Source organism: Corallococcus sp. AB011P (assembly GCF_003611605.1).
GTDB classification, from domain to species: Bacteria; Myxococcota; Myxococcia; order Myxococcales; family Myxococcaceae; genus Corallococcus; species Corallococcus coralloides.
The window spans coordinates 521,715-578,693 of record NZ_RAVX01000001.1 but is presented as its reverse complement, the minus strand read 5'-3'; the positions used below and the strand labels follow the sequence as shown (position 1 = coordinate 578,693).

Genomic DNA, 56,979 nt, shown 5'->3' with positions numbered 1-56,979 from the left:
CCGCGAAGAGCGAATACGTGGGGCCCGGCGTGGACACCACCGCGACCACTTCCGGAGACAGGTCCGCGGACTCCGCGACGCTGAAGCCCGTCTGGAGCTGGAGCGTGCCCAGCACCTGCTCGCGAGGCAGCGGGGCACAAGCGACCGTGCCGCCATCCGTGCCCGCGTCCGTGCCGGTGCCACCGTCGGTCTCCGTGCCCGCGTCCGTCTCCGTGCCCGCGTCCGTGCCGGTGCCCGCGTCCGTGCCCGCGTCGTCCTCTTCGATGTCGACGACGACCTGGGTGCACAGCTCCTCGACGCAGGCCCAGGCCTGGCCCGCCGGGACCGCGCCCTTGTCGCGGCAGTCGATGGAGTCCACGCACTCATCGCCGCAGCCCGTGCCGCCCAGCACCACCGCCAGCAGGGCGCCCATCAGCGCCGCGCGCTGGCCCTTCGTGCCCATCCGCATCATGTCGGTCCGCATCGCGTCCTCGCTCCTGGCCTTCCCGCCCAGAGGCGGAAGGCATTTCCCTGGCGGGAGGCTGCGCGGACGGAAGGCATCCGACCGCCAGGCGCGCGTCGCCCCCTGGTGGTCTGCCTTCGCCGTCAGCTCCCCGCGGAGGTTCCGGTCTGTCGCCGGGCCCTCCGTGAAGAGGACGCCGGGTCGTCGCCAGGTCTTCGGACTCGCGGGAACGGCGTTCGTGTGAACACTGTTTCTGCTTACCGCTGCGGGGCAGTCCCGGACTCACACCGGGTTCCCTGAAAGCCCTCACGCCCCATGGCGGGAAGGCATCGATGACGGGGCCGGACTATGGCGACCCCGGGGCAAAGTCAATGCGGCGCGGGTTCGGCGCGTCGCTCGCGCATCAGCACGTAGCGCCGCGTGCTGCCGTCCACGACGACGGTGGACACCACGCGCCAGCCCTCGCCGCCCAGCCGCTGGAGCTCCACGAGGTCCTCATCCGGGCTCTCGCGCTTGACGAAGGTGTACTCGTACGCCGGTGCCGGCGGAGGCGCGGGCGGCGGAGGCACTTCCTTCCGTGGCGCGGTGCGGGACGTCTGCGCCCAGACCACCGAGGGAAGAAGGAACGGAGCGGCCACGCCGAGCAGGACGCCCAGCAGCACGAGGAGTGAGGCGGAACGACTGTTCATGGAAGCGCACCCGGGGGAGGGACAGCGGGCATGTAATGCCGCCACTCCCACCCCGGAAGCCTCCCCCGGCCCGGACGCACCGGATGCGAGCGCGAGTCCGCCGGGACCGTCCGCTGGAGAACGGCCCCGGCGCTCGTGCGCGACTACGGCAGCTGCACGCCGTTCACCACGGCGACGGCATCCAGGTCGAAGCCGCCGCTGGTGCCCGCGTAGCCGTTGGCGCCCGAATCGCGGATGCGCACGAAGCGGGCACGGGTGAGCCCCACGTCCGCCAGGTCGAAGCCGTCCCCGCCCGCCACGGCCGGGTCGGTGGCCGGGATGCCGTTGGCGGGGTGCGAGTACACGGGCGTGACGCCCGCGCAGCCCGGGTAGTTGTTCGCCACGTCGGAGGACGCGCACGGGAACTCGTGCCAGGTGACGCCGTCGTCGCTGACGGCCACCACGCCCGTCTCCGCGAACGGCTTGCCGCTGGGCTTGAGGAACGCGTTCTCGAAGACGAGCAGGTCCACGCCCGGCCCGTCCGTCACGGCGATGTCCGTGAACTCCAGGACGATGACGCCATTGCGCCCGAGCGACAGCACGTCCAGCGAGCCCGACGACGCGCCATCCCCCTGCGGAGCGCCCAGCACGATGCCCGGCAACTGGCTCTGACCGAACCCGGCGCCCGTTCCCGGAGCGAAGGACACGATGCGGTCCGCGAACGGGTCCCCCACCAGCGGCTGGCCCTGGAGGGAGTCCTGCCAGTCCTCGCCACCGCACGCCACGGCGAGGAGCGCGGTGAAGCCCAGCGCGAACGACTTTGGAAGAAGGGTCTTCTTCATGGGCGTGCTCACCGGAGCTGAGGGGCCTGCTGGATGCGGACCAGGCGCCCGCCGTTCTTGTCATCGACGCCGACGAGAAGATCCGAACCGATGGCGGTCATCCCGGTCACGCGCGTGCATTGGTCCGCGTAGACGAGGACCGGCTGACGGGCACCGACGGTCACGGTCGCGCCGGCCTCCGTCACGGTGAAGGCGAAGCGCGAGACGTCCGTGCCGGCGAAGTTGTAGTCGGGCGGGACGTAGTCGCCGCGGAGCACGGACACGCCCTCGCCGTGGCCCGAAGCGGCGATGAAGTTGGAGCCCACGTCGAGCGCGGGCGCATCCGCCACGTTGAAGGGCGTGCCGGACCTGAGCGCCTCGGTGATGGCCGCCGGGCCTACCGCGCGGCCCTCGTTGAGGTAGGTGTCGTCGGAGAAGTAGCCGAGCATCGCGACGCCGTTGGTTGCCACGGCGGTGAAGCCGCTGCCGCCCGTCTCCGGGGGAAGCGTGCCCACCTTCAGCGCGGTGAACGGCGAGCTGTCCGTCTTCAGCGCGTAGACGGCCAGACCGGCCGACACCGTGTCGAGCCCGCCGCCGTTGATGAGGAACGCGCCCGGCACGACGCCCGCGGAGAAGTTGCTCGGCGCGGAGACGTAGGTGGAGCTGGCGGGCACGGCGATGTCGTACACACCCACGGTGCCCGGGAAGCCCGCGCCGGACTTCGTGTAGCCGGTGAGGACGCGCTGGCCATCCGTCTCCACGAAGGAACTGAGGAAAAGTGAGGCGGAGGGCCCGCGATCCGCGGGAGCGGCCACGTCGAACAGCGGCGCCGCGCCCAGTGACACCTGCGGCCACGTGCCCAGCGAGTACAGCGCATGCGGACCGGAGTAGCCGTCCGACACGACCGTGTAGAGCGAGTACGTGGGACCGGGCGTCACGCCCACCGGGCCCGCGGCCGCGGGAAGCGACGCGGCCTCACCGGCCACGAAGCCCGCCTGGAGCTGGAGCGTGCCCAGCTTCGGGTCGTAGGTCGCGACCTCGCACGGATCCGAGCCCGCATCGGTGTCCGTTCCTGCATCCGTCTCCGTGCCGGCGTCCGTCTCCGTGCCCGCGTCAGTGGTCGTACCGGCGTCGGTCTCCGTGCCCGCGTCCGTCTCCGTGCCCGCGTCCGTCTCCGTGCCCGCGTCGGTGGTCGTACCGGCATCGCTGCCCGTACCCGCATCCGTGCTCGTACCGGCGTCCGTGCTCGTGCCGGCATCGGTCTCCGTGTCGGCATCCGGCGTGGAGATGGACCTCAGCTCACAACGCTTCTCGGCGCAGGTGTAGCGCTGTCCCGCGGGAGCAGTTCCCTGTTCGCGGCAGTCGAAATCATCGACGCACTCATCGCCGCAGCCCGTACTGGTCAGCGCCATCGCGAGGGTCGTCAGCACCCACGCGAAGCCCTGGAGTCCCCGTCCCGTCATCATCCGCTCTGTCTTCATCCGCGACTGCTCCCTTGCATCGCCCCCACGGGCGAGGTGAATCCAAGGGGCATGGACGGAGAGCGGACCGCGAACGAGGGACACGTCAGGACACGACACGCCGCGCGAGCGGAAGACCTCCGTCACCTCCCCTCGGAGGCTCCGGTCTGGCCATGCCCGGAGGCATGGGTCGTGGCAGGTCTTCGGACTCACAGGCGCGGGTGGCCCTCATCGGGTCACCCACCTACTGGCCGTCGCTTCCCAGCCCACTGAAGGGCCAGTGCTTGCGAGGACGGCGTTCGTTCCTGCTCACCGCTGCGGGGCAGTCCCGGACTCACACCGGGTTCCCTTTAAACGCCACACCGTGCGGATGCGGCGTACCAACGACAGGCGCTGGAGTATGGCGGACGGCAGGGCTTGTCAATACAAGCAGGCCAAAGCCTCACGGCACCGCGACGATGTCGATGGCATTGGAGATGCCGCGCCGAGGATCCACCGGACACGCATCCAGCGCCGGCCCCGTCGCTTGCGGCGTGGAGTTGCCGCGCCGCTCGACGAACTGGCCGTCGCGCACCTCCACCACGAACACGCGGCCCGCGTTCACGTCCGTGACGTAAACGGCATTGCCCACCACCGCGAGCCGTCCTCCCACCGCGAGGTCGCAGCCATTCTCAAGCCCCCCGGTGCAGCCCGGCGACAGCGCATACGACGCCACGGGCTTGTCATCCTTCACCAGCACCAGCCCCGTGGCCCGCACCGCCTTGGCCTGGTAGCCGCCCGCGGTGTCGAACACCGCCTCGCCCAGGCAGCTCACCACCAACTGGTCACCCACGGCCCGCACGTCACCCGCGTTGAGGCAGTCCTTCGCGCCCAGGTCGATGGCATGCACCCCACCATCCGCCGGGTCGATGCGCGCGAGCATCCCGGGCCCGTTGGGCAGATAGTCATTCGCGGGGTTCAGGTTGGTGAGCGCGACGTACACGCCCGCGTCCACGGACACCGCCGCGTAGGGAAGCGCCATCGTCGTCCCGCCGTCGAAGGACTTCAGGTCCAGGCCGGTGAGCGGAACGGTGTCCACGAGCCGGGGCTTCTCCGGGTCGCTCACGTTGACGCGAGCCACGGCGTTGCCCTGCTTGAAGTCGGAGCCGGCCGTGCCGAACAGCGGGATGTAGAACGTGTCGCCGCGCTTCGTGATGACCTGCGGGCTGGTGTTCGCGCCCAGGTTCACCTGCCCCACCGTGCGCAATCCCAGCCCCCCGCCCTGCGCCGCCCCTTCCCGCTTGAGCACCTGGAGCGTGTTGTTCACCGAGTCGAGGACATACACATACGGAGGGTCCACGAAGATGTCATTGGGCGAAGCCGCCACCGCGCCCAGCGAGTCCTCCTCCGCCACCGTCCCCAGTGCCCCCGCGGGAGCCTGCGACAGCACCGAGCGCGCCGCGTCCGCCGCCAGCACCACGCCATCCCAGGCCGCCAGCACCTGCACCCCCGAGCCGAACTGCCGCCGGGGCCCCATCCGGTCCGTCCCCGCCTGGATGCCCACGAGCTGCCCGTTGGTGTAGCAGGCCGTCACCACGTCATACATGCACCGGCCCGAGTGGCAGGACTGCACATCCGGACACACCGCGCCGCAAGCGCCACAGTTGAGCGGATCATTCGCGAGCACGACGCAGCTGTCCCCGCACCGATCCGCGCCGGCGGAGCATCCCTCGCGGCAGGTGCCGGATTCGCAGACCTGGCCGGACGGACACGCGGCGCCGCAAGCACCACAGTTCAGCGGGTCGCTCGCGAGCGCGACGCACGCGTCACCACACGTCTCCGTGCCCGGCTGGCATCCGCATACGCCCGCCTGACACGTCTCCCCTGCCCCGCATGAGGCACCACACGCGCCGCAGTTCGACGGGTCGCCCTGGAGGTCCACGCATTCGGTGCCACAGACACTGAGGCCGGACGTGCACAGGACCTTCTCCTCCGGGCAGCCGGTGAGGAGCGCCGCCGCCAGGGCCGACAGCAGCAGCGCGAGCCGAGCATCAGGGAGGGGACGCGACATGGGAGTCCTCGGAGGGGGAAGGGTCGAGCGCCACGGAGAGCGTCACGTAGGCGGCGCGGCCGGGCAGCGGCATGCCGGTGTAGTCGGCGGTCCGCGCATCGAGCAGGTTCTTCACGTCGAACGACACGGTGAGGTCCGGCCGGTGCAGGAAGGTGCTGGAGGCCCCCACGCTCACCCAGGTGCGCGAAGGCAGCGACAGCCGTGCCTCGCCCACGCGGTTGATCAACTGAGCGGACTGGACGAGGACTTCCGTGCGGCCATTGAGCCAATCCGGTCCCACGCGCAGCCGGCCCACCCACTTGTGGCGAGGGCGATACGGCAACTCCTTGCCGAAATAGCGAGGGTCGCCGTAACGGTTCTGCGTGCGGGTCCACGCATAGCTGCTGGTGGCGGTGAGCCACGCACGAGGCCGGGCCTCCAGTTCCACCTCCGCGCCCCACACACGAGCGGCGGCGAAGTTGTAGGGCCTGGCTAGATTCGGCGGGTACAGCTCGTAGGCGATGAGGTTCTCGTACACCGCCGCGAAGCCGCCCACGGTGACGCTCCAGATGTCGTCGCTCCACAGGGCCGCGGCGTCCACGGAGAGGGCGCGCTCGGGCTTGAGCTCCGGGTTGGGCAGCAGCAGGCCCTGACGGATGTAGAGCTCCAGGAACGACGGCGCGCGGTGGGACTGGCCCGCGTTGGCGCGCACGCCGAAGCCGTGGCCCAGAACCACGCTCGCGCCCAGCTTGGGCGACAGGAGCGAGTAGTGCCCCACGCGCTCCACGCGCACAGAAGGCACCAGCTTCAAGCGCTCGGAGAACAGGGACAGTTCGTCCATGGCCATGACGCTCGCGCGCCACCACGACGCGGCCTGCGCGCCCACCGCCTGCGTGACGGACTCCGATGTTCCAGCGAGCGTGACAGCGAGCGCGTTGCGTCCCAGCACCGCGCGCCCCTCCACCTCCACGCCGCCCACGGTGTAGCGCTGCGCACCAGCGTCCACGCCGGTGGTGCCACCGGTGACGTCCAGCCAGTCGCGACGGAAGAAGCCGCGAGCACTGCCCTCGCCCGTGTCACCGAAGGGCCGTGCCCAGCGAGCGCCCAGCGACAGGCGCGTCTGGTCCTGGCGACGGGACACGGTCGGGTTCTGCACGGTGCCCGCGAGCGCACGGTCCTCCAGCGACAACTCCGCGAGCACGTCCACGCGTCCGCCACCGTCCAGACCACGCCGGTACTTCAGGAGCGCGCCGCCACCGCGAGCGTCATTGCGAGTGCGCACCTCCTGCGTGAGCGGGTTGTCGTCCAGCGCGGGCAGCTCGTCGACGCGGTAGCTGAAGTCGCCCTGGGAACGGCCGCCATGCAGCAGCACCAGCGCCTGGCCCTCGAGCAGCGCGCCCGACGCGGCGACATGGGCCATCACGGTATCGAAGCTGCCGTAGGTGACCTCTCCGCTGGAGAGCAGCCGCGACGAAGGCGCGCGGGTGACGAGGTTGACCGCGCCGCCCAGTCCGCCCGCGCCGTAGCGGGCACCGGCCGCGCCGCGAAGGATCTCCATGCGCTCCAGCAGCGCGACGGGGATGAGCGACAGGTCCGCGACGCCGCCCGCGCCGTTGAGCGGGATGCCGTCCAGGAACACGAGCACGCCATTGGACGACGCGCCGCGAACCACCAGGCTCTTGCTCTGCCCGTATCCACCGGAGTCCTGCACGACGAGGCTCGCGGAGCCGCCGAGCAACTCCGCGGTGTCGCGCGCTTCGCCCGCGCGCTCGCGAGCATCGATGACGGTGATGGCGCCCGTGGGGTCGCGGCGTCGAGCGGAGTCGACGGGTGCTTCGGGGACTTCCTTGCCGATGACCTCCACGGTGGGGAGGATGAACTCAGGAAGGGGCGCCTCGCTGGCCTCGGGCGCAGGCGTTTCCTGCCCGGCCTGGGCCAGTCCCTGGAAGCTGAGCACCAGACCGACGACGGCCCGGGCGAGAAGCGAGCGCAACATGCTCCGCCTTCCGCTCCCTCCGTCGAAGAGAGAAGGCCTCACGGCAGCACCGCTGCCGCACCCCTGGGCAGGTCTCCTGGCTGACAGGCTCCAGACGTGGGCGCACGCTGCGCCCTTCTGGAAGGAACCCTCCACCTTCCCTTCGCATCCGCTGACGCGAAAGTGGTGACAGCCGAGGCTTCCAGCCCTGGACCTCAGGGCAACCCGTTCACAGTGGCGGGACCGCGCCGGACTCGCACCGGCTTCCCTCTTGAAGGCCCGGCATGGGCACCCAAGGGCCCGGCCCTTCTAGGAGGTCACTCCCAGCCCGTCAAGGCACGGGCGCCGACGCGCCGTGGCGCAGCCCGTCGATGAGCAGGTCGACCATCCTGCGAGTGAAGCCGGGGCCGACCTCCGCGACGGGAACGCAGAGATTCGCCACGCCTCGCAGGAGCTCGTACGCGTCAACGTCCTTGCGCACCTGCCCTGCCGCCGCGGCAGCAGCGAGCAGAGACTGGAGCGCCGGTTCGAGGTGCTCCCGAAAATACGCGGGCAGCGCCTGATACGCCGGATCCTGGGCATTGAGCGACGCGGCAAGGCCTCGCTTGGTGGCAATCAAACTCGTGAACCGGTGAAGCCACCGCGTCAGCGCTTCGAACGCCGCATGCTCGCGCGCCAGCGCCGGGGCTTCGGCCGCGCATGCGTCGATTTCGCGCCGGTACACGGCGGCGATCAGATCGGCCCGCTGTGGAAAGTGTCGATACACCGTCGCGATGCCGACACCCGCACGGCTCGCGATCTCGCGGACGGGCGCGTCGACCCCGGACTCGGCGAACACGGCCTTCGCCGCTTCGAGAAGGGAGTCGAGGTTTCGCTGCGCATCCGCTCTGGGGGTCTTCTTCATCGCCTTGACAAACGGAACAACGTTCCGCATATGAGGGTTCGTACCGGAACAGCGTTCCGTATAGCTCAACCGCAGGAGGAGAGGAAGCCATGCCCCCGACCCACCGCACGACGCAACTCGGCAGGACAGGCCCGCGGGTGTTTCCCATCGCGCTCGGCTGCATGGGCATGTCCGGAGCATACGGGCCGTCCGACGAGAGCGAGAGCATCGCGACGATCCGCGAGGCGATCGACCGTGGGGTGACGCTGCTGGACACGGCCGACTTCTACGCCAGCGGGCACAACGAGCTGCTCATCCGCCGCGCCATCGAGGGCCAGCGCGACAAGGTGCGGCTCTCGGTGAAGTTCGGAGCCATGCGTGGGCCGGACGGGGCGCCCGTGGGCTTCGATGGCCGCCCCGCGGCGGTGAAGAACTTCGTCACGTACAGCTTGCAGCGGCTCGGCGTCGATCACATCGACGTCTATCGCCCCGCCCGGCTGGACCCGAATGTGCCGATTGAGGACACGGTGGGCGCGATCGCCGACCTGGTGAAGGGCGGCTACGTGCGAAGCATCGGGCTCTCCGAGGTGGGCGCCGAGACCCTTCGCCGCGCGGCGAAGGTGCACCCCTTGAGCGACCTGCAGATCGAGTACTCGCTCATCACGCGCGAGCCGGAGAAGACCCTCTTCCCCACACTCACCGAGCTGGGCATGAGCGCGACGCTGTACGGCGTGCTCTCCCGTGGACTGTTGACGGGCGCGAAGGTGGAGGGCGCTCGCATGCACTACCCGCGCTTTGCTGGCGAGGCAGGCCAACGCAACGCAGCGACCGTCGCGCGCTTCCACGCGTACGCCGCGGAGCGCGGGATGACACCGGCCCAGCTCTCCGTGGCGTGGGTGCTGGCGAAGCAACCGGCATTCGTGCCCGTGGTCGGCGCACGCACGCGCAAGCAACTGCTCGACGTGCTCGGCGCGCTGGAGAAGCCCCTGTCGTCCGACGACGTGGCCGCCGTCGAGGCGATCCTCCCGAAGGAAGCTATCGCCGGCACGCGCTACCCCGAGCAGCAGATGAAGATGCTCGACAGCGAGCGCTGAGACGCTTTCCATTTCCTCGCCCCAATTGTCGCAGCAGTGCTGCGACAATCTTCGCGTCGGGAAGTCGGTGGCGAGTTGGAGCGACCGGCGCAGGTTCTTCTCGCCGAAGCCGCGGCAGGAGCGTGCCCCCAATTGTCTCCGCACTGCGGAGACAATTCGGCCGCCATCCCTGCCCCCCGGTGACCGAGGTGCGGACGCAATGCCCCGGCTCTCACCGCGCAAAGCCCCCCACTGGAGCATCCGCGCCCCTCCCCGCGCGCACCGCCGCACGGTGCGCTGACTCAACCTCAGAGGAGCACGCCGCTGACACGTGGGCTGCTCAAGCCCGGACGCGACCTCAGGCGGTCGAGCCAGCGAGGTGCCCGGGCCGCCGCATCGTGCTGGTGCTCGACAACGGCGGCTGCTTCACCACTCTGTCCCCGAAGAGGGCGTCCGGCAGTCGGCGCGGCGCTCCTGGCGTATGCGCACGCGGGACGCCTCCCCCCCTTTTGCCGGCGTCCCCCGGGCGCCTGCCGCGTGCTGGTGGGCTCACTCCACGCTGGCGTCGACAACTGGGTGGACGGGCTGGCGCTGGACACCTGGGCCGAGACACTCCACCCGTCCTTACTCGTTCTGTCGGAGAAGGCCGGGAAGGTGGCCTTGGCCCCGGGGTCCTGCACGAGAGGGGCGTGCTGCACCGCCACCTCAAGCCCGAGGAGGCGGGCCTCCTCGAGTGGGAGGAGGTGCCCCCGGCCGAAGGGCAAGGAGTAGCGCAGCGGCGCATCCGCCGGCCCGAGTGGCCCGCCGAGTCCAGTACGCCGCCACCGCGCAAGCCGGTGCTGGAGCGCTTCCTGCACATACCCATGGCTCGCGAGAGGCGCCCCGAGGTCGTACCGGACAAGTCGCAGTCCGCTGGAGCGCGAGGGCCGCGCACGCGCGGATGGCCGTACTTCGTCCTCGTGTCCGCGCTGGCGGTCGGCATCTTCGGGGCAAAGGTGCTCGGTTGGTGACCTCCCGCTCGGGCGTTACGTGCCGCTCACCTTGTCACGGCCCCGCAAGTGCCCAGGGTTCCAAAGGGAGGGCGAGACATGTTCAAGCACGTGCTGTCCACGAAGGACCCTGCAGCAGCCATGCAGGAATGGGAGAGCCTCGGGGGGCGGGAACTCCACCGCTTCTCCGAGTCGGTGTTCGTCGCCGAGCTACCCGAGGGGGTGGAGGTGGCGGCGCTGAAGTATTCACAGCCGCTCCAGCCGGAGGCGCTCGACGGCGCCTCGAGCCTGGCGGTGGATGCATGGCGGGCGATGGAGGACAAAGCCAGACGGAAGGAAATGGGTCCGGCCGAAGGCCTGCCCTGGGATGCTCCGGGCTACCAGCCCCCGAGGAAGAAGGACGCGGAGAAGGAAAAGGCCCTGAAGGTCATCCCGCGCAGGGCCCTGACAGGCCCCGTGGGCATCGGGCTTGTCATCGTTTCGGGCCCCGGCGAGGGACTGGACTTCTCCTCGGAGCAACGGAGCAAGGTCGTCCAGGAGGCGCTGGAGGGGCTGAACTTCCTGGTCGGCGCGGAGCCCCGGGCGCGCGTGTCCTTCTCCTATGACATCCGCCCCGTGAGCGTCTCCGCGCCTCCAGGTAGCGTGATGCGCATCACCGACGGTTGGAATGGCCTGCCTGCGGATTTCACTGGCGGCTTCAACGCGGCGGTGTGCGGGCGCGGCCCCTTCGCCGGCAAGGGCTACTTCTTCAAGGGCGACTCCTACATCCGCTACGACTGGCAGAGCGACCGCGTGGACTCCGGGCCCCGCCTCATCGCCGACTGCTGGCATGGCCTGCCCGAGGGCTTCACCAGCGACTTCGACGCTGTCATCAATGGCGACGGTCCCTTCGCGGGCAAGTGCTACTTCTTCAAGGGCGACTCCTACGTCCGTTACGACTGGCAGAGCGACCGCGTGGACTCCGGGCCGCGGCGCATCACCGATGGCTGGTACGGCCTGCCCGAGGGCTTCACCAGCGACTTCGACGCCGCCGTGTGCGGTCAGGGGCCCTTCGCCGGCAAGGGCTACTTCTTCAAGGGCGACTCCTACATCCGCTACGACTGGCAGAGCGACCGCGTGGACTCCGGGCCCCGCCTCATCACCGACGGCTGGTACGACCTGCCCCCGGGCTGCACCGCGAGCCTGGAAGCGGTCCTCGAAGGTGACGGGCCGTTCGCCGGCAAGTGCTACTTCTTCAAAGGTAGCGCCTACGCCCGCTACGACTGGGCCCGGGACAGGGCCGACCCGTATTGCTCCGACAGGGACTACGAGCCCTGCGAGGCGACCTGGCGGGACGCCGCACTCCAGCAGATGGGGTTCGACCCTGGCACGACCGGGGTGGAGCAGTACGTCCGGCAGCTCACGAGCCGCATGAATGTCCCCCAGGCGCTCGTGGTGTTCTTCACCCGCTACCCGCTGACCCACTTCGGCTACGCCCTGCGCGGCGGCCCTTCCATCGTCCTCCACTACGACAACGATGGCTGGGGACCGGACAACATCAACCGCACGCTCGCCCACGAGGCCTGTCACATCTTCTGGGCCTTGGACGAATACGCGTCGAGCGGATGCACGTGTGACGGCACCCCGTACAGCGCCTTCAAGGTTCCGAATCGCAACTGCGAGAACTGTCCCGACGAGCACGTCGACTGCATCATGAATAAGAACACGCTGGCCCTGTGCGCGTTCACTCGCGGGCAGCTCGGCTGGAACTACGGGCTGGACAGGGTGGGCACCGCCGTCTGCGGTGAGGGTCCCTTCAACGGCAAGGCGTACTTCTTCGAGGGCAGTTCCTACGTCCGCTACGACTGGGCGAGCGACCAGGCCGATCCGGGCCAGCCCCGTCCCATCACCGACGGCTGGCATGGCTTGCCCGAGAGCTTCACCGGGGACTTCGACGCCATCCTCACCGGCGGCGGCCCCTTCGCAGGCAAGTGCTACTTCTTCAAGGGCGACGCCTACGTCCGCTACGACTGGGCGAGCGACAGGGTGGACTCCGGTCCGCGGCGCATCACCGATGGCTGGCACGGCCTGCCCGAGGGCTTCACCGAGGGCCTCGACGCGGCCGTGTGCGGTCAGGGCCCCTTCGCCGGCAAGGGGTACTTCTTCAAGGGCGACGCCTACGTGCGCTACGACTGGCGGAGCGACCGGGTGGACTCCGGGCCCCGCATCATCACCGACGGCTGGCATGGCCTGCCCCCGGGCTTCACCGAGGGCTTCGACGCCATCCTCAACGGAGGCGGGCAGTTCGCCGGCAAGTGCTACTTCTTCAAGGGAGACTCCTACGTCCGCTACGACTGGCAGAGCGACCGGGTGGACCCGGGCTACCCCCGGAAGATTTGCGACGAATGGCCCGGGGTCCTCATGTGGCCGGCCAACTCCTGACGCCGTGACGCAGCTGGAGCGCGTCCGCAAGGCGTCTGGACTGGACGCGGCACTGTCGACGCCAGCGTGGTGTGAGCCCACCCGCGTGGCGACGCGCTACGAGAAACGCGCCGCCAACTGCCTGGTGATGGTCCTCATCGCGCCTCCATCCGTCTCTGGCTCTGGGTTGCGGACACGCCCTGCCCGTCAAGGTGCGCTCTGTACCCGCGCGCCCGTCACTTCCGCCCCTTGGGCCTCCGCTTCGAGCCACGAATCGCGGCGGCGTGCGTGCTCGACGCTACGTCCACGTCGCCCCCCGCACTGATTTCGAGCCTCGCACGCGCGGACTCGATCGCGCGGTGGAGACGCGCCTGGAGGACCTCACGCGGAGGCAGTTCCGTCAGGTACTCAGCGAGCCCGGCAACAGGGTGCGTGCCGAGCAGGCCCGACTCTCACCATCCAAGACCCCCACTGGAGCATCCGCGCCCATCCCCGCGCGTGGACACCGCGCGCACCGCCGCACGGTGCGCTGACTCCACTTCAGAGGAGCACGCCGCTGGCACGCGGGCTGCTCAAGCCCGGACGCGACCTCAGGCGGTCGAGCCAGCGAGGTGCCCGGGCCGTGGTGGCGCGGGATTCTGAAGGGGGAAGCGTGTCGATGCTGATGGCGGGGAAGCGGTTGGCGGTGTTCTCCATCCGCGAGGGCAAGGGCGGGAGCATCTGGGTGCGCGCGGGCAGCGCGTTCGTCAACAAGGACGGTTCGCTCAACGTGCTGTTGGACGTGCTGCCCCTGGACGGGAAGCTGCACGTGCGCGAGGCGGCGGAGAAGCGCGACACGGCGGCCGGCAGCCGCTTCGGCGGCGAGCCTTCGCTGGAGGCGGGCGCGGGGGGCCACTCGTGAAGTGGGCCTGGGCGTGGGTGTTGGGCTGCGTGCTGATGGGGCCGGGGCGTGCGGACGCCGCCAGCCCGCGCATGCAATACGTGGGGGTGGTCAACCTGAACGAAGCCACGGCGGCGGAGCTGGACCTGCTGCCGGGCGTGGGTGAGAAGGCGGCGCAGCGCATCCTCGAGCACCGCAAGAAGCGGCCCTTCGGTCGCGTCGAGGAGCTGGTCCGGGTCAAGGGCTTCGGCAAGAAGAAGTTCCTCAAGCTGAGGGCCCACCTGGCCCTCAGCGGCCCCACGACCCTCAAGAAGGAGCAGGTCCCCGCCTCCCTGCCGCCGGGAAGGGAGGCAAGCGTCACGAACCCATGAAAAATACAACCATCGGTTGAGTCAGGCTCAGGAAGGCCGCCATTCCCAGGTCCCGGCATGCCCCGGGGATGGCGGCTTTCCGCAGCCTCCCACGGCCTCCAGACGGGCGGCCCCGTCCGCCTGAGAGCACCCCTTCCGGATTTTGCTGGAACGCCCAGGCCGACGCGCTAGGACACGCCCACCTTTGGAACACAACGGAAAGACAGGGAGGCCGGAGGTGAGGGAGGATGCGCCCATGAAGGACACACAAGCCCCGGAGTCGATACCAGGCCCGGACGGCAGCAGGTCCCGGGGTTCGCAGCCGCATCAGCAGCAGCTGGGTGAGGTGCTGGAGTTCATGCGCCTCCTGTGGGCCGTGGATCATGGTCTGCAGTCCACGTCCAAGCGGATGGAGTCCACGCTGGGACTCACCGGCCCGCAGCGGCTGGTCATCCGGCTGGTGGGCCGCTTCCCGGGCATCACCGCCGGCGCGCTCGCCAACATCCTCCACGTGCACCCCAGCACGCTCACCGGCGTGCTCAAGCGCCTGGAGAAGCGCGGCCTGCTGGAGCGCAAGTCGGATCCGCTCGACGGCCGCAAGGCGCTCTTCGCGCTGACCGACTCCGGCCGCGCGCTGGACATTCCGTCCGAGGGCACCGTCGAGTCCGCCGTGCAGCGCGTGCTCGCCCGCCTGGCCCGCGACCGCATCGTCTTCACCCAGGAAGTGCTCAAGGCGCTCGCCGAGGAGCTGGGCGGCCTCTCCGCGCCCCTGGAGGACACTCCGGCTTCCTCCCGCCCCGTTCCTCCCGCCGAAGGCTGAGCGCGCCCCCCTGCCCTCCCACCGTCCCCACCGGACGGGGAGGGCCCGGGTCCCCCTTTCGCGTTATCCCCAGAACCCTGCCGTCCGCCCCTCCTTCGTGCGGCGGACACAGGCTCCTCCCTTTCTGTCCTCCGCCCCGGCGATGCACGCGCGAAGACGGCGGGAGTGCGCCACAATTGGGAAATAGGCCGCCCCGCCCGGGGTTGGCTCGCGACCGACGAGCGGACAAGCCAGCGTGAACCTCGAGACACCGCAGAGCCCAGCCCCCGAGCTGCCGCCCCCGCCGCCTCCTCCGGCCCCGCCTCCCCAGGCCCGGCGCGAAGCGCGCTCCGGAGGCGTGGCGGAGCTGCTCGCCCAGGTGCGTGCCCGCCAGCGCCGCCAGCTCTGGGCCCAGGGCCTGCTGCTGGGCGCCGTCGCGGCCCTCGTGCTCCTGTTCGCCACGGGCCTTCTGGGCCGCGCGGTGCCAGGGCTCGCCCGGAGCCTCCTGTGGCTCGCCCTGCCCGTGGGCGCGGCGGTGGCGTACGTCTTTGGCGTCGTGCTCGCGCACCGGCAGGTGGGCGACGACGCGCGCACCGCCCGGCTCGTGGGCCAGCGCCGCCCGGAGCTGTCGCTGGACGTGCTCGCCGCGGTGGAGCTGTCGCGCGAGCGCCGTGACGAGGCCGGCTGGTCCCCCCAGCTCGCGGACGCGTTCCTGCGGCAGATGGACGAGCGCGCCCACACGGTGGACCCCGGGCTCGTGGTGGACCGCCAGCCGCTGCGCCGCGTGGCCATGGCGTGCGGCGGCGTGGTGCTGGCGCTCGCGGTGCTGATGTTCTTCGTGGGCGGCCGGTGGGCCGCGGGCTGGAAGCACCTGCGTGAGCAGGCCGCGCGCCCGGAGACCGCCGCGCAGGCGGAGCCCATCACCGGCGACATCGAGCTGACCTACCGATACCCCGCGTACACCGGCCTCGCGCCGCGCACCGTGCCCGGCACCAACGGCGAGATCAGCGCGCCCGCCGGCACCGAGGTCGTGCTGAAGACGCGCTCGGACCGTCCCATCGAGCGCGCGGAGGTCGTCGTCAACGACCAGACGCTACCCCTCACCGTCACCGGCGGCCGGGAGCTCGCCGGCAGCTTCGTCGCGAAGCAGGGCGGCCACTACCACTTCGTCTTCTATGCCTCGCGCGCGAAGCCGCTCGCGGTGGGCCCGGACATCCCGCTCACCGTGGAGGCGGACAAGGCGCCCCAGGTGACGCTGCTCACGCCGTCCACGGAGATTGAGGTCGACCCCGGCCAGACGGTGACGCTCAAGTTCGAGGCCACCGACGACTACGGCCTGTCCGGCCTGGCGCTGGTGTACCGCATGCCCGGCGCGAAGCAGGAGACGCGCGTGAACCTGCCGCGCGAGGACAGCCGCCGCAGCCGGGGCACCTTCAACTGGGACCTGGGCCCGCTCAAGCCCGCCCCCGGCGACCGCATCACCTACTACGTGGAGGCCCGGGACAACGACGCGGTGGAGGGCCCCAAGAAGGGCGTCAGCCGCACGCAGACCCTGCGCGTCTACAGCGCCGCCGAGCACCGCCGCGCCGCCCTGGAGAAGGCCGAGGTCCTGTGGGGCCGCCTCGTGGACCACCTGGCGGACCGCCTGGAGGGGCCCGACCGCGCGAAGCAGAAGGACGCGACCGCGGTGGAGACCGCGAAGTCCGTGGACACGAGCGGCCAGCAGCTCGCGGATGACTTCCGCGCTCAAGGCGCCGAGCTGTCCCGGGAGAAGGACGTGCCCAAGGAAATCGTCTCCGCGCTCTTGAACATCGGCGGGGAGCTCAAGCGCAGCGTGGGCACCACCTCCGACTTCCGCCGCCTGTACCTGCGCACCCAGCGCGCGCGCGGCGAGGACTGGGGCACCGGCACCCGGCTCACCGCCGTGGTGGAGGACGAAATCGAGGGCCTGGAGCGCGACATCCTCTACCTGGAGTCCCTGCTGGACCGGCAGAAGCTGGAGGCGCTCCAGGAGCTGACGAAGCAGCTGGCCAACGAGCGCCGCGACCTGTCGCGCCTCATCGAACAGTTCAAGGCCAACCCGGACGAGTCCGCGCGCGAGCAGGTGATGCAGCAGATCCAACAGCTCAAGTCGCGCATCCAGGAGCTGATGCAGCGCATGGCCGAGCTGCGCAAGGGCATCCGCGACGAGCACCTCAACGCGGAGGCGCTGTCGGAGATGATGCAGCAGGAGGACATGCAGGGCGCCATGGATGAAGTCGAGCGCCTGATGCAGGAGGGCAAGGCGGACGAGGCCCTGGCGAAGCTCCAGGAGCTGGGCATGCAGATGGACGAGATGCTCGAGTCCATGGACAAGTCCCAGGAGGACTTCGGCGCGGAGCAGTACCCGGAGCTCGCGGAGAAGTTCGGCAAGTTCATGGACGACCTGCAGGGCACCATGAACGAGCAGCAGAAGGTCGCGGAGCAGACTCGCGCCCTGCGCGACCAGGCCCGCGGCCAGAACCGCGACCGGCTCAAGGAGAAGGGCCAGGCCCTCAAGGACGAGCTCAACCGCAAGCTGAAGCAGGTGCAGGAGGACTACCAGAAGCTGGACCCGGGCCGGCTCAACAGCCGCGCGGCCCGCCCCCTGGAGGAGGCCCAGTCCGAGCTGCGCAACGTGGAGAACGCGCTCAAGGTGGACGACTTCGACCTCGCCGCGGAGTCCGCCGCGCGCGCCGAGGACGCCGCGCGCCAGCTGTCCAGCATGGGCGAGCAACAACGCCAGCTGGATGAGATGTTCGGCAACCCGCCGGAGGTGCGCCAGCAGTCCGCGAAGATGGCGGAGCAGCTCAAGAAGGACGCGCGCGACGTGGCGGACGTGAGCCAGCAGCTGCAGAACCTCTTCCCGCCGCCGGGCTCGCAGCTGTCGCAGCAGGAGAAGCAGCAGCTCCAGCAGCTGGGCCAGCGCCAGCAGCAGCTGGAGCAGCGCGCGCAGGGCCTGCGCCAGCAGATGGAGGACATGGAGCAGACGGCGCCGCTGTTCGGGGAAGAGGCCGGCCAGCAGATGGATGAGATTGGCCAGCGCATGGGCGAGGCGTCCCAGCGCATGCAGGGCAAGGACCCAGGCCGCGGCTACGGTGAACAGCAGGCCGCCATGGAAGGCCTCAAGCGCTTCCAGCAGCAGATGCAGCAGAGCCAGCAGGGCCGCAAGGGCGGCCGCGGGCTGCCCATGCCCATGGGCTCCGGCCGCCGCCAGGAAGGCAATGGCCGCAACCCGCAGGACAAGGTGGAGCTGCCGGACGAGGACGCGTTCCAGGCGCCTCGCGAGTTCCGCAAGGACCTGCTGGACGCGATGAAGCAGGGCGCGCCGGAGAAGTACCGCGAACAGGTGAAGCGCTACTACGAGGAGTTGGTGAAGTGAGCCGCCGCATGCACGCGACCATCCCGGGCCTGGGCGTCCTGTGCGCCCTCCTCCTCGCCGTCCCCACGGCCTTCGCGCAACCGCCCGACGCGGCCCTCAAGGAAGAGGTGAAGCAGCGGCTGGGCAAGGTGGAACAGTCGCTGGACGACTGGGACGTGGGAAGCGCCCGCCGCGAGCTGGCCGAGGTCGAGAAGCGCGTTCCGTCCGAACTGGAGCCGCTGAAGTACTTCCAGGGGCGCGTGGCCTTCGAGGAGGGCCAGTACGACGACGCGGTGACGCTGCTGGAAGGCGCCAACATCGAGGACAAGCCGGGCAGCTACCTGCGCCTCGCCAAGGACACGCGCACCATCGTCAAGGACCACCAGCGCGCGGAGAGCGAGCACTTCATCTTCTTCTACCCGAAGGGCAAGGAAGAGATCCTGGTGCCCTACGCGCTGGAGACGCTGGAGGCCATCCACCGGGCGCTCGCGGAGGACCTGGGCTGGACGCCGCCGGGCAAGGTGCGCGTGGAGGTGGTGAACAACGCGCGCGAGCTGTCCCGCGTCAGCACGCTGACGGAGAAGCAGATCCGCACCACGGGCACCATCGCCATCTGCAAGTTCAACAAGCTGATGGTCACGAGCCCCAAGGCCGTGGCGCAGGGCTACGACTGGCAGGACACGCTGGCGCACGAGTACGTGCACCTGGTGGTCAGCCAGATGTCCCACAACACCGTGCCCATCTGGCTGCACGAAGGCCTGGCCAAGTTCCTGGAGTCGCGCTGGCGCGGCAAGGGCGGCCTGGCCATGACGCCCTCCACGCAGGCTCTCCTGGGCAAGCGCGTGAAGGAGGACAAGCTCATCCCCTTCGAGAAGATGCACCCCTCCATCGCCATGCTGCCCACGGCGGAGGACGCGGCCACCGCGTTCGCGGAGGTGTTCTACGCCATCGACTACATCCACGGCACCAAGGGCACCGCGGGCCTGCGCGCCCTGCTCCAGGAGCTGAAGGCGGGCCAGCCGGACAAGAAGGCGGTGGAGGCTGCGACGGGCATGCCCTTCCCCCTCTTCGAGAAGACGTGGCTGTCCTACGTGAAGAAGCAGCCCTTCCCGCAGGAGCTGGTGCCGCGCGATGACCGCGTGGTGCTCAAGGAGGACGCCAAGGGCGCGCAGAAGGACAGCGAGAAGAAGGGGCGTGAAATCTCCTTCGGCGGCTTCTCCGAGGTGACCGAAGTCCCCGCGCGCAAGTTCGCGCACCTGGGGGAAGTGCTGCGCGAGCGCAACCGCGTGAAGGCCGCCGCGGAGGAATACGCGCGGGCGCACAAGCTGGTGGGCGACAAGTACGAGTCGGTGTCCAACAAGTTCGCGCTCGCGCTCCTGGAGCTGCGCCGGTTGGATGAGGCGGAGTCCGTGCTGCGCGGCTCGCTGCGCATGCACCCGGGCTCGCCCTCCACCAACGTGCACCTGGGCCGCATCCTGCTGTTCCGCAAGGACTACCCGAAGGCGAAGACGGCGTACCTGGAGGCGCTGGCCTCGGATCCGTTCGACCCGGAGATCCACGTGGCCCTCACGCGCATCCACGGCGCGCTGGGGGAGACGGCGCTCGCGTCGCGCACGCGCGCGGCCGCCGCCAACCTCACGGGCCTCAAGCCCGATGACGTGGACCGCGCCGCCCAGGCCTTCCTGCGCGCCGAGGACGAGCTGTCGGACACGAAGAACGTCCCCGCCAGCACGCCCGACGCCCCGAAGCCGGCGCCGGCTTCTGAGAAGAAGGCCGCGCCGAAACCGGCGCCGCAGCCCGCGAAGTAGCCCTCCTCCCCGGCGGCCAGCCAGCCGGGGCCCTGCCTCCGTTCTCTTCCCTCCCTCCCGGGATGCCTGGCTTTCCGGGCACGAGGAGGACGGGATGGCGTTCCCAGACAGCCGTGTGGTGCTGAACGTCCGCGCCCGCTCCCTGGGGCAGGGGTGCTGTCCACTGCCGCACCGGGTCCGGGATGCAACGTGAATTGGCACACGTCCGCCCTCCCACCCCCTGGGTTCGCTGTCGCGCCCTGCTCCAACGTGCGCCGCGCGGATCCGGGAGTGTGTCCGGTCCACCGACCTTGTCCCGCCTCACTTCCGAGGCCCTGAAAAGGAGCAGCACCCAATGAAGCGCACCCTGCACGGAGTCACCCTCGCCGCGGTCCTCTTCACCGGCGGTGTCTCGCTGGCCCAGAGCGCCACGTCCCCCAACCCGCCGGTCGGAGAGAAGACGCCCACCGCCGCCAAGGGCACGGTGGAGTTCAAGGGCTTCGTCGTCCCGGCGGATCCGAAGGCCTTCCTGGAGCGCCTGCACTACATCAACCAGTCGGAGATCAAGCAGGCGAAGCTCGCGCAGCAGAACTCGCAGAACCCGGACGTGCAGAGCTACGCCAAGATGATGGTGGACGCGCACACGACCGCCGACCAGAAGGTCATGGACTATGCGAAGTCGCAGAACATGAAGCTGGCGGAGATGCCCAAGCCCACCAATGACCTGGAGAAGAAGTCCATGGCCGCGGACAAGGCGGACATGGAGAAGCTCCAGGCGCTGAAGGGCGCGCCGTTCGACTCGATGTACATGTCCGCCCAGGTCGGCGCCCATGACGCCGCCATCGGCAAGGTGATGGCCGCCCAGCAGGGCATGAGCGCCACGGGCGAGCTGGCCACGCTGCTCACGAACCTCACCCAGGAGCTGCCCAAGCACCGCGACATGGCCTACCAGACGCTGGGCAAGCTGGACGACGTCATGGGCGTGGGCGGCGCCGGCATGCAGGGCGGCACCATGGACCACGGCTCCACGGGTGATGCGACGAAGACGAAGTAATGCAGCGGCGCTGAAGTGCGGAGCGCCTCCTTTGGAAGTGCATTCACGGGAGGCGCCCTCCGCGTGCATAGTGCCGGGCCATGTCCCGACTGATTGCCCTGGCCTCCTGTGTCTCCGTGCTGCTCCTCACCGGCTGCTCCAACGACGCCGACGCCATCTGCGACTACCGCAAGCAGTGCTTCGACTCCGACCTGGACACCGGCAAGTGCGCCGAGAAGGTGAGCGCCTGGGAGGAGGAGAAGGAGAGCGAGCAGGACAAACGCCGCGAGCGCACCGCGGAGTGTTCGCAGTGCATCTCCGACCGCACCTGCGCGGAGGTCATCGCCAGCTGCATCGATGACTGCTTCGGCATTCCCTGAAACCCGCATGAAACCCTGGGGCCTTGGGCCCCAGGGCTCACTTCGCGCCGGGCCTGGCTACTTGCGCGTCCAGCGGTCCAGCCAGCCCAGCACCTCGTCGTGCCACTGGATGCTGTTCTGCGGCTTGAGCACCCAGTGGTTCTCGTCCGGGAAGTACAGGAAGCGGGACGGGATGCCGCGGCGCTGGAGCGCGGTGAAGGTGGCGATGCCCTGCGTGTCCACCACGCGGTAGTCCTTGCCGCCGTGGATGACGAGCATGGGCGTCTTCCACTTCGCCACCTGGTTCACCGGGTTGAACTTCTCGTACGACTCCGGCTTCTCCCAGGGCAGCCCCTTGTGCTCCCACTCGGGGAACCACAGCTCCTCGGTGTCGTAGTAGGCGGCGCGCTCGTCGAAGATGCCGTCGTGGTTCACGAGGCACTGGAAGCCGTCCGCCCAGTTGCCGGCGATCCAGTTGATCATGTACCCGCCGTAGCTGCCGCCCAGCGCGCACCGCTTCGTCTTGTGGATGAAGGGGTACTTCTGGAGCGCGGCGTTCAGGCCCTTCTGCAAATCCTCCAGCGGCTTGCCGCCCCAGTCCCCGGAGATGGAGTCCGTGAAGGCCTGGCCGTAGCCGGTGGAGCCGTGGAAGTCGATCATCACCGCCACGTAGCCGCGGCCCGCGTACACCTGCGGGTTCCACCGGTAATGGAAGTGGTTGCCGAAGCTGCCCTGCGGCCCGCCGTGGATGAGGAAGGCCAGCGGGTACTGGCGCTTCGGGTCGAAGTCCACGGGCTTCACGACGTAGCCGTGCACCGTCTCGTTGTTCCAGCCCGGGAAGTTGAACTGCTCGAAGGCGCCGAACTTCAGGCCCGCGAGCGCGTCCTTGTTCACCTGGGTGAGCTGCCGCGCGCCGGTGCCGTCCGCCTTCACCGCGTACAGGTCCGCCGGCGAGTCCAGGTCATCCATCGCGTAGACGACCTGGCCGTCCGCCGCGGGCTGGGCGCCGTCCGCGCTGCCGCCCTGGGTGAGGCTGCGCGCCTTGCCGGTGGCCACGTCCAGGGCGAACACGGTATTCTGCCCCACGTCGTTGGCGGTGGTGTAGAGCGTGGCGCCGTCCTTGCTCCACGCGAGCGAGCCGGCCGAGCGGTCCCAGTCCTGGGTCAGCACGCGCTCCTGGCCGCCCGGCCACGTGCGCAGGATGACGCGGTAGCGGTCGGCCTCGAAGCCGGGGCGGGACATGGCCACGTACGCGAGCGTCTTGCCGTCCGGGCTGAACACCGGGCTGGTGTCCGTGGCGCGGTTCTTCTCCGTGAGCTTGCGCGGCTTCGTCTTTCCGTCGACGGGCGCGAGGAACAGGTCCAGGTCGGTGGACCACGACTCGGTGGGGCCCACGTCGCGCGCGGCGAAGACGATGCCCTTGCCGTCCGGGGTGAAGGTGAACTCCTCCGCGCCGCCAAAGGGCTTGCTGGGCGCGTCCGCGTCCATGCCCTTCATCACGTCCACCGCCGTGCCGCCGGCCACGGGGACGACGAACAGGTGCGAACGCGTGCCGTCCTTCCAGGTGTCCCAGTGGCGGGCGAAGAGCTGATCATACGCGCGGCCGGTGGTCTTCTTCTTGGAGGCCTCCGCGGCGCGCTGGGTGTTGCACGCCAGGTCCGCGCAGTCGGGGCGCGCGTCCAGCGCCACCGCGAGCTGCTGGCCGTCACGCGACAGCGCGAAGCTGTTCACGTCCAGCGGCAGCTTCGTGACGGGCAGCGGCTCACCTCCGTCCACGGGCAGGCGCCACACCTGCGACGAGCCGCCGCGTGACGACAGGAAGAAGAGGCTCTTGCCGTCCGGGGCCCAGACGGGGTCGCTGTCGCTGCTCGGGTCCGAGGTGAGCTGGCGCGGCGCGGCGCCATCCAGGTTGACGAGCCACAGGTCGGTGCGGCCGCGGTTCGCCTCCAGGTCGGTGGAGCGCAGGACGTAGGCGACCTGGCGGCCGTCGGGAGAGACGCGCGGGCTGCTGAGCCGGCGCAGCGTGACCAGGTCCTGTTGATTGAACGGGTGAGGCGCGGGCGCGGGGTTGGCGCCGAGCGCCAGGGCCGCGAGGAGCGACAGGGGCACGGAAGGTTCCTCCGGAGAGATGGAAGCCGGACCGTGCCCTCGGGAGGGCGGACTGTCCACCGATGGATGCGGGCCCGGGTGGAACAGGTGGAAGGCCCTGACGCGCGGTGCTAGAGATTCAGCCCATGAGCGCACCCATCATCGTCCACATCTGGTCCGACTTCGTTTGACCCTGGTGTTACGTCGGCCTCGGTGAGGTCGAGAAGCTGAAGAAGGAATACGACGTCCAGGTGGAGTGGCACCCCTACTTCCTGCGCCCGGAGACGCCTCCGGAAGGGCTGCCGTTACCCGAGTACGTGCGCCAGGGGATGAAGGACCCCAACAATCCGCTGAAGCTCCGAGCCGCGAAGGCCGGGCTGACGATGGTGCAGCGGGACATCATCCCGTCCACGCGCCGAGCGCACGAGGCGGCGGAGTACGCGCGCGCGGAAGGAAGGCTGGAGCCCTTCCAGGCAGCCATCCTGCGCCGCTACTGGAGTGAAGGTCAGGACCTCTGGCAGTGGGACACGCTGCGGGCCGCGGGCGTGGAGGCCGGGTTGGATCCGGACGAGCTCCAGCGCGCCGTGGAGGAAGGCCGCTACCGGCAGGTGGTGGAGGAGTCCGTGCGCGAGGCCCAGGAGATGGGCATCCGCGCGGTGCCCACCTTCATCCTGGGCGACAAGCTCGCCATCCAGGGCGCGCACGAGTACCCGTCATTCCAGCGGGCCATGCAGCAGTTGGGCGCGAAGCCGAAGAATCAGCAGGGCTGACGGGAGCTACAGGCCCTTCACCAGGATGAGCAGCCGCGCGAAGGTCTCCGGACCTTCGCCGGCCAGTCCCTTGGCGAAGTCCAGGAACGAGGGCGCCTGCTCCACGTGCTTGGCGACGAGCTGGAACGCCTCCACGGCGGCGGCGTCCAGCGCGGCCTCGGGCGTTCCGGGAGCCTCCAGCAGCGCCTCCACGGCCGGGTGCCCGAGCAGCACCCAGCGCACCACGGAGGCGCGCAGCACGAGCAGGAACACGGCGTTCAGGAGGCTCTCGGCCTCGGTGAACGGGTGGCGCAGGACGTGGTTGAGCGCGTGGTGCAGGAAGTACTGGTGCACGCGCTCGCCATGCAGGGACTCCAGGGCGGAGCGCCGCGCGGCATGGAGTTCCCACGCCTTGTCTGGATGCGTGTCCGCGCCACCGTAGGACGCGCGCACGGCGCTCATGAGCGAGAGGAAGCGCGGGCTGCTCACGGCGGCCTCGCGTGAACGGAGCACGGCGGCGCAGATGCCGGCCCACGGACCTCCAGGCAACTCCAGCGCTTCGAGCTGCGCGTGCAGCGACGCAAGCGTGTCCGGCGAGTCGTACTCGCGCAGGACCCGCGCGAGCCGCGCTTCGGCCGCTTCCGCGCGGCCCTCGCCCGTATCCGGCGCGGAGTCCGCCATGGGCCCGCGCACCTCGGGCGCGGAGGCGGCGCTCGCGCTGGGAGGCTGCGACGCCTCGCCTGCCGCTGAACCGAACGCCGTGGTCCCCGGGAAGTAGAAGTCGCCCAGGTCCAGCGCCATGCGGCCCAGCGCGTACAACCTCGCGGCGAACGGGGCTTCGCGGCGATTCAAGAGCCGCAGCATCGCCTCGCGCACGGTGTCCGCGTGGGCCGTCCACGCGTCGTCCCCCGCCGCCACCTGCCGCGCGACCTGTGGACGCAGGGCCTGTTCCTCGGGCACGGGCTCGCGCACCAGCGCGTCCTCGGACAGCAGGCACAGGCGCGCCGTCTCCGGACACGCGAGCGACCCGGACATCTCCACCTGCGCGCCCCAGCGCGTGAGCACTCGCGGGAAGACGGAGCAGCCGTCTGGCAGCACCGCTTCGCCATACCGGCGCTGGAGCGAGCACAGCTTCGCTTCGTCCAGGAAGGCGCAGTGCCCGTCCGCGCGCTTGCCCAGGATGCCCGCCTGCTGGCCCGTGGCGCCGTCCGGGTTCGGAGTAATCAGCGCCGCGACGCGCGCTTCGTCCGGTGTGCCCTCGACCTTCTGGCGCAGCAGGCTCCAGCGCGACTCGCTGATGGGCACGGTCAGCCCCGCGCAGCAGGTGTCCTCGCACGCCTCCGCGATGCAACGGAAGCGCGCCATGTAGCGGGGGGCGGAGGCCGTCATCGCGCCAGTCTACTTGCGCCCCAGCGCCTTCTTCACGAACCCCCAGAAGCGGCCCGCGCGATCCTTGAGGTCCGCGCCCCGGCGCTCCTCGGCGGCGCTCACCGCCTCCTTGCTCACCTGGAGCTGCTTCTGGAGTTCCTCCGGCGAGTAGCGCGTGGCGAGCGTCGCCTTCACTTCCTTGCGCGTCGAATACTCACGCGCCTCCACGTGCAGCACGCATTCGGAGTCGAGCTTGAGCGTCACCGCCACGCGCACGGAGCCCTTGGGGCCGCGTGGGAGACCTTCCATGCGCACGGTGCCCAGGTACTCGTTGGCGGAGATGTGGTTGTCCTCGCCCTGGAAGACGGACAGCTCCATCCGCTCTTCGTTGTCCTGTGACGTGCTGATGGCGAACGAGCGCTGCGTGGGCAGCGGGCTGTTGCGCTCGATGACGCGCTTGAAGCCGCCGCCGGGCATGGCCACGCCAATGGTCATGGGCAGCACGTCGATGAGCACCACGCTGCTCACCTTGTCCACCGAGCCCGAGTACAGCGCCGCGCCCAGCGCCACGGCCTCGTCCGCGTTGACGCTCGCCTGCGCGTTCTTGCCGAACAGGCCCTTGAGCTTGTCGCGCACCAGCGGCATGCGGCTCATGCCGCCCACCAGGATGATGTCGTCCACCTCCGAGGCCTTCAGCTTGGAGTCCAGGAGCACGTCGCGCACCACGTCGACGGTGCGGTTGAGCAGCGGGTCGCAGATCTTCTCCAGGTCCTGGCGCGACATCGTCACGCGCAGGTCCCGGGGACGGCCTGCGTCGTCCATCATCAACATGGGGATGTGGACCTCGAACGTGCTGCGCTCGGACAGCGCCATCTTCGCGCGCTCGGCGGCGTCACCCACGCGCGACAGGGCGATGCCGTCTCCGTTGAACGCGATGCCTTCCTTCTCCTGGAAGCGCTCCAGCAGGAAGTCGACGATGAGGTTGTCGAAGTCGATACCGCCCAGGAAGATGTCGCCGCCGGTGCCCAGCACCTCGAAGACGTTCTTCTCGATGCGCAGGATGGTCGCGTCGAAGGTGCCGCCGCCCAGGTCGTAGACGAGCACCTTCTTGTTGAGCTCGCGGTTGAGGCCGTACGCGAGCGCCGCGGACGTGGGCTCGTTGAGGATGCGCTCCACCTTGAGGCCGGCCATCGCGCCTGACTTGCGGACCGCTTCACGCTGGGGCTCGGAGTAGTAGGCCGGCACGGTCACCACTGCGCGCTCCACCTTCTGGTTGAGGTGGGTTTCGGCCATCTCCTTGCACTCGCGCAGGATGAGGCCCTGCACCTCTTCCAGCGACAGCACGTCGTTGCCCAGGCGCACGGCGGCGCGGCCGGCGGCGTCCGGGGTGATTTCGTAGTGGAAGCGCTCGCGCACCTGCTTCACCACGGCGCTGTCGTAGGGACGGCCCACCAGGCGCTTCGCGCCGTAGATGGTGTGCGTGGGCCGGAGGACGAGCTGGTTCTTCGCGCGGTGGCTGACGAGCAGCTTGTTCTGCGCGCTCAGCGAGATGACGGACGGGATGGTGTTGTAGCCCTCGCGCGAGCGGAGCACGACGGGCCGGCCGTTGGACAGGAGCGCCACGCAGGAGTTGGTGGTGCCCAGGTCGATGCCGATGACCGGTCCCGTGCCGGCCAGCGTCTGCGGCGGCGTGAGGTAGATGGGGCGCACCTGGCCGTTGGCGTCCAGGGGAGGCGGCGCGGAGGCCACCGGCGCGGCGGCGGGCGCGAGCGTCGCGGGGGCGCTCGGGGCGGCGGGCGCGGGCGGGGCCTGGCGCACGGAGGGAGGAAGCACGCTCGGCGGCGGCGGGGCCATGGGCCTCGCGGCGGGACGGCCCGAAGAGGACACGGGCTCGCGCGCCAGTTCCAGCGGCCCGTCGTCGTCGATGGACAGGTCCAGGTCGAACTCGGCGCTGCCGCCGGACGGGCGCTGCGGCGCGGGAGGCTGCTGCGGGACGGCGCGGCCCCAGGACGACGCAGGCTCCTGGGAGAGGTCGGGAGCGCGGCCCGCGGCGGAACCGGGCTCGCGGCCCAGGCCGGGCGCCGCGGGACGGTTGGCGAAGGAGCCGGGCTCCAACGGCAGCTCACCCGGAGCGCGCGCCGAGGGACGCCCCGCCACGGATCCAGGCTCGCGGCCCAGTCCCGGCGCGGCGGCGCGACCCGCCGCGGATCCAGGCTCCAACCCCAGACCTGGCACGGAGGGACGTCCGGCGGCGGATCCAGGCTCACGCCCCAGGCCCGGCGCGGCGGTACGTCCGCCAGAGGAGAGCGGTTCAAGTCCCAGGCCCGGCGCCGCGGGACGACCACCAGAAGAGCGAGGCTCCAGTCCCAGGCCCGGTGCCGCGGGGCGACCTCCAGAAGAGCGAGGCTCGAGTCCCAGGCCCGGCACGGCGGCACGGCCGGCGGCGGATCCAGGCTCCAGTCCCAGGCCCGGCGCGGCAGGGCGACCACCGGAAGAGCGAGGCTCGAGTCCCAGGCCCGGCACGGCGGCACGGCCGGCGGCGGATCCAGGCTCACGCCCCAGCCCCGGGGCACGACCCGCCGCGGATCCAGGCTCACGCCCCAGCCCCGGCGCGGCGGCACGGCCGGGCGAGGACGCGGGCTCACGCCCCAACGGCCGCTGACGGCCCGGCGAGGACGTGGGTTCGCGCGCCAGCTCCAGCGGGGCCTCGTCGTCCAGGGATGACAGGTCGAAGTCGAACTCGGCGCTGCCGCCAGAGGGCCTGGCGGGAGCCACCGGCGGCACGACCGGCATCGCGGCGGGCGGAGGCGGAGGGGCCGCGCGCTGCACGGGCGCGGGAGGCACCGGCGCGGCGCGAGGCGGCGGCGCGGGAGCGACATCCGAGAAATCCAGCTCGAACCCACCCGCGTCGCCCGCGTCCGAAGCCGCGTCGTCCTCCACGGAGAGCCCTACTTCGATGGGCACCTCATCCAGCGGCTGGCCCATGGCGATGGGCGAATCCATGGCCGGAGCCTCGAACTCGAAGTCGAGCCCCGGCAGCGGCTCGTCGTCTCCCGACAGCACGCCCTGCACGGTGGGCGGAGGCGTCCCCGCGATGAGCTCGTCCAGCGGGATGTCCACGTCGTTCGCGGAGTCCGCCTGCGCGAGCCCCATGTCCTCGTCCGGAGCGCCCAACGAGAACGGCTCGTCCGCGCCGCCCAGCGAGAACGGCTCGTCCGCCGCGGGCACGGGGGCGGACGGCGCATCCAGGTCGTCGAACAATGAATCGAGCGCGACGCCGCCCGCGGCCGGTTGCGCGGGCTGTGCGACGGCTGCGGGACGCGCGGGGGCGGCGGCGGGCCGGGGCGCGGCGGCGTTGGAAACCGGCGGCGCGGCCACGGGCGGACGCACCGGTGCGATGCCCGGCGCGCTCAACGGTGCGATGCCCGGCGCGCTCAACGGTGCGATGCCCGGCGCGCTCAATGGCGCGATGCCTGGCGCGGCCAACGGCGCGATGCCCGGCGCCACGACCGGAGCAATGGACGGCAGCGGCGCGGCGGCGGGCACGGCACTGCCACCCGGCTTGCGCTGGAGCATCAGGTCCACGAGCGCGCGGCTCGCGGTATCCAGCTCCTGGAACTGCAACCCCATGCCCGGAGGCCCCGCGGGGTCGTTCACGTCGCGCACCCAGCGCACGGTCGCGGTGCCTTGAAGCACGCGCACCCCGTTGGCGATCTGCACGTCGAAGCGCACGGGCGTGCCCACCGGCTGCGGCGTGCGCGAGCGGATGAACATGCCCCCGGGGCTGATGTTGGTGGCGAACTCCTCGGTGAAGCTCCCCACAGTCTCATGCTTGAGCTTCACCAACAGACCGACCGACTTGCGGTCCGAGGTACGCCGACCTTGATCCATGGTTCAGCACTGTCGCGTCCGGGGGCCATTCCCTCAAGGGGGTTCTGGCCCCCTGCCCGTCCGTCCGGTATCCATTCGAGACCTCCAGGTGCGCATCTGACTTACCTGTATGTCCCCGCTATCCTGGGACTTCGTTTCCCGCTGAAAGGGATCCGGGTCCACCGGACGGGAGTCCCCCGATGAACGCGGTTCCCCTTTTCGCCCCTGTTCCCCTGCATGCGCGGTGGTTGGTGGACCGACGGCACGACCTGCTTTCCACGGTCGGGGGACTGGGCGCGAGCCTGGCGCTGATGGCGTTGCACGTGCTGGGGGGCGTGAGCGGGCCGCCGCTGTGGTGGGCGTGGGTGTTGCTCTTGGACGGACCGCACCTGTTCGCGACGGTGTCGCGCACGTACCTGGATGCTCGGGAGCGGAAGGCGCGAGCCCGGCTGCTCTGGGGCAGCATGGGCTGGTTCGCGGCGGGGCCGGCGGTGTTCGCGGCGTCAGTGCTGTCCGGGCAGCGCTGGCCGTTCGCGGTGTTCGTGACGCTGGCGGCGCTGTGGGCGTACTGGCACGTGGTGCGGCAGCACTACGGCATCATGGTGCTCTACCAGCGCAAGGCCGGAGAGCGGGACGCGTGGGACCGGCGGCTGGACAGCGTGACCCTGTACGTGGGGCTGCTCGCGCCGTTCGTGGCGTTCGCGCTGACGCATCCGGGGGCGCGGCGCCGGTTGGGGCTGATGGCGGAGCCGACCTGGGAGGTCGGGGTGGCGCACGCGTGCTTCGCGCTGGTGCTCGCGGTGGTGGGGGTGCTGGCGGCGAGGCAGGTGTGGCGGTGGCGCCGGGGGCTGGGAGTGAACGGGCCCAAGTTGTTGATGCTGGGCGCGGCGCTGGGGCTGACGTCGCTGGTGTTCTGGCCGTCGGTGTCGCGGCGGATGGACTTCCTGATGTTCACCGTGGCGGTGACGGCGTTCCACAACGTGCAGTACCACGGCATCGTCTGGTTCTTTCACCGCAACCGCTACCACGCGGAAGGCGTGGACCGGACCGCGTTCGGTTGGGCGCCGAAGGTGAGCCAGCGCTTCATCATCTACGCGCTCTGCGGGCTCGCGTTCACGCTGGCGTACCGGACACTGGGCTGCGGCATGGGCGTGCATCCGGGCTGCGGCGCGTTCGACGCGAAGCTGGCGATGGGAGGCAGCGGGCTCATGCTGCGGGACCTGATGGAAGGCTTCATCTGGGGCTTCGCGCTGCACCACTACTTCCTGGACCAGTACATCTGGCGCGTGCGCAAGGACGCGGGTCTGAACCAGGACCTGAAGCTGAACACCGCGGCGGCTTAGGTTCACGACGCCAGCTCGGGCGGCGCACGGAGCGCACGGGTGAGCGCCTCGTTCAGCTCGCGCTTGAAGCTCGTGGTCATCCAGGCGTTCGGGATGGCATCGAAGCCGTGGATGGCCCCGGGGTAGACATGGAGCTCCACCGGGACTCCCGCGCGGGAGAGGCGGCGGGCGTAGTCCATGGACTCGTCGAAGAAGACGTCGAGCGAGCCCACGGCGATGAAGGCGGGAGGCAGGCCCGAGACGTCCTGGCCGAGCGAGGCCGAGAAGTGCCCGGCGCGAGAGTCGGTCGGGAGGTAGTCCCCGCGCAGGGACTCCCAGCCGAAGCGGGTGTGCGCACGCGTCCACGAGAACTCGCCCGTCGTCGGGTTGGGGTCCGTTTCCAGGGGCGTCCCCGTGCGGGCGTCGAGCATGGGGTAGATGAGAATCTGCGCCGCGGGCCGTGGCCCGTTGTCATCGCGGGTGAGCTGCGCCAGCGAGGCGGCCAGCCCGCCACCAGCGCTCTGCCCCATGAGGACGATTCGCGATGGGTCGACGCCGAGTGACGCGGCATTCGCGTGGACCCAGCGCAGCGCAGCGTAGACATCGTCGATGGGACCCGGGAACGGCACCTCCGGCGCGAGGCGGTAATCGACCGAAACGACGACGGCGTTGTGCGCGAGGGCGAGCTCGGCATCGAAGCCCTCGCCCATGGATGCGCTGCCCATCACCATGCCGCCGCCGTGCAGGAACAGCACGGCGGGCCGTGCCGTGGCGTGGCCCGGCGGAGTCTGGATGACGAGCCGGACGTCCGGCGCTCCGTTCCGCCCGGGAATGCGCACCGCGCTCCGGAGCGCGGTGGTCCGGGGGGCGATGGACGAAATCATCTGGTCCATGAACGTGCGGCCGTCCGCGAGGTTCTCGCGGGAGAGCCCCGGGAGGAACTCGTGGGCGATGAGGGGGAGGAGAGAAGGGTCGACGAGATGACGCGTGGACATGGGTGACTCCTGGATGCGGCGGTGTGTGAGGTTGAGACGGGCCTTCAAGGCGACGTGGGAGCGGGGGCCGCGCGGATGACGACCTTGCCGATGACGCCCCCTCGTTCGGACCGCTCGAACGCGCTTCGAGCGTCGGGCAGCTCGAACACCTCCACGGGCGGCGGGAGGAGCTCCCCGGCCTGGAACTTCCCCGCGAGCTCCGCGAGGTCCCTCGCGGACGGTTTGGTGACGAGCACCAGCTGCTTCTGGCGACGGAAAGGGCCGAGCAGGGCGGAGGCCATGAGTGACAGGGGGGATGGCTCGAACCCCACGTGCCTGCCGCGAGGCGTGAGGAGGCCACGCGCCTCGGCGAAGGACAGCTTCGTGCTCAGGTCGAAGACGACGTCGAAACGCGCACCGAGCTTCGAGAGCGGCCGGGCGCGATAATCGTGGACCACCTCGGCGCCGTACTGCCGTGCCGCGGCCAGACCGGCGGCGGAGGTGACGGCGGTGACGTGCGCACCACGCGCCCGGGCAAGCTGGATCAACATCAGCCCCACACCTCCCGTCGCGCCGTTGACAAGGACGCGCTCGCCGGGAGCGACACGCGCGACGTCACGCAATGCCTGGAGCGCCGCGAGCCCCACCATCGAGACCGCCGCGGCCCCGACGTCGTCGAGCCCTGGCGGAACCCTGGCGACGGATGTCGCCGCGACCGTGATGAGTTCGGCGAGCGTTCCCTCGCGCATGCTTCCGGGGAAGCCGAACACGCGGTCTCCGACGGAGAAGCCGCTGACGCCCGCACCCACCTCCTCGACGACACCGGCGAAGTCCGAGCCGGTTGACTTCGGGAAGCGGGCACCGCTGAGCAACCGCAGCTCGCCACGCCGGATCTTCCCATCGATGGGATTCACCGAGACGGCTCGGACGCGGATGAGCAGGTGGTGGGCGCGGACGCGGGGCGCCGGCTGCTGGGTGTGTTGCAGGAGTTCGGGACCGCCGAAGCGGCTGTAGGTGAGTGCGTTCATGGCCCTCAAGCTACGGGGCTGCATGAATTCGCGGAACTTGATGGTTGGAAGGCCTATTGTTCATGCCGTGAAACTCTCGGCCTTCGACCTGAACCACATTCGCGCGCTCCACCACCTCCTCGAAGAGGCTCACGTCACGCGTGCGGCGAAGAAGCTGGGAATCACGCCCGCGGCGGCGAGCAATGCCCTGCACCGGCTGCGCGTCGACTTCGACGACCCGCTCCTGGTCCGCAACGGAAGGTCGCTCGTGCGAACGCAGCGGGCCGAGGCGCTTCGCGCGCCCGCCAGGGAGGTGATGCTGGCGGCCGGGCGGCTGTTCGACCAGGGGCGTCCCTTCGACCCGGCGACCGCGACCTGGGACATCTACGTGACGACGTCGGACCGCGTCGCGGAGCTGCTTCTGCCGACGCTCGACCGTCTCCTCGCGGCACGTGCTCCCGGGGCCCTGCTCACGCTCCGGACCCAGACACCGGACCTGGGGGCGTTCCTGCGTGAGCACGGCGGGATCGCCATCGTCCCGGAGATCGCGAAGGAGCGGGACCTGCGCTCGCAGCGCCTGTTCGTCGACGACTTCGTCTGCGTCATGCGCGGGGCGCATCCCCTCGCCACCGGGCGCATGACCCTGAAACGGTTCACCGAGTGGGAGCACGTCCTGGTGGCCCCACTCGCGCAGTCGCGCCGCGGCGGCATCGACGTGCTCCTGGAGAAGGAGGGGTTCTCACGTCGAGTGACGCGTGTGGTGACCACGTTCTCCCTGGCACTGCCGCTCGTCCTAGGCTCGGACCGGCTCGCCGTCCTTCCGCGCAGCTTCGCCACCTCGCACGCGAAGGCACTTGGGCTCGCGCTTCGGCCACTGCCTGTCCCGATGCCTCCCCTCGAGATGCTCCTGGCCTGGCATCTTGGGAACGAGGGCGACCCGAAGCACGCATGGGTCCGCGGCCTCGTTCATGACGCTGTACGCGCCGTGGGCCTGGCGACCGCGTAGGCCCACGGCTCCGTCAGGCTCAGGGGGTCACGAGCCGCAGGAACGCATCCTGGTTCCAGGTGTTCCCCGCGCCGTCGCGCTGCCAGCCGGACACCACCAGCCCGGACTCCGGCGCCGCGACCAGCGTGGTCGCCGCCAGCGAGCAAGTGCCGCTCTCGCACGACTCCGGCGCCAGCGACTTCGTGCCCAGGAGCGCGCCGTCCGCAGCGTAGCGCGTCACCGTATTGCCGCACGCCGTGGCCACCGGGCCCGCGGGCTCCACCGCCGCCACCGTGCCCACCGACGTCGCGCCGCACGTGGGCTGCTTCACCCAGCGCTCCTTCCCGTCCGCCGTCGCCGTCAGCACGAACGGGCCGCCCTCATCCAGCGCCACGCCGTTCCACACCAGCAGGCCCACCGCCTCGCCGGCCACCGCCACCGTGCCGTCCGCGCCCACCGACACGGAGCCCACGCGCCCGTTCACTCCCGGCACCTCGCGGCCCCACGCCAGCGCTCCGTCCGCGCCGAACGCCAGCACCACGAAGCCGCCCGTGCCCCGCGCGTCGAACGTGCGCCCGTCCACCGTCACCGGGCCCACCAGCCGCCCGGCCACCACCGACGTGCCCGTCCCCGACAGCGCCACCGCCGACAGCAGCGTGCCCTCCTGCGCGCCGTCGAACGTCTTCGTCCAGCGCACCGTGCCGTCCGCCGCGTAGCGCACCAACTGGGGCGTGTGGGCCTCTGGCGTCCACTCCTCGCCCAGGGCCACCACTCCGCCCGCCGCGTCCGCCGCCACCGCGTAGACCTTCTGGCCCACGCGGCGCTGCCACTCGGGCTCGCCTGCCTGCGTGAACTTCACCAGGAAGCCGTCCTGCGCCTCGCCCAGCCCGAAGTCCGCCGAGTACAGGAACGCGTTGCCGGACAGGAACACCGCGCCGTCACTCCCCGTGGAGCCCGCCACGCGCAGGTCCGACAGGCGGTTGCGCTCGAACTCCTTCGCCCACTGCTTCGTCCCGTCCGCCGAATAACGGGACAGCGTCAGCACCAGCCGCTCACCGTCCACCTGGTCCCGGTCCTCGTCCGAGCGCGGCGTGCCGGACGTCACCCACAGCACATCCCCGCCCCGCCCCACCGCCAGCCCCGCGCCCGTGTCGTCCTGGGGACCGCCCTGCGTGAGCGACCAGGGGCTCGCCGCCGGGGCCGCGGGCGCCGGAGTCTCCGCGGAGGGCGCCTGCGTGGGTGCCTGGGTCCCAGGCGAGGGAGCAGCCGTCTCCGGGGCCGGCGCGGGGAGCGTCCCCTGGGCTTCCGTACCGCCAGTCACATCCCCAGTTTCGTCCGCCGGAGCACCACCACCACATGCAGTGCTTCCCAGCCCGAGGAGTCCCGCGCCCAGAAGTGCCCACCCGCCCCAGATGACTCGCCGTGCTGAACGCATGCCGTGCTCCCATGCCTGCCCTGCTCCATCGCAGGTGCCTTGGGAACGTAAGCAGTGTGTCCACGGTCCGGCATTCCCCCCGTCCAGGGGGTATCGAAACAGGCCGGGGGGCAGGCACGGGGACAGGCGCGGGGCCGGGCGGACCCGTAGCCCTCCCCGGAGGAATACCGGCCCCCTGGAACGGTTGGCACCCCACGCTCGGGGCCCCAGGGCGACGGAAACCGTTGGTCCGCCCCCTCCGCGCCGATTAAGAGAACCCTTCCATGGAAAGCGCCGCCCCCGCCCCTCTCCCCCCGTCCGACGCCACCCCCGAGGACCTGCGCGCCGTCGAGGAGCTTGCCCAGGCCCGCAACGCCATCGTCGAGCAGATTGAAAAGCGCGTTGTCGGCCAGCGGGACGTGGTGGAGCACCTGCTGATTTCGCTCTTCAGCCGCGGCCACTGCCTCTTCGTGGGCGTGCCGGGCCTGGCGAAGACGCTGCTCATCTCCACGCTGGCGGACGTGCTCAACCTATCCTTCAACCGCATCCAGTTCACGCCGGACCTGATGCCGTCGGACATCACGGGCACGGACATCCTGGAAGAGGACAAGACCACGGGCCGCCGCTCCTTCCGCTTCATGCAGGGGCCGCTGTTCGCGAACATCATCCTCGCGGACGAGGTGAACCGCACGCCGCCCAAGACGCAGGCCGCGCTCCTCCAGGCCATGCAGGAGTACCGCATCACCGCCGGTGGCCGCACGTACCCGCTGGAGCTGCCCTTCCTCGTCTTCGCGACGCAGAACCCCATCGAGCAGGAGGGCACCTATCCCCTCCCGGAAGCGCAGCTGGACCGCTTCATGTTCCTGGTGGACGTGGGCTACCCCACCGCCGAAGAGGAGGTGCAGATCGTCAAGAGCACCACCGCCGGCGCGCCGCCGAAGCTGGAGAAGATTCTGTCCCCCGAGCGCATCCTCGCCCTCCAGGAGCTGGTGCGCCGCGTGCCGGTGCCGGACCACGTGGTGCGCTACGCGGTGGAGCTGGTGCGCCACACGCGTCCCAAGGAAGCGGGCGCGCCGGACTTCGTGGCGAAGAACGTGTCCTGGGGCGCGGGTCCCCGCGCGAGCCAGTACCTGGTGCTCGCGGCCAAGGCGCGCGCCATCCTCAACGGCCGCTTCGTGGCCACGGTGGAGGACGTGCGGGCGCTGGCGAGGCCCGTGCTGCGCCACCGCGTGCTGCCCAACTTCACCGCGGAGAGCGAAGGCATCACGTCCGTGAAGCTCATCGACCAGCTCCTCACGGTGGTGAAGGGCTAGGCGCGTCCACCCATGGCGCTGCTCGACGCCCAGACGCTGTCCCGCCTCCAGGGCGTGAAGCTGCGCGCCCGCGCCGTGATGGAGGGCGTGCTGTCCGGCCTCCACAAGAGCCCCCATCAGGGCCAGAGCGTGGAGTTCGCCGAGCACAAGGAGTACGCCCCCGGCGACGAGCTGCGCCACCTGGACTGGAAGGCCTACGGCAAGTTCGACAAGTACTACGTCAAGCGCTTCGAACATGAGACGAACCTGCGCTCGGTGATGGTCGTGGATGCGTCCGCGTCCATGGGCTACCAGAGCGGCGCGATGTCCAAGCTGGAGGTGGCCAAGACGCTCGCGGGCGCGCTCAGCTACCTGCTCGTGCGCCAGCAGGACGCCGCGGGCCTGGCCGTCATGGTGGGCGGCGCGTTCAAGGACGTGCCGCCCCGCGCCTCCGCCGGCCACCTCAACGTGCTGCTGGACGCGCTGGAGCACACGGAAGCCAAGGGCCCCACGGACCTGGGCAGCGCGGCGGATCACCTCGCGGAGGTGCTGCCCCGGCGCTCCACGGTCATCGTGCTGTCGGACCTGCTGGATGAACGGCAGGAGGCGCTCAAGCGCATCCTGGCCTTGCGGCAGCGCAAGAACGACGTGGCGGTGTTCCACCTGGTGGACCCCGCGGAGCTGACGTTCCCCTTCGACGACCCCACGCTCTTCCTGGACATGGAGGGCGAGGGCCGCATCGAGGTGAACCCGCGCGAAATCAAGCAGAGCTACCTGGAGGAGTTCGGCGCGTTCCTCGCGGACGTGAAGGCGAAGTGCGCCGAGGCGGACGTGGACTACGAGCTGGTGCGCACGGACGAGCGGCTGGATGAAGTGCTGCTGCGCTTCCTTGGACGCCGAGGGAGGCGCCGGTGACGTTCGGCAACCCGTGGTTCCTGCTGGGCGCGCTGGGTGCGCTCATCCCCGTGCTGGTGCACCTGTTCGACCGGCGCCGGCCGCGGGCGCATCCGTTCGGGCCGCTCGCGTTCGTGCTGCGCAGCCAGAAACGCACGGCGAGCCGGCTCAAGCTGAAGCGGCTGCTCCTGTACGCGCTGCGCACGCTCATCCTGCTGGCGATTCCCATCGCGCTGGCGCGGCCGGAGTTTACCCGCGACGCGCAGGCTGCCACGGTGACGCGCGGCCCGGCGGCCACGGCGGTCATCCTGGACGCATCGCTGTCCATGCGCTGGTCGGACGGCACGTCGAACTTCGAGAAGGGCCGTGACGAGGCGCGCGACGCGCTCAAGGACCTGCTGCCGGAGGAGCCCGCCACGGTGATGGTGTGCACGGCGTCGCCGGAAGCGCCCCCGCCGCCGGGCTTCGACCGGGCGCGGCTGCGCGCGCTGGTGGACGAGGCGAAGCCCACCTACGGCACGGCGGACCTGTCGCGATGCCTGGACATGGCCGCGCGGTCGCTGGAGGAGAACCCGATGCCGGGCAAGCGCCTGGTGGTGGTCTCCGACATGACGGTCTCCGGCTTCCGGTTGGAAGCGCCGCCGCCCACGGTGAAGGGGCCCACGGGCACGATGGTGAAGCCGGAGGTCGTGCTGCGCGACGTGGCGTCCGGACGCGAGTCGCTGGACAACCACGCGCTGGTGGACCTGCGGGTGGAGCCCGCGCTGCAGGCGGGGCCGCGCGCGTACCAGTTCACCTTCACGGTGCGAAACTTCGGCGCGACGCCGGCCAAGGACCTGGAGGCCGCGGTGCGCGTGGGCGAGTCCACGCTAGCCAAGGGCTTCGTGGACGTGCCCGCGGGTGGCACGACGCAGAAGACGCTGACGGTGCGCTTCCCGCAGGGCGGCACGGTGGTGGGCCAGGTGACGCTCGCGCCGGACGCGCTGGCGGAGGACGACCGGCGGTCCTTCGTGCTGCCGGTGCCGCGTGGGCTGAAGGCGCTGGTGGTGAACGGCTCGCCGCACGCGACGCGCTACCGGGACGAGGCCTTCTTCGTGGACGCGGCGCTCACGTCGCCGGGCTCGCCGGTGGACGTGGCGGTGCGCGACGCGGAGGTGGGGCTGCGCGAGGACTTCAGCGCGTACGACCTGGTGCTGCTGCTCAACACGACGGCGCCGTCCGAGGAGGAAGCACGGAAGCTGGCGGCCTTCGTGGAGAACGGCGGCGGCCTCTTCGTGAGCGTGGGCGACCACGTGAACCCGGAGGCGTACAACTCACGGCTGGGCACGCTCTTGCCGCGCCCCCTGCGCCTGGTGCGCACGAGCGCCGAGCGCGAGGACCCGGACGCGGAGACGAAGACGGCGAAGCTGGCGCAGGTGAAGGTGGACCATCCGCTGTTCGCGCCCTTCACGGGCCGCGCGGAGGAGGGGCTCATCGGGGCGCGCTTCTACAAGTACATGCTGCTGGAGGCGGACAGCCCGTCCGCGCCGGGCACCAGTCAGGTGCTGGCCACGTACGAGGACGGGGCACCCGCGGTGGCGGTGGCGCGCCGGGGCAAGGGGCGCGTGGCGCTGTTCACCAGCACGGTGGACCGCGACTGGAGCGACTTCGCCATCCGCACGAGCTTCCTGCCGCTGATGCAGCGCTTCGCCGCGTACCTCACGGGCTCGTTGGAGGAGCGCGAGGAGGTGCGCGTGCGCGTGGGTGAGACTGTGACGCTGCGCCCGGAGGGAACGCAGAAGGTGGCGGGCGTGCGCGCGCCGGATGGCAGCGAGCTGCCGGTGAAGGCACAGCCGGACGGTTCGTTCGTGGCGGGCCCCACGGTGGAGCCGGGCGTGCACGCGGTGCTGGGCGCGGACGGAAAGCCCGTGGCCGCGCTGGACTTCGCCGCCACGCTGGACCCGGCGGAGAGCGACCTGACGCGCGTGCCGCAGGACACGCTGACGGCCTACTTCGGCGAGGACACGGTGAAGGCCTCCACGGGGGACGCGGACAAGCCCGCCGTGCCGCTGTGGACGTGGCTCATCCTGGCCGCGTGCCTGGCGTTCTTCTTCGAGGGCACCCTGCTCCGGAAGTAGCTCCGCCCCCAGCCACGCTGCTCCAAAACCTGTCCGACAGTCGGACAGGTCTCCACCGCTCGGAGCGAACGGCCCTCAACCACGCTCTTCCACCCTGTCCGACAGGTTTCCATGGCCCGGCTGAACCGGAGCCCCTTCCCGGCCACGCTTCCTCAAGACCTGTCCGACTGTCCGACAGGTTTCCGCAGCCCGGCTGAACCGGAGCCCCTTCCCGGCCACGCTTCCTCAAAACCTGTCCGACTGTCCGACCAGTTTCCGCCGCCCGGCTGAACCGGAGCCCTTTCTCGGCCACGCTTCCTCGAAACCTGTCCGACTGTCGGACAAGTTTCCGCAGCCCGGCTGCGGCGGGAGCCCCTTCTCCGCCACGCTTCCTCAAGACCTGTCCGACTGTCCGACCAGTTTCCGCCGCCCGGCTGCGGCGGGAGCAATCCCGGTCACGGTCCTCCAGAGCTGTCCGACTGTCCGACAGGTTTTCTCCGCCCGGCTGGGCCAGCGCCCCTGCCGGCCTCGGTCTTCCAAAACCTGTCCGACTGTCGGACAGGTTTGTACGGGGCGCCGCTGGCGGGGGGGCCCAGCCCGGAAGCTTGAGGGCCGGCCCGGCCCGTGCCCTGACAGGCAGCCGACGCTCGGGATGCGCTCGCAGTGCCCCATGGGCGGCGGGCTCTGCCACACTGCGCGGCCGTGAGCCCTGCTTCCGCCCTCTATCGCGACTGCGCCCGCCTCTTCATGGTGGGCTTCCCTGGCACCCGCATCGACGCCGACCTCGCGGCGCTGATGGATGACGGCATCTACGGCGCCATCCTCTTCAAGCGCAACGTGGGCACCGCGGCGGAGACCGCGGCGCTGTGCCGTGAAATCAAGACGCGCGCGGGTCGGCCCTTCATCCTCTCCGTGGACCAGGAGGGCGGCCGGGTGGCGCGCCTTCGCGGTGAGCCCTTCACCGCCCTGCCTCCCATGCGTGAGCTGGGACAGCGCGGCGACGAAGCCCTGGCCGAGCGCGTGGGCCGGCTGCTCGCGCACGAACTGCGCGCCGTGGGCTTCGACTGGGACTTCGCGCCCGTGCTCGACGTGGACACCAACCCGGCCAACCCCGTGATTGGCGACCGCAGCTTCAGCCGCGACCCGGTGGAGGTGGGCCGGCTGGGCGTGGCGCTCGCGAAGGGACTGGAGGCCGGCGGCGTGGCGTCCTGCGGGAAGCACTTCCCCGGCCACGGCGACACGACGACGGACAGTCACCTCACCCTGCCGAAGCTGCCGCACGACCTGGAGCGACTGCGCCGCGTGGAGCTGGTGCCGTTCCAGGCCTTCGCGAAGGCGGGGCTCGCGTCGCTGATGACCGCGCACGTGCTGTTCGACGCGCTGGAGCAGGGCGTGCCGGCGACCATGAGCCACCGCGCGCTGCACGACCTGCTGCGCAAGGAGCTGGGCTTCGACGGCGTGGTCGTCAGCGACGACCTGGAGATGAAGGCCATCGCGGACCACTACTCCGTGGCGGAGGCCGCGGTGCAGGGCACGCTCGCGGGCGTGGACCTGTTCCTCGTGTGCCACAAGGCGGACGTGCAGCGCACCGCCATCGAAGCGCTGGTGAAGGCGGTGGAGTCCGGCCGCGTCCCGCGCGAGCGCATCACCGAAGCGCACCGGCGCCTGGACGCGCTCGCCGCCCGCTTCGCGCATCCCGCCGAGGACCGGCTCGCCACGCTGGGCGACGCGGAGCACCGCGCGCTGGCCGAGGGCCTCGCCAGTGCGTTCACCGGCAAGGACCCCACGGAGGTCATGCTCGCGTTGCGTTAGTGGGTGGCGTGCCTGGAGCCCAGCTCGGAGCCCTGGCCCATGGGGCCCTGGAAGCGGAGGGCCCCGCCCCGGTCTCCAGGCACCGGCTCCTGCGGCGTGGTGAAGCCGGGCGCGCCAATCTGGTTTTGCAGGCCCTGGGCCCCGGCGGGCTGCGGCTTCAGCGGTGACCCCTTCGCGTCCGTGGGCGTTGTGGCGCCAGAACCACCCGTTCCCGGCGGCGCGGGTTGCTGCGTGTTGGCGACACCCTCGTAGCGGCTCCCCGCGCGCGGCATCGTGGGCTTGTCACGGTTGCAGCCGGGGCCGACCAGCGCGGCCGTCGCGGCGCACACCGCCACCAGCGTCCAGTGATGAAGTCTTCGTGAGTGCATGGCCTGCTCCCTCCAGAAGCCGTCATGGCCTCGACAGAAGGAGTGGCCACCCCGGCGCCCCACCGGGAGTGGCGGGGCCGGAGCACGGACGCCCGCTGGCACGCTGGCCGGCGGGCGCCCTGGGACTTCCGTCCAACTACCGGTCGTGCAGGTAGACGGGCGGGCTGACGTAGGAGTAGGGCGCCTCGAAGCCGCGCGTGAGCTCGTTCGCGGTGGAGATGCTCCAGCCGCCCAGCCCCTCGGCCGCGGGCGAATAGGTCGCCCCGCCGAGCACGCCGTAGCGGTGCGCCATCATGCCGCCCGCGTCATCCCACTTGGAGTTGTTGGACTTGCCCGCCTTGGCCGGCGTGCGCGGGTCGATGCTGGAGCCGATCTTCTCGATGGTGGAGTTGTAGCCCCGGTCCACCGTCAGCACGTGGGGAGGCAGCTTCGCGGCCGCGTCACCGTGGTGCGCGTCAGCGGGGTTCTCATGCCCCTGCTGCTCGGCCACGTTGTAGACGGCCTCCGGCTGCGTCCCACGCTGCGCGAAGGCATTGCCCCGCGACTCGTCCGGCTGCTTGCCGCCCGTCTCGGGCAGCCCGCCACAGGCCGTGCCCAAGAGCACGCCCGCCGCCAGCGCCGCCGCCCCCATCCACCGCTGAATGCCTCGCTCGCGCATGTTCATCGTCTCCGCCATTCCCCAGGAATGGTCATGCCGTTCTCGCCCACCACCGGGCATCCACCCGAGGGCAGGCCCTGCCGGCCGCCCGCTGTCCGACCCAAGGGCCGACAGGGCTTCATCGTGAACGGCCGGCCCCGCTCGGGAAGAGAGGAGCCAGCCACGGGGCGCAGGAATACACGGTCCCGGCCTCCCTGTCCCGCCAGGAGTGCACCGGCGCCCGCCCCACTTCAGGCGCGAGCGCCCTTCCGGGCCGCGCCCTTCGCCGCAGGAGCCTTCTTCGCCGCCGGTTTCTTGACAGTCGCCAGCTTCGCCTCCGCCGCGGAGGCCTTCTTCGCCGCCGGAGCCTTCGCCGGAGCCTTCGCCAGAGCCTTCCTGGGGGGTGGAGCCGCGTCGGAGGACGACCCGCCCTGGAGCGTGGCCAGGACCTCCGCGACGTGGCCGGCCACCTTCACCTTGGGCCACACGCGGACGACCTTTGCGTCCGGGCCAATGAGGAAGGTCGCGCGGATGAGGCCCATGAACTTGCGGCCATAGAGGGACTTCTCCCCCCACACGCCGTACGCGTCCGCCAGCGCGTGGTCCGGATCCGCCAGGAGCGAGAACGGCAGCCCCTGTTTCGTGGCGAACTTCTGGTGGGACGCGACGCTGTCCGGCGACACGCCCAGCACCACCGCGCCGGCCTTCACCAGCGCGGAGTGCTCGTCGCGGAAGTCGCACGCCTCCGTGGTGCAGCCGGGGGTCGCGTCCTTCGGATAGAAGTAGAGGACGACGTGCCGCCCCTTGAACTGCGAGAGGGAGACGGTGGCGCCGCTCTGGTCGGGGAGAGAGAAGCCGGGGGCCTTGTCACCTGATTGGGGCATGGGCATGCGTCGGCTCCATACCCAGACCCCGGGGGCTTCTCAACTCCACGCGTGCGCCAGGGACTTCAGCGCGCGCCTTCGCCCGGCGGATGGACCTCTTCGCCCGGCGGGTGGTCGTGGGCCTCCAGCTTGACCAGGTCCACCTGGCAGCCCTCCAGCACCTTGCGCAGCATGTTGCGCGTCGCGTCCGTGCGGGCCTCGCCCATCTTCTTCGCGAGCGATTCACACGCGGCGCGCTTGGCCTCCACGTCGCTGGCCCCGCGCCCCGTCGCACCGGGCCGGGCCAGGGGGCGCGGCGGAACCTTCTCCTGCGCGGCCTTCAGCGCGGCCAGGCGCTTGTCGGCCTCCGGGCGGGCCTTGGAGTCCTTGGGGACGGCCTCGAACTGGGCGGCGACCTCCGTCCACGCCGGGTCCTGGGCAGGGAGCTTCTGGTTGATCAGCTCCTGGTAGCGATCCTCGGCCTTCTTCAGCTGCTCCGGACCGGGGTCGGTGGAGCAGCCCGACAGCGCGAGCAGACCCGCGAGCAGCAGCGCGGCGGAAGTTCGGGGATGGGCAATGCGCATGGTGTGGGACGTCCTCCTGCTGGCCACAGGGTTAAACCACGGCTAGGGTGCGCCGTCGTGGCTCCCATCCTGCTCGCCTTCCTGCTCGGCCTGTCCCAAGGCCTGCTCCACGCCCTGGGGCCGGACCACTGCGCCGCCATGGCCACGCTCGGCACCCTGGGCGGCGGCCGTCGCCGCGTCGCCATCATGACGGCGCTGCGCTTCGCCCTGGGCCACGCGGCCATGCTGGGCGGCATCGCGGCGGTGTGCCTCGTCGCGGGCGTGGGCCTGTCGGAGACCTTCGAGCGGTGGGCGGAGGTGTTTGGCGGCGCGGTGTTGGTGGCGCTGGCCGTCACCGCCCTGCTCTTCCCGCACAGCCTGGACCACGGCCACCCGCACCTTCCCGGTCACGACCGAGAGCCGCACGAGCACGTGCACACCGTGAGCACCGCGGCCGGTGCCTTCATGGCCGTGAGCGGCGTGCGGTCGCTGCTCATCGCGCTGCCCCCGCTGCTGGTGGGCGGCAGCATGAGCCTGTCCGCGTGGACGTACCTGCCCGGCTTCGCGCTGGGCATCCTCATTGGCATGGGCGCGGTGGGCCTGCTGTTCGCGGAGGGCCTGTCGCGGGTCAACGCGCGCATCAGCGTGTGGATCCAGCGCGGCGTGGCGCTGGGCTCCGGCGCGCTGGGCCTGTTCTGGATCGGCTCGCGGCTCGTCTGAAGAGCCGGGCCCGGAAGCACCCCAGGCCCGCTTTCCGGCACCGGAAGCGCTACGAGCGCTTGTCCAGGATGCCCAGCGCCATCATCGACACCAGGAAGCCGTAGACGACGTGCTCCGGGCGGTTGGCGAACGCGAGCAGCTCCGCCACCACGCGGTTGCCGTCGATTTTCGGCAGCAGCTCCGCCTCCCAGCGCTCCAGCTCCACCTCGTTGAGGCCGTAGGCGGGAGCGACGGCGGGGATGAGCCGGTCCTCGGGCTGGAGCAGGCGGCGCAGGCGCTCCGGCTTGTAGAGCTTCTTGATGCCCCGGACGATGAGGTTCGCCGGGTGCACGTCCAGCTTGATGGACTCCGAGGAGGCCTTCTCCTTGAAGCTCATCACGTACGTGCCCTCCTCCCAGGAGAAGACCGAGTAGATGATGGCCTTCACCTGCTGGCCCACGTAGTACAGCCGCTCGGTGTCCTTGAGCAGGGAGCGCTCCACCAGCACGTCACCGGTGCGCCGGTGGCTCTGCGCGGCGACGGCGGACGCGTCCTGGAGCTGCTCGGGTTTGATCTTCCCCACGCGCACCAGGAACTGCCCGAAGCGGTCCGCCAGCAGGTTGGAGAGCGCGAACACCGGGGTGCCGTTCTCGAAGTAGACGACCTTCTTCACCTTGCCGCGCTGCACGCCCAATTCGCCCGTCTCGCGCGACAGGTAGAAGGCGGTGAGCAGCGAGGGCAGGTTGTCCCTCAGCTCGCCCCGGCGGCTGCCCGGAGCGCCCGCGCCCACCGGCAGCGGATCCGGCGGGCGGCCCGGCGTGGGGGGCCGCACCTGGGTGGTGGACACCTTCTGCATGGGCGTGGCGGTGAGGTTGGCGCCGCGGATTTCGGCCGTGAGGTTGCCGCCGCCGGTGACCTTGATGCGGCCGGTCAGCTCCATGGCGTCCTGCGGGCCCTCCTCCTCCACGTCGATGTCCAGCTCCACCTCGAAGGCATCGGCCATGGAGGCGGCGGGGACCTTCTTCTCCGCGGGCAGCACCTTGGCCACCGCTTCCAGCAGCTTCTGGGCTTCGAAGGGTTTCTCGAAGTAGCCGGCGGCCTGGTACTTCTGGCGCGCTTCGGTGGCGTGCTTGCCGCCCTTGAAGACGCCGGTGATGAAGAGCAGCGGCAGCTGGGGGTTGTCCTTCCGCAGCGTGTCCGCCAGGTGGTAGCCCATCATGTCCGGCAACAGGATGTCCAAGACAGCACAGCCGGGGGGCTGGGCGCGGGCGGCCTCGATGGCCTGCTTGCCACGGCTGGCGCCCACCACCTCATACCCGGCGTCCTCGAACAGCTGCGTGAGGAGGGAGAGGAGCTCCTGGTTGTCGTCCACGACGAGGATTCGAGGCGCCATCGCGGGGGGACCGTAGCAGATTCGGACGCCGGGGCGGCCAGCGTTTCCAGGGAACCCCGGAAGGCCGCCCGCTTCAGACGATGGATGCAAGCGCCCCGCTGGAGCGTTAGGGTGTCCCCCGCCTCATGTCCTCCCTTCTCGCCCGCATCTCCCCGGCAGGGCTCCTGGCCGGGCTCCTCCTGTTCTCCCCCATGGCGGTCCTGGCGCAGGAGGGCCCGCAGCAGGACGCGGGTCAGCCGGACGATCCGAACTCGCCGGAAGGGGACGACAACACCGGCCGCGTGCCCACGGACTGCCGCAGCACCAGCGACTGCGCGCCGCGCTTCAGCTGCAACGCGGGCAAGTGCAAGTACACCGGCATCCGCCAGGCGGAGACGCAGGGCTGTCTGCTGGGCCCGCAAGCGGCGCTGATGGTGCTGGGCGTGGCCGCCGTGGCAGGCTCGCGGCGCCGCCGGTAGCCCCGGCAGGCCCCACTCCCCCCACTCCAAGGAGCGACGCGCGATGCGGCTGGGCCTGAAGGCAACCAACCTCCTGGAGCGGGTGGCGGACTTCCTCAACCTGGCGCCGCAGCCCCTGGCGCACGCCTTCTTCGGGATGATGGCGTCGCGGACGCTGATGGCCGGGGCCAGGCTGGGCGTCTACGCGGCGCTGGCGGACGGCGCGGCGACGGCGGAGGCGCTGGCGGCGCGGCTCAAGACGAGCACGGAAGGCATGCGGGCGCTGCTGGAAGCGCTCATCGCCTGCGAGGTGGTGGAGCTGAGCCGGGGCCGCTTCCGGCTGGCGCCCCGGGCGCGGCGGTGGTTGGACCCACGCTCGCCGCAGGCCATCACGGCATTCCTGGAGTTCAACTACGCGCAGTGGGACTGGTGGGGGCAGCTGGAGACCGCGGTGAAGAGCGGGCAGTCGGTGGACATCCACCAGTTCGCTCCGGACGACCCGCGCTGGCGCGACTACATCCAGGCCATGTACCAGTTGGCGCGGCTGGCCTCGCCGGAGGTGGCGGCGGCCATTCCCCTGCCCCGAGGCGCGAGGCACCTGTTGGACCTGGGCGGCGCGCACGGCTGGTACGCGGCGGAGCTGTGCCGGATGCACCGGGGGCTGAAGGCCACGGTGGTGGACCTGGAGGGCAGCGTGCGCGTGGGGCGGGACATCATCGCCCAGGCGGGGCTGTCGCACCGGGTGACACACAAGGAAGGGGACGTGCTGAACGCGGAGCTGGGCGGGCCGTATGACGGCGCGCTGCTGTTCCAGGTGATGCACCACCTGACGCCCGCGCAGAACGTGGCGCTCCTGCGGCGCGTGCGCGGGGCCATGGTGTCCCGCGGAACGCTGGCGGTGCTGGAGTACCTGCGCGAGGAGCGGGACACGCAAGGGACGTCCGCGCCGCTCATCGGGTTGCACTACTTCCTCACGTCCGGAGCGGCGTCGTACACGCCCGCGGAGGTCGAGGGATTCCTGGATGACGCGGGTTTCAAGGTACAGAGCACGCGGCCCATCCGGCATCTGCCATTGCAGACGTTGATCATCGCGCAGCCGGACTGACGGTCCCGGCGCCTGCTTGTCAGACGGTGGAGGTAACTCCACACTCCAGGCATGGCCTATGGCGCGAAACCACTCGGGGGTCCGGCGACCCTCGCGGACATCGAGGCCCTGCCCGAGGGCGTGGTGGGCGAGATCATCGATGGAACGTTGTACACGCATGCGCGGCCCCGGGCCGGGCATATGGACCTGATGGGTGCACTGATTGAAGGGCTGCGAGGCCCCTTCCAGCGCGGCCAGAATGGCCCGGGCGGTTGGTGGGTGTTGGTGGAGCCGGGCATCCAGGTGGAGGGAGCGCCGGAGTTCAGTCCGGACCTCGCAGGATGGAGGCGCGAGCGAGTGCCCGTGCTTCCCGGCGGAAGGTGCAAGATCGCACCAGACTGGGTCTGCGAAATCCTGTCGCCGTCAACGCGGGCGTATGACCAGCGCATCAAACGGCCGTTCTACGCGCGCATCGGCGTCCAGCACCTGTGGTTCATCGACCTGGAGGTGCGCACACTCACCGTGAGCGAGCTGCACGATGGGCGCTGGGTGGAGATGGGCGTGTACGGCGAGGACGACATCATCCGCGCGGCACCGTTCGACGCCATCGAGCTGCGGCTCGGCGAGTGGTGGCCGGTTACTGATGCGTCCTGAGCGCCCGCCCGGCCTGCTTGTCAGACCGTGCTGCCAACCCCACACTTCGGGCATGGCCTATGGCGCGAAACCACTCGATGGTCCTGCGACCTTCGCTGACATCGAAGCTCTGCCCGAGGGCGTGGTAGGCGAGATCATCGATGGGACGATGTACACGCATGCGCGGCCGCTCGCCGCGCATGGCCATTTCGAGTACAGGCTCCTCCGGGAGCTGGATGATGCATTCCAGTTGAACCGTGAAGGGCCGGGCAGTTGGTGGCTGATGGCAGAGCCCGGCATCCGGGTGGGCGGCTCTCCAGAACTCAGTCCCGACCTCGCAGGCTGGCGGCGCGAACGGGTGCCCCTGATGCCCCAAGGGCAGTGGACGGACGTCCCTGACTGGGCGTGTGAAATCCTTTCACCTTCCACGCGGGCCTACGACACACGCATCAAGCGGCCGTTCTACGCACGCATCGGCATCAAGCACCTGTGGTTCGTGGACCTGGACGCGCGCACGCTCACCGTGAGCGAGCTGCGGGATGGCCTCTGGGTGGAGGTGGGCGTCTACGGCGAGGAGGATGACCTCATCCGTGCCCCGCCCTTCGAAGAGCGGGACCTGCGGCTGGGCTGGCTCTGGAAATCCCTTCCGCCTCCGGGCTAACGCGGCTTCGGCCTGCGCGCGGCCCGCTCGCGTTCGAGTTGCAGCTCACGCTCGACGACCTCGCGGTGGAACTTCGCGAAGTTCACGGGCTCCAGCAGACGCCGTCCCGGGTTCGGGCCCGCGTGTTCGAGGATGGCGTCGAGCGCGCCCAGGGCCTCCGGGAGGAACTCCTCCCTGAGCAACACGAGCGCCCTTCCCATGAGCGCGGTGGAGACCAGGGCTCGCATCCTCGGGTCCGTGTCCTCGCAGTAGCGCACGTCCACTTCGTCGAACGCTTCCAGCGCTTCGTCCACGTGCCCCAGGCCCTGAAGCGCGACGGCTCGCCCCAACATCGCCGACGCGGTCTGCTCCACCAGGAACGGCTCGGTGCTTCCGTCGTACTCCTTCAGGAGCGCCTCGGACTGGCTCAGCGCCTCCTCGAAGCGCAGCCCCTGGTTGTGCGCGGCGACCACCGCCGTTCGCGCCATCTCCACCGGGATGCGCAGGTCGGGCCGCTGCGCGAACGCCTTGAAGCGGCTCAGCATCCGCTCCAGCCAGTTGCTGCTCATGTCCTCCCGGTCCATCTCCAGGAGCACGCGGGCCCGGTACAGCATCCCCCACGCGACGCCCTCCCAGAGCTCCGGCCTGCGCGGGCTCCAGAAGCGGCGCTCCACCTCGTCGAAGTGGACCAGCGCTTCGTTGAACATCCCCTGCTCCGCGATGGCCGCGCCCCGGTTCCCCAACGCCCGAGCCACCTGGAGTTGGAGCGCCGGCACCTTCGACAACGTGAAGCGCCGGTACACCTCGTCACAGAGCGGAATCGCCTCTTCCAGCTCCCCCGCGCGGATGCACGCGCGCGCCCGGTCCATCTTCTCCTTCGCCTCCACCTCCGGCGGCACCGCGCCTTCAGCGTCCGGCATCGGCGCGCCCGTCATTCGCCGGCGCCAGCGGCGGCACGTCCCGGCCCTCGCCGAAGCCGAGCGCCCAGAAGCGCGGCCGCACCTCCTCCTTCAGCAAGAGCCGCAACAGCAGGTACTTCGCTTCGTCCTGGCCATCCCACGCCATGGGGAAGGTGCCGTAGTGCATCGCCACGGACGTGCCCGAGCGCAGCACGTGGTGCGCCTTCAGCGCGTCCTCCGGCCCCATGTGCACCGCATGCAGGACACGCGGACGGAACGCGCCGATGGGCAGCACCGACAGGCGCATGGGCCCGAAGCGCTCCGCGATGCGGTCGAAGTGCGGCCCCAGCCCCGTGTCGCCCGCGAAGAGCACCGGGCCTCCGGACGTCTCCAGCACATAACCCGCCCACAGCGTCTCCTCCTGGTCCGTCAGTCCCCGGTTCGAGCGGTGCTGCGCGGGCACAGCCCACACCTTCAACGCCTGGGGACCGCTCTTCGCGGACTGCCACCAGTCCAGCTCCTCCACGCGCTGGAAGCCCTCATCCATGAGCAGCTCGCGGTTGCCCAGGCCCACGAGGAAGAGCGGGTGGTGCGCGGCCTCCAGTTGCCGCAGCGTGGGCAGGTCCATGTGGTCGTAGTGGTTGTGGCTCACCACCACGATGTCGATGGGCGGCAGGTCCTCGAAGCGGATGCCCGGCGGCCTCACGCGCTTGGGGCCCACGAAGGACACGGGGCTCGCCCGCTCCGAATAGATGGGGTCCGTCAGCACGTTCACCCCGTCCGCCTGGAGCAGCACCGTGGCGTGGCCGATGAACGTCACGCGCAGCTCGCCCGGGCCCACGCGCTCCGGCGGCTTCGGGCCGGCGGGCTCCTCCGCGTAGTCGCGCCAGGGGCCGCGCCTCTCCTCCATCACGGCCGCTATCAGCGTGAGCGGAGACAGCTTCGGCGCGTCGCCAATGTTCTGGAACGACTCGCCGTCGAAGTGGTCCGTCACCGGGCCCCGGTGCACGGTGCCGGCGAAGCAGCCAGTGAGCAGCGACAGGGCCAGCACGGGCCACAGCCGCGTCACTTGATGACGATGGTCCAGTCGCATTCGAAGGGCTCTCCGTCGAGGGTGGGCAGCACGTAGCGCGAAGCCTGGATGCTGGCGAGCGCCTGCGCCAGCAGGTCCGGGGGCAGCGTCGCTTCCCGCACCTCGCATTGCTGGGGCACGCCGCCCTGCACCAGCCGGCACGTCACGCGCACGTGGTGCTTGCGGCCTTCGCGCCAGTGCTCGAAGGCCTCCTGGAACACGGGGTCGTCCGGTGGGCCGCCGCGCACGCGCCGGGGCTCCTTCACGTGCTGGGACAGCCAGGAGCAGGCGTCCTTCACCTGCCCGTCACAGGACTTGCCCATCAGCGACAACGCGCGCAGCCGCTCCGGGCCCTGCGCGTTCGTGGCCAGCAGCGTGAGCGCCTGGTCGAAGCACTGCTTCGCCGTGCGCACCGTGCAGTCCTCCGTGGAGACCGGAGGCGTGCCCGCGGCGAAGGCTCCCATGGGCGCGGGGCGCATCAGGTCCTCCGCCACGCGGGCGGGGTCGCTGCGCCGCTGCCCGCATGCGGACAGCAGCACCAGCGAGAGGAAGAGGGAACGCCAGGTCATGGCGCCATCGTAGACGGCCCGCGCCCGGGAAGGGATGTCAGGGCGACTGGACGGTGGCCGGGGCCCACACCAGCCACGTGTCCAGCGCACCCAGCATCTTGGACCACCCCTTCTCGGTGCTGTCCTTCCACTGCTCGCCGTCCGGACCCATCTCGTGGGTCAGGGCTTCACGGGGAGGGAGTCGCTCATCGGGGAAGTCCTCTCGGGTGCGGTGGGGAGGTGCGGAGGTCGCGGCGGCGCGCGGCTTCGATTGCCCGGGCCAGGGCTCGTGTCCCGGTGCGCATGTCGTCCGGGCGCACGCCACCGAAGCCGAATACGAGGCCTGCGTCCCTTCGCCTGCCGAGGAAGTAATCGGACAGGGCGGCGACCTCCACGCCCAGACGCGCCGCCTCGTCGCGGACGCGCAGGTCGGACAGCGGCGCAGCAAGGGACGCGCACAACTGCATGCCTGTGTCACACGGACGTGGCGCCAGGACACCCGAGCCTTCAGCGACCAGCGCATCAAGCAGGGCCTCACCGCGCTCCCGATAGGCCGCGCGCATGCGGCGCAGGTGACGGGCGAAGTGGCCCTCCGCGAGGAACCTGGCGAGCGCGGCCTGCTCCAGCGTGGAGGCGGGCGCGGGCGATGCGGCGCGTGCGGCGGAGAAGATGTCCACGAGCGAAGGCGGCACGACGAGGAAGCCCAGGCGCAGGCCGGGGAACATCGACTTGCTGAACGTGCCCACGTAGACCACGCAGCCGGCGTCATCGAGTCCCTGGAGCGCGGTGAGGGGACGGCCGCGGTGCCGGAACTCGCTGTCGTAATCGTCCTCGATGATCAACGAGCGGGTGCGTTCGGCCCACCGAAGCAGCGCCATCCGCCGCGCCAGGCTCAGCGTGACGCCCAGCGGGTATTGGTGCGAAGGAGCCACCAGCGCGACCCGGGCCCGAGGCGCGCGAGCCAGGCCCGCCCCCACATCGAGTCCGTCCCCATCCACGGGGATGGGCACCGGACGTCCTCCGGCGGCGAGCACGGCGCGACGGGCGCCGGGATAGCCAGGGTCCTCCACCCAGACGGAGTCCCCACGGTTCAGCGCGAGCCGGAGCACTTCATCGAAGGCCTGCTGGGTGCCCGCCGTGATGAAGACCTGCGCCGGGGAGCAGCGCACGCCCCGCGACACGGACACATGGGTCGCGATGGCTTCGCGCAGCGGCGCATGGCCCGAAGGGTCCCCCCCGTCGAGCAACCCCGTGCTCGCGCGAGCATGGACGCGAGACACTGTGCGAGCCCAGAGCGCGGTGGGGAACAGGTCCAGCGCGGGCACTCCGGGCCGGAACGCACGAGGCGCGGCTCCGAGGCGCGGAGCACCGACAGGTGTGGGCTTCAGCGCCCGTGCGGAGGCAGCAAGCCGAGGCCCCCGTTCCCCGGAGCTTGACGCACGTGCGGCAGCAGGGCGCCCCGGTTCGCGGCTCCGGTCTCCGGAGAGGATGGGCAGCTCGGGCGCGACGCGCGTGCAGGAACCCGCTTGGGCCACGAGGTAGCCCTCCGCCGTGAGCGCGTCCAGCGCCTGGAGCACGGTGCTGCGGGCCACGTCCAGCTCGGTGGCGAGCTGACGGGAAGAGGGAAGCCGCAGCCCGGGTGCCAGCGCTCCCGCGAGGATGCGCGCACGGATGCCTTCGAAGAGCTGCTCATGGAGCGGCGTGTGACTCCGCGAGTCGAGCCGCAGGAGGAGCGAGGACGCGACGCCGTTGGAGGTCTTCAACTGGTATGGCCAGTCCTGGCGGAAGTGGTCTTCATAACCCTACCAGTTTCCTGACAAGGATGGTCTCCGCACCCGCACCCCGGAAGCCCCCATGCCGTCCCAGCCACCCTGCTGCTCGGTCCTCGAGCTGCGCCAGTACACGCTGCATCCCGGTCAGCGGGACGTGCTCATCTCGCTCTTCGAACGGGCCTTCATCGAGTCGCAGGAAGCCACCGGCATGCACGTCGTCGGTCAGTTCCGCGACGAGGACCGTCCGGACCGGTTCGTGTGGCTGCGAGGCTTCCGCGACATGGCCTCACGGCGCGAAGCGCTGAGTGCGTTCTACGGCGGTCCGGTGTGGAAGGAGCACCGCAACGCCGCGAACGTGACCATGCAGGACTCCGACAACGTCCTCCTCCTGCGACCAGTGCGGTCGGACACGGGCCTCGTGCATCCAGGCACGCCCCGACCGCCGACAGACGCGGACACACGTCCCGACTCCCGGGTGGAGGTGACGGTCTGCTACCTGAGGGCTCCCGCCGATGAAGCCCTCACCGCCTGCTTCGAACAGCACGTGCGCCCGGTGCTCATGGAACTGGGCGCCACGCCGAAAGCCCTGTTCCAGACCGAGCCCGCGGAGAACACCTTCCCTGCCCTGCCCGTGCGCACGAGAGAGCACGTCTTCGCCTGGCTCACCGTGTTCCCGGATGCCGAGCACCTTCGACGCAGAGCCGCTGCGAAGGGCTGGGCGGAGCCGCTCCAACCGTGGCTGAGCGCGCCACTCGAACACCTGACGCTGGCCCCCACCGCGCGCTCCGAGCTGCGCTGACCATTTCCCCGAAAGGACCACTCCATGAAGCCCCTTCCCCCCTTGCCCACCGGCGACGTGCACGACTTCGACTTCCTCATGGGCGAATGGACGTGCGTGAACCGGAAGCTCAAGCAACGGCTGACGGGCAGCGACGATTGGGACGTGTTCACGTCCAGGATGCGCTGCCAGCCCCACCTGGGCGGCCTGTCCAACGTCGAGGAGACCGTCTTCGAGCGGGGCTTCTCCGGCATGGCCCTGCGCCTGTTCGACGTGCGGGAACGCCGCTGGTCCATCCACTGGATCGACAGCCGCCACGCAGTGCTCCAGCCACCCGTGCACGGAGGCTTCACCGGCGACCACGGCCGCTTCTACGGCGAGGACACCGAGGGAGGCCGCCCGGTCCAGGTCGTGTTCCACTGGACCCGCCTGGGCAACGACCGGGCGCGGTGGGAGCAGGCCTTCTCCCTCGACGGAGAGAGCTGGGAGACCAACTGGGTGATGGAGTTCACCCGCGCGACGGCCACCGACTGAACGCCGCCATCACTGGACTTCCCACCAGGACGTCCGCTTGGATGCGTTCATGCGCCGACTGCTCGCCGCTGTTCCGCTGTTCGCCCTGGCCGGCTGTTCCTACGTGGGAATTGGCCCGACGCCCACAAGGAGCCGGCTCTCGACCCAGCCCACCGGATCCGGCCCGGTGGTCATCCGGGTGGGCAAGCCGGAGCCCGCACCCCTCGAAGCGCCGAAGACGGAGGAGGAAGCCTCCACCGCCGAGGCCTCCGACACTCCCGGCGCGACGCAGTAACGGCTCGCGGGATTGTGAACGGACCGGCGCGGAACCGGTTCGACAGGCCGTGGCGCCTCGGGAACCATCCGCGCTCCGCCGCCCGCCACCTGAAGGCGGGCCGTGCTCCGGAGTCACCCGATGAAGCCCCACGTCATCTGCCACATGATCTCGTCCATCGACGGGCGCATCGTCGTCAAGCACTGGCCCGACCCGGCGTCGATGCGCGGTGAATACGAGCGCACCGCGGACACCTTCGACGCCGACGCCTGGATGTGCGGCCGCATCACCATGGAGGACTTCGCCGCCGAAGGGGACGTGCCCAAGCCCGCTCCCGCGTCGCCCCTGCCCCGCACGGACTTCGTCGCTCGAAAGGACGCGGAGTCCTACGCCATCGCCCTGGATGCCCACGGCAAGCTGAGCTGGGAGTCCGGCGCCATCGACGAGGATCACCTCGTCGTCGTGCTCACCGAGTCCGTCCCCGACGCGCACCTCGCCCACCTGCGCGAGCGCGGCGTCTCCTATGTCTTCGGCGGCAAGCAGGACATCGACTTCGCCCGCGTGCTGGAGAAGCTCGGAGACACCTTCGGCATCAAGACCGTGCTGCTGGAGGGTGGCGGCGGCATCAACGGCTCCTTCCTCGCCGCGGGCCTCATCGACGAGGTGAGCCTGCTCGTGCACCCCACCGCCGACGGCCTGCCCGGCACCCCGACCCTCTTCGACCGGCCCCAGGGCTCCACCGGCGCGGGCGCAGCGCTGGAGCTCACCCACGTGGAGCGCCGCGACTCCGGCATCGTGTGGCTCCAGTACCGCGTGCGGCGCTGAGCCTTCCCGGTGCCCCCTGTCCAGCGTGTGCGGCCCCCGGCAGATGCTCAGGGGGCGCGCAGCAGCGTGGCGGACTCGTAGAGGCTCTGCTGCTGGAAGACGCCCGCGGCGGACGTGTCCTTCTCCAGCTTGTCCTGCACGCTCTTGGGCAGCTGCGCGTAGAGGTCCTGGCCCAGCAGTCCTTCAAGCTGGTCCACCGGCACGCGCGACTGCTGGAGCAGCGGGAGGATGCCCTCCTTCTTGGACGGGCCCTCCTTCGCGTTCGGCACCATGTACGCGAACATGGACAGGTTGCCGTTGGGCAGCTCCAGGAGCACCGTCTTGAAGTTGTGCGTGGGGACCGCGATCTGCCGGTCGACCTTCGAGCCCGTCGTCTGGAGGGACTCGGGCGGCAGCGGCTTGCCCTTGTCGTCCAGGTACAGGTTGCCCGTGACGATGTAGGCCTTGCCGCCGGTCTCCTTCACCATCTCCGACACGCCGCGCTCCAGCGTGCGCCACACCTGCTGGTTGTGGTTGCCGTGCTGGGGCGCGATGTTGCTCATGTAGTGGCTTTCGTTCATCGCCGCCTGCGTGGGCGAGTCCTCGGCCGGCTTCATGTGCCCCCGGTCGAAACCGGTGTTGTTGTAGTCGGAGTCCACCACGCCGCCCTGCTTCAGCTCCGGGTCGCGCACGAAGGTGCTGTCCAGCCGGCTGACGTCCGCGGGCGTCTCCTTCACGTCCGCCGCGGACAGCATGTAGCTCACGAACGTGGGCACGTTCTTGTCCGTGTCCATCAGCGTGCGCGAGTACTCCTTCACCATGTTCAGGCCGGGCGTCGCGCCGCTTTGGCCCACGCCCTGGAGTGGATCCACCTCGCCGGCGACTTCCGCCACGCGGCTCTGGAAGGTGGCCATCTGCTGGTCGGGCACCCACTGCGTGTTCGCGGCCGTGCCCGTGCCCTTGGCCTGGTTCGCCTTGGACGCGTTGATGTAGGCCGTCAGCTCGTCCGCGGAGAGCTCCCCGTCGCCGTTGCCACCCAGGAGGTCCGCGCGCTTCGCCACGGACTGCTGCCAGGGGCTGTCGAAGCTGTCCACCTTCGCGGACTGCGCGCCCCCCGCGAGCTTCGCGTCGAGCGCCGCGCGCTGCTGCTGGAGGGCCGTGGACGTGAGGAACTGCGCGTCCGTGGGCGCGGAGAGGTAGGCCTCCAGCTCCTTCGCGGACACCTTGCCGTTCGAGGTCCGGCTTCCGTCAGCGCCCTCGTCCGCGGCGTGCAGCAGGCGCCCCTGCCAGCTTTCGTCCGTCCAGCCGAACTTCTGCTGGAGGTCGGAGATGGCCACCTCCTTGGTGGCGGAGCGCTTCCAGCTGCCCCCCGTGGGCGCCACGACATTGGACGCGGGCGCGCTGACGGGAGCGTCCGCCCCGGCGGGCACCGCGGTGTTCGCGGGCGCGGCGGTGGGGACAGCCGCATTCGCGGGCGTGGGGCGCGGGGTGGAGACTCGCGTCGGGATTCGCGACGACATGCGGTGAACGTCCTCGGGGCCGGCGGGGGTGATGGCGGGGAGAGGGCCCCTCCTCTTCATCGTCGGAGTGACGCGGCGCCCGGTTGCGTCACTCCGCCCTTTTTCTCAGGGGGCGGGGCGTTTTTCGGTCCGGCTGGACCCGGCTGTCACTTAATGCCGGACTTGGAGGGGGGCGGAGGGGAGTGTCCGTCAGGCCGGGCGTGCTGGACGGCGTGGACGATGCGGGCTTCGGCCTGGAGTTTTTCGACGACGGCGGCAGGCAGGCGGGCGCGCTCGGCGGCGAC

General features: G+C 70.5%; 49 protein-coding genes, 1 pseudogene and 3 riboswitches (2 of these 53 running past the window's edge). Of the genes and pseudogenes, 26 read left to right on the top strand and 24 right to left on the bottom strand.

Translation table 11 applies throughout. The features are described 5' to 3' along the window. From D7X30_RS02520 to D7X30_RS02490, 7 genes are all read right to left on the bottom strand, one after another. On the bottom strand, window positions 1-463 hold the 5' portion of the coding sequence (locus D7X30_RS02520; protein WP_120561210.1) for a hypothetical protein. Its footprint begins 857 nt before the window's first position; 463 of the gene's 1,320 nt are visible here — the first part of the coding sequence; it begins with the start codon at window positions 461-463; its stop codon lies off the left edge, out of view. A gap of 167 nt (window positions 464-630) precedes the next feature. Next, a riboswitch (cobalamin riboswitch) is annotated at window positions 631-791 on the bottom strand. 19 nt (window positions 792-810) lie between these two features. Further along, complete coding sequence (locus tag D7X30_RS02515; protein ID WP_120561209.1) at window positions 811-1,131, bottom strand: hypothetical protein; 321 nt, start codon at window positions 1,129-1,131, stop codon at window positions 811-813. A 143-nt stretch (window positions 1,132-1,274) separates the two neighbouring features. Beyond that, on the bottom strand, window positions 1,275-1,952 hold the full coding sequence (locus D7X30_RS02510) for a cell surface protein (protein ID WP_120561208.1): 678 nt from the start codon (window positions 1,950-1,952) through the stop codon (window positions 1,275-1,277). Between the two features lie 8 nt (window positions 1,953-1,960). Beyond that, complete coding sequence (locus D7X30_RS02505) at window positions 1,961-3,412, bottom strand: hypothetical protein (RefSeq protein WP_120561207.1); 1,452 nt, start codon at window positions 3,410-3,412, stop codon at window positions 1,961-1,963. Between the two features lie 155 nt (window positions 3,413-3,567). Next, window positions 3,568-3,791, bottom strand: a riboswitch (cobalamin riboswitch). A 42-nt stretch (window positions 3,792-3,833) separates the two neighbouring features. Further along, the gene (locus D7X30_RS43520) at window positions 3,834-5,441 is read right to left on the bottom strand and encodes an MXAN_6577-like cysteine-rich protein (RefSeq protein WP_120561206.1); all 1,608 of its coding nucleotides are present in this window, start codon (window positions 5,439-5,441) and stop codon (window positions 3,834-3,836) included. Continuing rightward, window positions 5,422-7,416: a TonB-dependent siderophore receptor gene (locus D7X30_RS02495; protein WP_120561205.1), complete on the bottom strand. Its 1,995-nt coding sequence runs from the start codon at window positions 7,414-7,416 to the stop codon at window positions 5,422-5,424. The genes D7X30_RS43520 and D7X30_RS02495 overlap by 20 nt, the downstream gene beginning before the upstream one ends. Before the next feature lie 63 nt (window positions 7,417-7,479). After that, a riboswitch (cobalamin riboswitch) is annotated at window positions 7,480-7,691 on the bottom strand. Window positions 7,692-7,726: 35 nt separating this feature from the next. Next, a complete protein-coding gene (locus D7X30_RS02490; protein WP_233587939.1) occupies window positions 7,727-8,299 on the bottom strand; it encodes a TetR/AcrR family transcriptional regulator in 573 nt (190 codons plus the stop codon). An 89-nt stretch (window positions 8,300-8,388) separates the two neighbouring features. Between D7X30_RS02490 and D7X30_RS02485 the strand changes: the two genes are divergently transcribed. The 10 genes from D7X30_RS02485 (at window position 8,389) to D7X30_RS02440 (ending at window position 21,348) form a co-directional block, all read left to right on the top strand. Then, complete coding sequence (locus D7X30_RS02485; protein ID WP_120561203.1) at window positions 8,389-9,372, top strand: aldo/keto reductase; 984 nt, start codon at window positions 8,389-8,391, stop codon at window positions 9,370-9,372. Between the two features lie 668 nt (window positions 9,373-10,040). Next, complete coding sequence (locus D7X30_RS02480; RefSeq protein WP_120561202.1) at window positions 10,041-10,361, top strand: hypothetical protein; 321 nt, start codon at window positions 10,041-10,043, stop codon at window positions 10,359-10,361. Window positions 10,362-10,439: 78 nt separating this feature from the next. Further along, a complete protein-coding gene (locus D7X30_RS02475; protein ID WP_120561201.1) occupies window positions 10,440-12,761 on the top strand; it encodes a hemopexin repeat-containing protein in 2,322 nt (773 codons plus the stop codon). A gap of 637 nt (window positions 12,762-13,398) precedes the next feature. Then, the gene (locus D7X30_RS02470; RefSeq protein WP_120561200.1) at window positions 13,399-13,641 is read left to right on the top strand and encodes a hypothetical protein; all 243 of its coding nucleotides are present in this window, start codon (window positions 13,399-13,401) and stop codon (window positions 13,639-13,641) included. Further along, on the top strand, window positions 13,638-13,991 hold the full coding sequence (locus D7X30_RS02465; RefSeq protein ID WP_120561199.1) for a helix-hairpin-helix domain-containing protein: 354 nt from the start codon (window positions 13,638-13,640) through the stop codon (window positions 13,989-13,991). The genes D7X30_RS02470 and D7X30_RS02465 overlap by 4 nt, the downstream gene beginning before the upstream one ends. A gap of 235 nt (window positions 13,992-14,226) precedes the next feature. Then, complete coding sequence (locus tag D7X30_RS02460; protein WP_120561198.1) at window positions 14,227-14,790, top strand: MarR family winged helix-turn-helix transcriptional regulator; 564 nt, start codon at window positions 14,227-14,229, stop codon at window positions 14,788-14,790. 235 nt (window positions 14,791-15,025) lie between these two features. Then, the gene (locus D7X30_RS02455; protein ID WP_120561197.1) at window positions 15,026-18,169 is read left to right on the top strand and encodes a DUF4175 family protein; all 3,144 of its coding nucleotides are present in this window, start codon (window positions 15,026-15,028) and stop codon (window positions 18,167-18,169) included. Further along, window positions 18,166-19,956, top strand: a complete 1,791-nt coding sequence (locus tag D7X30_RS02450; RefSeq protein WP_120561196.1) for a tetratricopeptide repeat protein — start codon at window positions 18,166-18,168, stop codon at window positions 19,954-19,956. Before D7X30_RS02455 ends, D7X30_RS02450 begins: the two co-directional genes overlap by 4 nt. Before the next feature lie 334 nt (window positions 19,957-20,290). After that, window positions 20,291-20,989, top strand: coding sequence for a DUF4142 domain-containing protein (locus tag D7X30_RS02445; RefSeq protein ID WP_120561195.1), 699 nt, complete (start codon window positions 20,291-20,293; stop codon window positions 20,987-20,989). Between the two features lie 80 nt (window positions 20,990-21,069). Beyond that, a complete protein-coding gene (locus tag D7X30_RS02440) occupies window positions 21,070-21,348 on the top strand; it encodes a hypothetical protein (protein WP_120561194.1) in 279 nt (92 codons plus the stop codon). Between the two features lie 57 nt (window positions 21,349-21,405). Here the strand turns inward: D7X30_RS02440 and D7X30_RS02435 are convergent, their stop codons facing one another. Beyond that, the gene (locus D7X30_RS02435; protein ID WP_120561193.1) at window positions 21,406-23,436 is read right to left on the bottom strand and encodes a S9 family peptidase; all 2,031 of its coding nucleotides are present in this window, start codon (window positions 23,434-23,436) and stop codon (window positions 21,406-21,408) included. A gap of 182 nt (window positions 23,437-23,618) precedes the next feature. Here D7X30_RS02435 and D7X30_RS02430 point away from each other — a divergent pair. Continuing rightward, a pseudogene (locus D7X30_RS02430) lies at window positions 23,619-24,185 on the top strand (DsbA family protein); the annotation flags it as partial. Window positions 24,186-24,191: 6 nt separating this feature from the next. On the opposite strand, the gene fliB reads toward D7X30_RS02430, so the two are convergent. Both fliB and D7X30_RS02420 read right to left on the bottom strand, forming a co-directional pair. Next, window positions 24,192-25,553 (bottom strand): flagellin lysine-N-methylase, encoded by a 1,362-nt coding sequence (fliB, locus tag D7X30_RS02425; protein WP_120561191.1) that lies wholly within the window; start codon window positions 25,551-25,553, stop codon window positions 24,192-24,194. A 9-nt stretch (window positions 25,554-25,562) separates the two neighbouring features. Further along, a complete protein-coding gene (locus D7X30_RS02420) occupies window positions 25,563-29,423 on the bottom strand; it encodes a TIGR02266 family protein (protein ID WP_120561190.1) in 3,861 nt (1,286 codons plus the stop codon). 179 nt (window positions 29,424-29,602) lie between these two features. Between D7X30_RS02420 and D7X30_RS02415 the strand changes: the two genes are divergently transcribed. After that, window positions 29,603-30,745 carry a hypothetical protein gene (locus D7X30_RS02415; protein ID WP_120561189.1) on the top strand — a complete coding sequence of 381 codons (1,143 nt, stop codon included), beginning with the start codon at window positions 29,603-29,605 and terminating at the stop codon, window positions 30,743-30,745. Between the two features lie 2 nt (window positions 30,746-30,747). On the opposite strand, the gene D7X30_RS02410 is transcribed toward D7X30_RS02415, so the two are convergent. Further along, window positions 30,748-31,719 (bottom strand): alpha/beta hydrolase, encoded by a 972-nt coding sequence (locus tag D7X30_RS02410; protein ID WP_120561188.1) that lies wholly within the window; start codon window positions 31,717-31,719, stop codon window positions 30,748-30,750. A gap of 44 nt (window positions 31,720-31,763) precedes the next feature. Then, on the bottom strand, window positions 31,764-32,726 hold the full coding sequence (locus tag D7X30_RS02405; RefSeq protein ID WP_158619185.1) for an NAD(P)-dependent alcohol dehydrogenase: 963 nt from the start codon (window positions 32,724-32,726) through the stop codon (window positions 31,764-31,766). Between the two features lie 67 nt (window positions 32,727-32,793). On the opposite strand from D7X30_RS02405, the gene D7X30_RS02395 reads away from it, so the two are divergent. Beyond that, on the top strand, window positions 32,794-33,711 hold the full coding sequence (locus D7X30_RS02395) for a LysR family transcriptional regulator (RefSeq protein WP_158619184.1): 918 nt from the start codon (window positions 32,794-32,796) through the stop codon (window positions 33,709-33,711). A gap of 19 nt (window positions 33,712-33,730) precedes the next feature. On the opposite strand, the gene D7X30_RS02390 is transcribed toward D7X30_RS02395, so the two are convergent. Beyond that, window positions 33,731-35,011 carry a hypothetical protein gene (locus D7X30_RS02390; protein ID WP_120561186.1) on the bottom strand — a complete coding sequence of 427 codons (1,281 nt, stop codon included), beginning with the start codon at window positions 35,009-35,011 and terminating at the stop codon, window positions 33,731-33,733. 377 nt (window positions 35,012-35,388) lie between these two features. Here D7X30_RS02390 and D7X30_RS02385 point away from each other — a divergent pair, with 377 nt between their 5' ends. The 4 genes from D7X30_RS02385 to nagZ all read left to right on the top strand — a co-directional run bounded on the left by D7X30_RS02385 (window position 35,389) and on the right by nagZ (window position 41,198). Beyond that, window positions 35,389-36,417, top strand: a complete 1,029-nt coding sequence (locus D7X30_RS02385) for a MoxR family ATPase (protein WP_120561185.1) — start codon at window positions 35,389-35,391, stop codon at window positions 36,415-36,417. Window positions 36,418-36,429: 12 nt separating this feature from the next. Then, window positions 36,430-37,311 carry a DUF58 domain-containing protein gene (locus tag D7X30_RS02380; RefSeq protein ID WP_120561184.1) on the top strand — a complete coding sequence of 294 codons (882 nt, stop codon included), beginning with the start codon at window positions 36,430-36,432 and terminating at the stop codon, window positions 37,309-37,311. Beyond that, window positions 37,308-39,407, top strand: coding sequence for a BatA domain-containing protein (locus D7X30_RS02375; protein WP_120561183.1), 2,100 nt, complete (start codon window positions 37,308-37,310; stop codon window positions 39,405-39,407). Before D7X30_RS02380 ends, D7X30_RS02375 begins: the two co-directional genes overlap by 4 nt. 726 nt (window positions 39,408-40,133) lie before the next feature. Next, window positions 40,134-41,198: a beta-N-acetylhexosaminidase gene (gene nagZ, locus D7X30_RS02370; RefSeq protein ID WP_370051370.1), complete on the top strand. Its 1,065-nt coding sequence runs from the start codon at window positions 40,134-40,136 to the stop codon at window positions 41,196-41,198. On the opposite strand, the gene D7X30_RS02365 is transcribed toward nagZ, so the two are convergent. The 4 genes from D7X30_RS02365 to D7X30_RS02350 form a co-directional block, all read right to left on the bottom strand. Then, a complete protein-coding gene (locus tag D7X30_RS02365; RefSeq protein WP_147443073.1) occupies window positions 41,195-41,566 on the bottom strand; it encodes a hypothetical protein in 372 nt (123 codons plus the stop codon). The two genes, nagZ and D7X30_RS02365, sit on opposite strands and share 4 nt — an antisense overlap. Before the next feature lie 136 nt (window positions 41,567-41,702). Then, window positions 41,703-42,224 carry a hypothetical protein gene (locus D7X30_RS02360; RefSeq protein WP_147443072.1) on the bottom strand — a complete coding sequence of 174 codons (522 nt, stop codon included), beginning with the start codon at window positions 42,222-42,224 and terminating at the stop codon, window positions 41,703-41,705. Window positions 42,225-42,454: 230 nt separating this feature from the next. Beyond that, window positions 42,455-43,093 (bottom strand): thioredoxin-dependent thiol peroxidase, encoded by a 639-nt coding sequence (gene bcp / locus D7X30_RS02355; RefSeq protein WP_120561179.1) that lies wholly within the window; start codon window positions 43,091-43,093, stop codon window positions 42,455-42,457. A 59-nt stretch (window positions 43,094-43,152) separates the two neighbouring features. Further along, window positions 43,153-43,650 carry a hypothetical protein gene (locus D7X30_RS02350; RefSeq protein WP_120561178.1) on the bottom strand — a complete coding sequence of 166 codons (498 nt, stop codon included), beginning with the start codon at window positions 43,648-43,650 and terminating at the stop codon, window positions 43,153-43,155. 57 nt (window positions 43,651-43,707) lie between these two features. Between D7X30_RS02350 and D7X30_RS02345 the strand changes: the two genes are divergently transcribed. Then, window positions 43,708-44,349, top strand: a complete 642-nt coding sequence (locus D7X30_RS02345; RefSeq protein ID WP_120561177.1) for a hypothetical protein — start codon at window positions 43,708-43,710, stop codon at window positions 44,347-44,349. A 49-nt stretch (window positions 44,350-44,398) separates the two neighbouring features. Here D7X30_RS02345 and D7X30_RS02340 read toward each other — a convergent pair whose 3' ends face one another. After that, window positions 44,399-45,721: a response regulator gene (locus D7X30_RS02340; RefSeq protein WP_120561176.1), complete on the bottom strand. Its 1,323-nt coding sequence runs from the start codon at window positions 45,719-45,721 to the stop codon at window positions 44,399-44,401. 125 nt (window positions 45,722-45,846) lie between these two features. On the opposite strand from D7X30_RS02340, the gene D7X30_RS02335 reads away from it, so the two are divergent. From D7X30_RS02335 to D7X30_RS02320, 4 genes are all read left to right on the top strand, one after another. Beyond that, window positions 45,847-46,179, top strand: a complete 333-nt coding sequence (locus tag D7X30_RS02335) for an MXAN_6627.5 family MYXO-CTERM protein (protein WP_120561175.1) — start codon at window positions 45,847-45,849, stop codon at window positions 46,177-46,179. A 43-nt stretch (window positions 46,180-46,222) separates the two neighbouring features. Further along, window positions 46,223-47,263 carry a class I SAM-dependent methyltransferase gene (locus D7X30_RS02330; RefSeq protein ID WP_120561174.1) on the top strand — a complete coding sequence of 347 codons (1,041 nt, stop codon included), beginning with the start codon at window positions 46,223-46,225 and terminating at the stop codon, window positions 47,261-47,263. Between the two features lie 51 nt (window positions 47,264-47,314). Further along, window positions 47,315-47,896, top strand: coding sequence for a Uma2 family endonuclease (locus D7X30_RS02325; RefSeq protein ID WP_120561173.1), 582 nt, complete (start codon window positions 47,315-47,317; stop codon window positions 47,894-47,896). Between the two features lie 121 nt (window positions 47,897-48,017). Next, window positions 48,018-48,536, top strand: coding sequence for a Uma2 family endonuclease (locus tag D7X30_RS02320; RefSeq protein WP_304984665.1), 519 nt, complete (start codon window positions 48,018-48,020; stop codon window positions 48,534-48,536). Here the strand turns inward: D7X30_RS02320 and D7X30_RS02315 are convergent. The 4 genes from D7X30_RS02315 to D7X30_RS02295 form a co-directional block, all read right to left on the bottom strand. Next, the gene (locus D7X30_RS02315; protein ID WP_147443071.1) at window positions 48,533-49,435 is read right to left on the bottom strand and encodes a hypothetical protein; all 903 of its coding nucleotides are present in this window, start codon (window positions 49,433-49,435) and stop codon (window positions 48,533-48,535) included. The two genes, D7X30_RS02320 and D7X30_RS02315, sit on opposite strands and share 4 nt — an antisense overlap. Then, complete coding sequence (locus D7X30_RS02310; RefSeq protein ID WP_120561170.1) at window positions 49,422-50,507, bottom strand: MBL fold metallo-hydrolase; 1,086 nt, start codon at window positions 50,505-50,507, stop codon at window positions 49,422-49,424. Before D7X30_RS02310 ends, D7X30_RS02315 begins: the two co-directional genes overlap by 14 nt. Beyond that, window positions 50,480-51,055 (bottom strand): hypothetical protein, encoded by a 576-nt coding sequence (locus D7X30_RS02305; protein ID WP_120561169.1) that lies wholly within the window; start codon window positions 51,053-51,055, stop codon window positions 50,480-50,482. The genes D7X30_RS02310 and D7X30_RS02305 overlap by 28 nt, the downstream gene beginning before the upstream one ends. Window positions 51,056-51,240: 185 nt before the next feature. After that, window positions 51,241-52,797, bottom strand: a complete 1,557-nt coding sequence (locus tag D7X30_RS02295; RefSeq protein WP_120561168.1) for a PLP-dependent aminotransferase family protein — start codon at window positions 52,795-52,797, stop codon at window positions 51,241-51,243. 91 nt (window positions 52,798-52,888) lie between these two features. Here D7X30_RS02295 and D7X30_RS02290 point away from each other — a divergent pair, with 91 nt between their 5' ends. From D7X30_RS02290 to D7X30_RS02280, 4 genes are all read left to right on the top strand, one after another. Continuing rightward, window positions 52,889-53,605 carry an NIPSNAP family protein gene (locus D7X30_RS02290; RefSeq protein ID WP_120561167.1) on the top strand — a complete coding sequence of 239 codons (717 nt, stop codon included), beginning with the start codon at window positions 52,889-52,891 and terminating at the stop codon, window positions 53,603-53,605. A gap of 24 nt (window positions 53,606-53,629) precedes the next feature. Further along, window positions 53,630-54,118 carry a hypothetical protein gene (locus D7X30_RS02285; RefSeq protein ID WP_120561166.1) on the top strand — a complete coding sequence of 163 codons (489 nt, stop codon included), beginning with the start codon at window positions 53,630-53,632 and terminating at the stop codon, window positions 54,116-54,118. 49 nt (window positions 54,119-54,167) lie between these two features. Beyond that, entirely contained in the window at window positions 54,168-54,392 is a 225-nt protein-coding gene (locus D7X30_RS41540; protein WP_147443070.1) for a hypothetical protein, read from the top strand. 120 nt (window positions 54,393-54,512) lie between these two features. Then, window positions 54,513-55,196 (top strand): dihydrofolate reductase family protein, encoded by a 684-nt coding sequence (locus tag D7X30_RS02280; RefSeq protein WP_120561165.1) that lies wholly within the window; start codon window positions 54,513-54,515, stop codon window positions 55,194-55,196. Between the two features lie 47 nt (window positions 55,197-55,243). On the opposite strand, the gene D7X30_RS02275 is transcribed toward D7X30_RS02280, so the two are convergent. Then, complete coding sequence (locus D7X30_RS02275; protein ID WP_120561164.1) at window positions 55,244-56,695, bottom strand: DNA/RNA non-specific endonuclease; 1,452 nt, start codon at window positions 56,693-56,695, stop codon at window positions 55,244-55,246. A gap of 146 nt (window positions 56,696-56,841) precedes the next feature. Continuing rightward, window positions 56,842-56,979 carry the 3' portion of a gamma-glutamylcyclotransferase gene (locus tag D7X30_RS02270; RefSeq protein WP_120561163.1) on the bottom strand. 423 nt of this gene lie beyond the right edge of the window, so only the last 138 of its 561 coding nucleotides appear in the window; its start codon lies off the right edge, out of view; the stop codon is at window positions 56,842-56,844.

Coding starts and splice junctions, on each gene's coding strand:
- D7X30_RS02515 (WP_120561209.1), bottom strand. CDS start 1,131: ATGAACAGTCGTTCCGCCTCACTCCTCGTGCTGCTGGGCGTCCTGCTC.
- D7X30_RS02510 (WP_120561208.1), bottom strand. CDS start 1,952: ATGAAGAAGACCCTTCTTCCAAAGTCGTTCGCGCTGGGCTTCACCGCG.
- D7X30_RS02505 (WP_120561207.1), bottom strand. CDS start 3,412: ATGAAGACAGAGCGGATGATGACGGGACGGGGACTCCAGGGCTTCGCG.
- D7X30_RS43520 (WP_120561206.1), bottom strand. CDS start 5,441: ATGTCGCGTCCCCTCCCTGATGCTCGGCTCGCGCTGCTGCTGTCGGCC.
- D7X30_RS02495 (WP_120561205.1), bottom strand. CDS start 7,416: ATGTTGCGCTCGCTTCTCGCCCGGGCCGTCGTCGGTCTGGTGCTCAGC.
- D7X30_RS02490 (WP_233587939.1), bottom strand. CDS start 8,299: ATGAAGAAGACCCCCAGAGCGGATGCGCAGCGAAACCTCGACTCCCTT.
- D7X30_RS02485 (WP_120561203.1), top strand. CDS start 8,389: ATGCCCCCGACCCACCGCACGACGCAACTCGGCAGGACAGGCCCGCGG.
- D7X30_RS02475 (WP_120561201.1), top strand. CDS start 10,440: ATGTTCAAGCACGTGCTGTCCACGAAGGACCCTGCAGCAGCCATGCAG.
- D7X30_RS02470 (WP_120561200.1), top strand. CDS start 13,399: ATGCTGATGGCGGGGAAGCGGTTGGCGGTGTTCTCCATCCGCGAGGGC.
- D7X30_RS02460 (WP_120561198.1), top strand. CDS start 14,227: ATGAAGGACACACAAGCCCCGGAGTCGATACCAGGCCCGGACGGCAGC.
- D7X30_RS02445 (WP_120561195.1), top strand. CDS start 20,291: ATGAAGCGCACCCTGCACGGAGTCACCCTCGCCGCGGTCCTCTTCACC.
- D7X30_RS02440 (WP_120561194.1), top strand. CDS start 21,070: ATGTCCCGACTGATTGCCCTGGCCTCCTGTGTCTCCGTGCTGCTCCTC.
- fliB (WP_120561191.1), bottom strand. CDS start 25,553: ATGACGGCCTCCGCCCCCCGCTACATGGCGCGCTTCCGTTGCATCGCG.
- D7X30_RS02420 (WP_120561190.1), bottom strand. CDS start 29,423: ATGGATCAAGGTCGGCGTACCTCGGACCGCAAGTCGGTCGGTCTGTTG.
- D7X30_RS02415 (WP_120561189.1), top strand. CDS start 29,603: ATGAACGCGGTTCCCCTTTTCGCCCCTGTTCCCCTGCATGCGCGGTGG.
- D7X30_RS02410 (WP_120561188.1), bottom strand. CDS start 31,719: ATGTCCACGCGTCATCTCGTCGACCCTTCTCTCCTCCCCCTCATCGCC.
- D7X30_RS02405 (WP_158619185.1), bottom strand. CDS start 32,726: ATGAACGCACTCACCTACAGCCGCTTCGGCGGTCCCGAACTCCTGCAA.
- D7X30_RS02385 (WP_120561185.1), top strand. CDS start 35,389: ATGGAAAGCGCCGCCCCCGCCCCTCTCCCCCCGTCCGACGCCACCCCC.
- D7X30_RS02380 (WP_120561184.1), top strand. CDS start 36,430: ATGGCGCTGCTCGACGCCCAGACGCTGTCCCGCCTCCAGGGCGTGAAG.
- nagZ (WP_370051370.1), top strand. CDS start 40,134: ATGGTGGGCTTCCCTGGCACCCGCATCGACGCCGACCTCGCGGCGCTG.
- D7X30_RS02365 (WP_147443073.1), bottom strand. CDS start 41,566: ATGCACTCACGAAGACTTCATCACTGGACGCTGGTGGCGGTGTGCGCC.
- D7X30_RS02360 (WP_147443072.1), bottom strand. CDS start 42,224: ATGCGCGAGCGAGGCATTCAGCGGTGGATGGGGGCGGCGGCGCTGGCG.
- bcp (WP_120561179.1), bottom strand. CDS start 43,093: ATGCCCATGCCCCAATCAGGTGACAAGGCCCCCGGCTTCTCTCTCCCC.
- D7X30_RS02350 (WP_120561178.1), bottom strand. CDS start 43,650: ATGCGCATTGCCCATCCCCGAACTTCCGCCGCGCTGCTGCTCGCGGGT.
- D7X30_RS02340 (WP_120561176.1), bottom strand. CDS start 45,721: ATGGCGCCTCGAATCCTCGTCGTGGACGACAACCAGGAGCTCCTCTCC.
- D7X30_RS02335 (WP_120561175.1), top strand. CDS start 45,847: ATGTCCTCCCTTCTCGCCCGCATCTCCCCGGCAGGGCTCCTGGCCGGG.
- D7X30_RS02330 (WP_120561174.1), top strand. CDS start 46,223: ATGCGGCTGGGCCTGAAGGCAACCAACCTCCTGGAGCGGGTGGCGGAC.
- D7X30_RS02325 (WP_120561173.1), top strand. CDS start 47,315: ATGGCCTATGGCGCGAAACCACTCGGGGGTCCGGCGACCCTCGCGGAC.
- D7X30_RS02315 (WP_147443071.1), bottom strand. CDS start 49,435: ATGCCGGACGCTGAAGGCGCGGTGCCGCCGGAGGTGGAGGCGAAGGAG.
- D7X30_RS02310 (WP_120561170.1), bottom strand. CDS start 50,507: ATGCGACTGGACCATCGTCATCAAGTGACGCGGCTGTGGCCCGTGCTG.
- D7X30_RS02305 (WP_120561169.1), bottom strand. CDS start 51,055: ATGACCTGGCGTTCCCTCTTCCTCTCGCTGGTGCTGCTGTCCGCATGC.
- D7X30_RS02290 (WP_120561167.1), top strand. CDS start 52,889: ATGCCGTCCCAGCCACCCTGCTGCTCGGTCCTCGAGCTGCGCCAGTAC.
- D7X30_RS02285 (WP_120561166.1), top strand. CDS start 53,630: ATGAAGCCCCTTCCCCCCTTGCCCACCGGCGACGTGCACGACTTCGAC.
- D7X30_RS41540 (WP_147443070.1), top strand. CDS start 54,168: ATGCGCCGACTGCTCGCCGCTGTTCCGCTGTTCGCCCTGGCCGGCTGT.
- D7X30_RS02280 (WP_120561165.1), top strand. CDS start 54,513: ATGAAGCCCCACGTCATCTGCCACATGATCTCGTCCATCGACGGGCGC.
- D7X30_RS02275 (WP_120561164.1), bottom strand. CDS start 56,695: ATGTCGTCGCGAATCCCGACGCGAGTCTCCACCCCGCGCCCCACGCCC.